Raw genomic sequence first — 55,916 nt, forward strand, 5'->3', positions numbered from 1 at the left:
TCGGTGACAAAAATGGGTCTGCCATTTTATGGAACCAATACTGCAGACTGTCTCCCGTGGGTGCATCGGTGCTGCCAAGTGGACCGCCATCCGTAGATCAGGTGGCGGACCTCGTCGCTAAGGGAAGGGAGCGCGGGAGCGTAACCGTCGATGACGTCGCAGCCGCGCTTGACCGATCCGAGCTTCCCTCCGACGCGCTGGAGCGCGTCGTGCGGATGCTCGCCGAGAACGGTGTGGAGGTCCTCGAGCCCCAGGGCGACGAGGAGACCACCCGCGCCGATGAGGAAGACGTAGGCAAGCGGGCGCCGACCAGTGATCTGGTCCGTATCTACCTGCGGGAGATCGGCCGGGTGCCGCTGCTGACGGCGGAAGAGGAGGTGGAGCTCGCCAAGTCGATCGAAGCCGGCCTGTTCGCGGAGGACAAGCTCGGCAACGGGGTCTCGCGTCTGGCCTTCCCTGAGTTCAGGGAGCTCGTCTGGCAAGGCACCCGGGCCAAGCAGCGCCTCATCGAGGCCAACCTGCGGCTCGTGGTGTCGATCGCGAAGCGGTACGTCGGCCGCGGCATGCTGTTCCTGGACCTGATCCAGGAGGGCAACCTCGGCCTGATCCGGGCCGTGGAGAAGTTCGACTACACCAAGGGCTACAAGTTCTCCACCTACGCCACCTGGTGGATCCGTCAGGCCATCACGCGGGCGATCGCCGACCAGGCGCGGACCATCCGCATCCCCGTGCACATGGTGGAGACGATCAACAAGCTCGTCAGGGTGCAGCGGCAGCTCCACCAGGACCTCGGCCGCGAGCCGATCCCGGAGGAGATCGCCAAGGAGATGGACCTCCCCGTCGACCGGGTCGTGGAGATCCAGCGCATCGCGCAGGAGCCGGTGTCGCTGCAGTCTCCGATCGGCGAGGAGGACTCCGACCTCGGTGACTTCATCGAGGACGCCGACGCGGTCGTGCCCATGGAGGCGGCGGCGTTCATCATGCTGCAGGACCAGCTCGACGACATCCTGGCGACCTTGTCCGACCGCGAGCAGCGCATCATCCAGCTCCGCTTCGGCCTGGCCGACGGCCATCCGCGCACGCTGGAGGAGGTGGGCAGGGAGTTCGGCGTCACCCGGGAGCGCATCCGGCAGATCGAGTCGAAGACCCTGGCCAAGCTCCGCCACCCGACGAGGGCGCAGATGCTGCGCGACTATCTGGACTGAGTGGTCACGACGGCGGGCCGGGGAGCCTCCCCGGCCCGCCGTCGTGTCACGAGCAGCCCTCGAACTGCGGCACCGCGACCGTGCCGAAGTCCAGGCCGGTGCCGCCGAACCACTCGCGCAGCAGCTTGGCGGCGGTCCCGTCCTGGTACATGTCGGTGATCGCCCGGTTGACCTCCTCACACCCGGCCACGTCTCCCCGGCGCATGCCGATGCCGGTCCGCTGCTCGTTGAACTGGGCGTTGGCCAGGCGCAGCCCGCCGCCGTCCTGCTTGGCCAGCCCGGCCAGGATGACGTCGTTGGTGGTGATGGCGTCCACCTGGTTCTGCTTCAGCGCCACCATGCACGCCTGGTAGTCGGGGAACGGCCTGACCTCCGCCGCCACCCCGCGCTCCTCGACCACCCGCTGGGCCGCGTTCGCGCCCTCCACCTCGCAGATGCGCCGGCCCCGCAGGTCGCGCACGTCCTTGATCCGGCTCTCGTCGGGCCGGATCAGGATGTCCTGGTAGGAGATGTGGTACGGGCCCGCGAACAGCACCTTCTGCTTGCGGTCCTCACTGATCGTGTACGTGGCCACGACCAGGTCGGCCTCGCCGGAGAGCACCGCGTCCTCACGCTCGGCGGCCAGCACCGGGACCAGCCGGTAGTCCTTGCCGAGCCGCCCGGCGACGTAGGCGGCCACGTCGACGTCGAAGCCCTCGAACCCGCTGCCCTTCTGGAACCCCACCGACGGCAGGTCGGGCCGGACGCCGATGACGATCTCGTCCTTGTCGAGCAGGGACCCGGGGGCGCCGGCGCCGCATCCGGCGGCCACCAGCGCGACCGCCGCGAGCATCACGATCATCAGCCGCTTCAACGGTACTCCCTCAGTCGTGGCCACACGCCCAGGGCCAGCAGCACGCCGATGCCGCCCATGGCGAACGGCAGCAGGGTCCACAGCTCGTCCAGCGCCCGCTCGCCGCGGTCGACGGCGGAGGTGAAGACGCTCTGCTTGCGCTCGGCCACCTTCACGAGCTCCTCGTCGTACTTCGCGAACGCCTGCCGCACCTCGCCGAGCCTGATCGCGACCGCCTCACCGGTGCGGCCCGTGGCCGCCCGCGCGCGCATCAGGCTGTCGGCCTCCTGGTAGCGGAGGTAGGCGTCGAGCACGGGCTCGGCGGTCGCGCCGGCGAGCTCGGGGCCCAGCATGCCCCGGAAGTCCTCCGCCCCCCGCACCGCGGTCTGGTACTTCGCCAGGCTCCCCGCCTCGACGTACATCAGCCGCTGCGACTTGTCCAGGAACCGGTGCTCGTAGGTGTCGGCCCGCTCCTTGTCCAGCAGGAAGCGGCTCTGGTCGCCCTGCATGCTGTTGCCGATGGCGCGGGCCCTGGCCAGCGTCACCACCGAGTCGAAGCCTTCGAACTTGGCCGTCCGCAGGAAGTCGATGTCCCGCTGGATCACGCTCAGCCCGGCCGCCATCGCGCCCGCGGTCGCCAGGGTGGCGCCGACGAGCGCCAGCCCGAGCACCCGGCGGAACCGCCGGGCCAGGTACACCTGCAGGTACAGCAGGCACCCGAGCGCGAGCAGCCCGGCCACGATCACCGCGGCCCGCACCAGCGGCAGCATCCCGGCCGTGTCGTCGTAGGTGCGGCGCACGATGGTGCCGCTCTCCAGCGTCAGGTTGTAGGCCTGCGGCAGCAGCACCTGGCGCATCAGGTCGGTGGCGTCCCGGTAGACCCCGAGGACCGAGGCGGGCGGGTCCCCGGCGGCGTGACTGGACTGGCTGTCGAGCAGCAGCGCCCGCGCGACCAGCTGCTCGTAGCGGCCCAGCCCGTCCAGCACGGACTGGATGGTACGGCGCTCCGCCTGGTCGTCGCCGGCCAGCTGGAACGCCTCCAGCAGCGCCAGGTTGGCGGCCGAGCGCTGCTGCTCGTACCGCGCGAGGGCCTTGGCCCTGAGTCCTCCGTCCTCGGGGCCCATCACCAGCACGTCGGCGATCAGCGCGTCCATGTCGCTCAGCCCGAAGTACAGGCCGGAGGTGGCGACCACTTGGGGGCCGGCGTCGCGGCCGATGACGCGCAGGCCGTCGCCCGCGGTGGTGCCGCCGGCGGCGACGGCGGCGAACAGCAGCGCGAGCGCCGCGGCCGCCACCCCGGTGAGCACCCGGACCCTGCCGGGCACGCTGCGCGCGGCCCGCCGCCTGACCGGAGGCGCGGCCTGGTGCGGTGCGGGCGGCGCGGGTGAGATCGGCGTCACCGTCAAGGCGTGCCCTCCCTGATCGTGATCACGGTCCACGCGCCGAGGTGGATGCGGTCGCCCGGCCCCACCGGGACCGGCACGTTCACCGTGACGGGCTTGCCGTTGACCTGGGTGCCGTTCGCCGAGCCCGGGTCGACCAGCATCCAGGTCCCGCCGGGCGTGGCCAGCAGCACCGCGTGCAGGCCCGACACGCCCGGATCGGTCGGCGGCCCGGCCAGATCGATCTCGGGCGTCAGGTCACGGCCCCTGCGGCTGCGCCCGATGCGCACCTGCTCGCCGATGAGCGGGAACGAGCGTTCCGGGCAGTACGGGGGGAAGGCCATGGCCGCGGCGTCCGGGCCGTTCTGGGCGATGACCTGGTCGTAGTAGGCGCGGTCGGCGGCGGTCACCGCCTCCCAGCGGGCCCCGGCCGCCGGGGTCTGCGCGGGCAGCGCGCCGCCGTCGAAGGAGTGGCCGCACACCTCGCAGAACTGGCCGACGCGCGGGGTGGCGCAGATCGGGCAGCTCTCCGCCGGCCGCGACCCCTGCGGCTGGGACGGCCCCGGCTGCTGCGGGGCGGGCGCGGACATCTGCGTCCCGCACACGTCGCAGTAGTCGTCGGTGCTCGACGCGTGCCCCTGCGGGCAGGTCGCCATCAGCCGCCCTCCGTCCTGCGGAGCCTGCTCGTGCGTACGGAGCCGGTGTCCAGCTCCAGTTCGTCGGCCTTGTCGACGTTCCTGACCAGCCGGGCGGTGCCCTGGACGGGATCGACCTCGACCACCTTGTCCAGCAGCCGCGCGGTGTCCTCGCGGCCCGAGTCGGCGGCGATCTTCCTGGCCCTGGCCAGGCGGGCGGTGGCGGCCTCCACGTTGCCGGCCGCGCGGTCGCTCAGGCCGTCCTGGATCAGCTGGTGCAGCTCGGCCTGGCCGGTGTAGTGGATGACCTTGGGGTTGATGCGGGTGGACTGGGCCAGGTCGTCGGTCCACTGGGCGAGCACGTTGCCCGAGGCCAGCACCTCGTCCGTGTCGGGCCGCACCAGCTTCACCCACCCGGCCCTGATCTCCTGGCCGATCTGGCCGGGGGCGACCTCCACGCACAGGTGGTACTCGCGCTCCTCCTGACCCCACGAGCCGGTCGGGTAGTCGCCGGTCATCGGGTTGACGTCGGCGCGCTTGCCGGTCAGGTCGAGCAGCGTGGGCGAGACCTGCTTGACGAACTTGAGCGTGGCGGTCTGCGGCACCCACACGCGCAGCGACAGGTCGGGCACGGTCTTGGCCATCGCCGTCTGGGTGATCCGGCGGAAGAACTCGGCCAGTTCGTGCTGGTTCCTGACGAACTCGAAGCTGCCGAGCAGCGCCTCCGACACCATGCGGAGCTGGGCGGGCACCCAGTCGGCGCCGACGCCGAGGCTGTCGCAGACGAACGTGCCGCTCCAGGCGCGCAGCACGTGCTGGAACGTCTCCTCGCGCTCGTTGTTCTGGCCGTCGGTCATGAGGATGGCGTGCCGGACCGCGTTCGGGTGCGCCGACAGCAGGTGGCCGGCCAGGTTGAGCCACTCGCCCATCGCGGTGCCGCCGCGGGCGGTCAGCCGGGAGATCGCCTGCTGCGCCTCGGCCCGGGTCGCCGGGGTGGCCCGGACCAGGCCGTGGCCGTGCGGGTAGACCACCTTGGCCGTCGAGGTGCCGGAGACCACCGCGAAGTACGCGCCGTCGCGCAGTGTCTCCACGGCCGTGGCGGCGGCCGTCCGGGCGTCACGGATCTTGCTGCCGCTCATCGAACCCGACGTGTCCACGATGATCACTTCGGCGGCCTCGGTGGCGGTCTCCGCCACGGCCTCGCCGGTGGAGCCGATCGTGAGGATGGCGTGCACCTCCCGGCCGTCCACCGGGAGGAATTTGTTCTGGTCGATCTGCAAGGTGAAAGAGGGCTGGTCACCCATGCGTGCCTCCTAGAGGGATCAAGGCGATGGTCACGTTGTCGTGGCCGCCGGAGTCGAGCGCGTGGCGCAGCATCTGGCGGGCCTGGTCGAGCGGGGTTCCCTCGGTGGGGAAGCGGTAGCCGGCGAGGTAGCGCCACAGCCCGTCGCTGCACACCAGCAGCAGGCCGGGTCCCGGCGGCGTGAAGACGCGCGTACGGGGGCGCACGTCGGGGTAGTCGGCCCCGAGCCAGGCGGTGATCTCCCCGGTGGGCGCGACGTCGTCCTCGGTGAGCAGCGTCCCCTCCCGCCGCACGCCCCCGGCGGCGGGGACGTCGGCGAGCCAGTACGCGCGGGTGTCGCCCGCCCAGCAGAGCGTGATCTCGCCGGGGCGCGCCACCGCGGCCACGTACGTACAGGCCGGGGCATGGTCGGGGGAGCCGGCGAGCTTGCCCACCGCCAGGCCGGCCAGCGCGAACGCCTCCTCATGCGGCCGCCCCCCCGCCAGCGCCGCCGCTGCCGCCGCCACAGCCGCTGCCGCCGCCTCATCAGCCCGCGGCGAACTCCCCACCCCATCACAAACCACAGCGATCGTCCCCGAACCGACCGCACCCAACGGGACCGCCCCACCTGCTGGAGTCACGCTGGGAGGAAACGTCCCTGACGGGACTGTCCCCGCCGCGCCGGAAGTGGCCGTGCCCGACGGGACCGGCCTGCCTGCTGAGGTCGCGCCGGGAGGAGGGAAAGTCCCCGCCGGGTCTGCCGGGGTCGCGCCGGGAGGCGTCCCTAGCGGGACAGCCCCCGCCGCGCGGGGCGGGAGCGTCTCTGGCGGGATTGTCCCGCCTGTTCGGGGCGGGCCGGGTGGGGGTGTTCTTGGGGCTGATGTGGTTACCGGGATGGTGGTCGCTTCTGGTGGGATCGGGTTCGGCGGGGGTGGGGTGAGCGTTAGCAGGGTTACCGCGTCCTCGTTGCGGGCGCGGCGCAGGCCGCGGTCCGTGACGGCGGCGGCGCCGTGGGGGAGGACGGACTCGGCATGGTCCCTGGCCGTGGGCTGGCGCACGCCGCAGCGTTCGCAGTAGCCCTCCGCGTCCACGGCGGCGGCGCCGCAGGACATGCAGGAGGGGGAGGCGAGCGGGTGGCCGCAGGCTTCGCAGAAGGAGTCGCCCCGGGCCACGGGCGCCTCGCACAGCGGGCACATCACAGCCACGTCCGGGGCCGGACGGTGTTGGCCAGGTCGACCAGCGCGTACCGTTCCTGCCGCGAGGACGCCGCGCCGGCGAGCTCGCGGTAGATCGACTCCAGCCGCCCCCGCACGCCCCGCTCCGTGAAGGGGGTGTCCGCAACCCGCGCGCCGGGCGCCGGCTGGTTGCCGTCGAGCCAGGTGAGCGCGGCACGCAGGATCTCGGCCGTCAGCCGCTTGCGGCGGCGCGGGTCGAGGTCGGCCAGCTTGCCGAGGCGGTCGGCGGCGGCGGTCAGCTCGCCCGGGTGCAGCGCCCGCGGGTCCCGGCGGGCGGCGGCGGCCACCAGCGCGAGCTGCGCGGCCACCCGGTGGCTGGAGGACGCCGGCACCTCGTCGAGCACCGCCGTCCGGCCCGCCCTGGCCAGCCCGAAGGCGGCGCTGACGTAGGCGTGGTCGGTCCGCCACACGCTCTCGTACCAGGGGACCGGATCGCGACCGGCGAGCTCCAGCGCGAAGCCGAGCGCGAGCTTGGGCGCCCGCTCTCCCGGCATCATCGACACGCACCGGTCGAACGACCTCACCGCGAGATCGGGGTCGCGGACGGCGAGCCCGGCCACGCCGCGGTACCAGGTGACGCGCCAGTCGCCCGGCAGGGCCCGGTCCAGGTCGTCCAGCATGTCCCGCACTCCCGCGAAGCCGTCCTCGGCCGCCAGCCTGGCCAGCGTCAGCCGGGTCTCCGGCGTCTCCGGCATGGCCCCCACCTGGGCGGCCAGCTCGTGCGGGTGGCTGCCGGCCAGCCCGGCCAGCGCCCCGGCCGCGGGGTCGGCGGGGTCGGCCAGCGGCACGGGCAGCGACGTCACCGCCGCCATCGGGTCCAGCGCGTCGAACACCCGCTGCGGGTCGTCGGACAGCGCCCTGCCCACCGCGTCCCGCTCGGGCCCGAACAGCGCGGACGGCGCCGGGTACGGCACGCCGTCCTCCAGCGCGGAGATCTCGCGCAGCACGCCGACGAGCTGCTCCTCCATCTCCTGGGCGCTGTGGAACCTGGCGGCCGGGTCCGGGTCGGTGGCGCGGCGCAGCAGCCGGGCGAACGACTCGTGGCCGCAGTCGTCCGGCAGTGGCGCGGCCACCCCGCCCCTGGTGGGGCTGAACCCGGGGACGGCGAGTGCCGCCAGGGTCCTGGCCACCGTGTAGAGGTCGGAGGCGACGGACGACGGCTGGGTGTCCAGCTCGGGCGCGTGGTAGCCGGTCGTCACCCAGGAGGACCCGGGCGGCGAGCCGGCGCGCTGCACCGCGCCCAGGTCGATGAGCTTGAGCCGCCTGCCGACCCGGATCACGTTGGCCGGCTTGAGATCGCAGTAGACCAGGTCGTGCTCGTGCAGGTAGGCGAACGCGCGCAGGATCTCACGCCCGTACATGAGCGTCTCCCGCAGCGGCAGCGGGCCCTGGCCGCGCAGCTCGTGCAGCGACTGGCCGCCGACGTACTCCATGACGATGTAGCCGAGGCCGCCGGAGCGCTGGAAGTTGAAGATCTTGACGATGTTCGGGTGGTCGACCATCGTCAGGAAGCGCCGCTCGGCCTCCGCCGCCGCGAGCGCCTCGGCGTCGGCGGTGTTGAGCAGGCCCTTCAGGACCATCCAGCGGCCGTCCAGGTTCTCGTCGGAGGCCAGGTAGATCCAGCCGAGGCCGCCGTGGGCCAGGCAGCCGAGCACCCGGTACTGGCCGCCCACCAGGTCGCCCTTGGCCAGCTTGGGGGAGAAGGAGTACGGCGTCCGGCAGTGCGGGCAGAACCCGTCGGTGCGGCCTGGCCGCCCGTCCACCGACCGGCCGACCGGCTTGCCGCAGTCGAGCTTGGCGCAGAACCGCTTGTTCTCCGGCACCTGAGGGTCGGACTGCACCGCGGTCTCGGGGTCGCGGTACGGCACGGACGGCAGATCGGCGATCTCCGCGAGCACACCGGCGCGCGACCGGCCGCTGCTCATCGGCCCCGACACGCCCCTGCTGGAGGGCCCCGTCCCGCGTACGGGCCGGGTGACGCCGGCGGGCTGCGACACGGCCGGGTGCCCCGTCCACACCCCGACCGAGCCCTCCGCCGGGCCGCTCGCCTGCGCGGCCACCGGGGGTGAGACGGCGGCGTGACCGCACAGGTCGCAGTAACCCTCGTCGATCGTGCCCGTGCAGCCAGGCTGCGCGCACGACGTCATCGCCCACCTCCGTTGATGGCCCGCTTGTACTCGTCGACGGCCGCGGCCGCCCTCGTCAGGTCGCACGGCGAGCTCCACAGCAGCAGCCGCGCCCGCTCGTACAGCCGCATCGCGGCCGGATCCTCGACCATGCCGGTGCGCGCGGCCTTGGCCTGGCAGGCGCCGAGCAGGCCGCGCAGCTCGTCACGCCTGTTCAGCAGCCCGCGCAGCGCCCGCGCCGCCGCCCCCGCCTTCGCCTCGGCCTCCACGGCCTGTCGCTCCAGCACCGTGAGCCGTCTGGCCCGCTCCAGCCACGAGTCGGCCGAGGCGTCCAACGCCGCCAGCGCGGCCTCCAGCTCAGGCACGCCGCTCCTGGGCTGCGCCTGCGGCGGCAGCGCTATCTTGACGACGACGGCGCCGTGCGCCAGCCGCGCCTCGCTCTCGGCCGCCCGTACGAGGTCGAGCGCCGCCTTCAGGTTCTCCCTGCGCGCGCCGTACTCGTCCTTGACCGTCAGCGCCTGCTCCAGGTCGGCGCGGACGTTCTCCAGGTGGCGGACCAGCGTGTCGAGCTCCTGCTTGACGTGTCCCGATCCGAGCGGGTCCGCCAGCACGGCGGCGCGCAGGCGGGTCAGGTCGGCGTCCTGGCGGGTCAGGTCGACCGGCTCGCCCAGCCGGCTGCCCAGCTCGCGCGCCCCGGCGAGCGCGGCGGCGGCCGAGTCCACCCGGGGGAGCAGCGCCGACCAGACGGAGTCGATCTCGGTGAGCGCGTCGGTGGCGAGCTGGAAGGCCGCGTCCATCCGCAGGACGGTCTCGTCCAGGGTCAGCCGCTCCTCCACCGGGGGAAGCAGGGAGCGCTGCTCGACGGGCTTGGCCGGCGCCTTCAGCAGCACCGACCGGCCCGACAGCAACGCGGTCAGCGCCTCCAGCTGCTCGCCGCCGAGCCGGGACCGCTCGGCCCTGACCTGCTCCGCGTCGCGCAGCACCCCCCGGTACGCGTCGTACAGGGACCAGAGCCTGGCCAGCGCGGCCTGCGCCTCCTCCCAGCGGAGCCGGGTCGCGTCGCGTAAGGAGGCGCCCTTGAGTAACTGGTAGGTCGTGTGCGACTCCAGATCGAGCAGGTCGCCCGAGATGCGGTCACGCTCGGCCGCCCTCGCGCGCAGCGCGTGCTCTGCGCCTTCTCTGCTCATGGGTGGGCCCTGGCTCATCACGCTCCCGATGCCATAGGGGGGACCCTGACTTGTCCCTGATTGAACCCTGTCTTACCTGCAATCCGCTTAAAGGATCTCGTACCGTTCAAGTCATGGGACGAATACTTCTGGTCATCGCAGCCATCATCGCGGCATTTATCCTGCTCGGGCCACTTGTCGGATTCATCTTCGACCTGCTCAAGTGGGCGCTCATCATCGGCGCCGTCGCGGCCGGCGTCATGCTGCTGACGAAGCGGAGCAGCGGGACGTAGCGTCCTCGGGCTTACCGGCGCATAGTGGGTGGATGGAAGCGCGGCCGGCGGTCGACGACGCCGCGCTCGGGCGCGAAGCACTGTCCGTGCTCGAGGCGAACTGGACGGGAAGCGCCACCGTGCCCGCGCCCGGCCTCTACCCGCACCAATGGAGCTGGGACTCGGCGTTCGTCGCGATCGGCCTGGCCAGGCACCGCCCCGACCGGGCCCGCGCCGAGCTGCTCGGCCTGCTGGACGGGCAGTGGGCGACCGGGATGATCCCGCACATCGTCTTCCACACGCCGGAGGCGTACTTCCCCGGCCCGGCCGTATGGCGCTCCGAGGACCACCCGGCGGCGCCCCGGGTGCTCACCTCGGGGCTGACCGCGCCGCCGCTGCACGGGCTGGCGCTGTGGTGGCTCTACCGGCACACCGGCGACGACGCCTTCGTCAGGCGGGCCTTCCCGGCCCTGGCCGCCCAGCACGCCTACCTCGCCGGCGCCCGCGACCTCGGCGGCGCGGGGCTGGCCGCGATCGTGCACCCCTGGGAGTCGGGCATGGACGACAGCCCGGCGTGGGACGGCGCGCTCGCCGCGCTCCCCGAGATCCGCTACGGCTACCGCAACGTCGACCTGGACGAGCGGCACCCCGACAGCGACCACGACCGGTACGTGTGGCTGGCGCTGCGCTACCGCAACGCCGGCTACCAGGCCGGATACCTGCGCGACGAGCACCCGTTCGCCATCGAGGACCCGCTGTTCAACGGCATCTGGCTCGCCTCGTGCCAGGCCCTGGCCGAGCTGGCCCCGATCGCGGGTGCCGACCCCGTGCCGCACGTCGAGCAGGCCGAGCGCATCAGAAGCGCCCTGCTCGACCGGCTGTGGGACGGCTGCTTCTACGCCCGCGACCTGCGCGACGAGCGTCTCGTCCGCATCTGCACCGTGGGTGGGTTCGGACCGCTGCTCGACCCCGGGCTGCCCGCCCTGCAGGTGAACACGGCCGTCGAGGTGCTGGAGTCGGCCCGGTTCATGGGCGCCACCGGCTACCCGGTGCCCAGCTGCGAGATCCGCGCCGTCCAGTTCGACCGCACCCGCTACTGGCGGGGCCCGTCCTGGGTGAACACCAACTGGCTGCTGCGCCGCGCCGCCGCCGTGCACGGCCTGGAGTCGCTCGGTCAGCAGCTCACCAACGGCACGCTGCGCCTGGTCAGGCAGGCAGGGTTCCGCGAGTGCTTCGACCCGTTCGACGGCAGCGGTCGCGGCTGCCGGGACTTCTCCTGGAGCGCGGCGCTCACCCTGGACCTGCTCGCCGACACGACCGATGACACGGTGGATACGGTGGAGAGGTGAAAGTCTTCCGTCGCCTGCCCGCTAGCGTCCGCGAGTCCCTGACCACCGAGCCGGGGGAGCGCGTGCTCGCCTTCACCCCGTCAGACGACGGCCACCTCGTGGCGACCACACTGGCGCTGTTCCTGCCCGACGGCACGAGAGTGCCGTACGAGACCATCGACAAGGCCTCGTGGGACGAGGACGGCCTGCGGCTGGTCACCGGCGACGGCACGATCCACGCCGTGCGGGTGGCAGAGCCGCGGCTGCTGCCCGAGACCCTGCGCGAGCGCGTCAACGCCACCATCGTGGTCAACAAGCACGTGGAGCTGCCCGGCCGCGGCGGGGTGCGCCTGGTGGCCAGGCGCAGACCCGGCGGCGAGGTCGTCGGCTGGAAGCTCGTGTTCGACGAGGGCCTCGACCCCGACGACCCGGGCCTTCGGGCCCAGGCCGAGCAGGCGCTCGAAGGGATGCGACGCAGCATGGGCGTGTGACGAGTCACACGCCCATGCTCCCGTCAGTAGGGAATCCCCGTCCGGTCGGCCGTGGCCGGCTCGGTGACCTTCTCGTCCGGCCACCCGGTGCCCTGGTCGGCCTTGTGCTTCTTGCCGAACGGCATCTTGTCCTGCATGGACCCGCTCATCTTCGACCGGGCCATCTCGCCTACCTTGGACGCCTTCGCGCCCATCACCCCCGCGGCCTCCTGGACCCGGGGGTCGTCGGCGACACGCTGGGCCGTTCTCTTGATCTGTTCGTACCGTTCACGTCCGGCCCGGCTGCCGAGCACGTACCCGACGGCCAGTCCCATAACGAATGGCATTCGATACCGCATATTGCACCTCCGCTCTCACGGCACTACCCGGATCACGATGCGACACGCACTCCAGGAGTGCGCTAATCTATTCCTGCGCACGACGGGCGGCCCGACAGGCCCTCCGATCAGCGCGGATCCGATCGATCCCGCGTAGCTCAACGGCAGAGCAGCCGGCTGTTAACCGGCAGGTTAGAGGTTCGAGTCCTCTCGCGGGAGCTTCGGCAAGACGCCATCAGGCCCCTCTCCTGGATCAAGGGAGAGGGGCCTGAGTCGTTCCCGGAGCCACTAGCCCGATGAGATCGGCGATGGATCGGCATGCCGGGCATAGGATCCCCCGCCCCGTCGAGGAGCGAGGAATCCGTGTCGGTATGTCACTCCCTCCGACTCAGGGGGTGCAGATGATGTTGAGGCATTGGGCGGGGTTGCCGTTGCCGCTGGCCCGGTTGCCGCCACCGTCGGTGACCCCTCGTTCGGCTCGAATGCCGAACTCGTCGTTGTTACGTGCGCGGTTGTCCCTGATCACGGTGGCCGCATCGGTCGCGCGGACGTTGATGCCGTTCTCCCCGTTTCGGCCATTGCCGTTGGCGTCGTTGTCGTCGATGCGCGTGGCGGTCGCACTGGCCGCGACGTCGATGCCGTCGTCCCGGTTGTTCACCGCGCTGTTGCGGTACAGCACGGTCCGTCTGCTTGCTGTGACGGCGATCCCGTCGCTGCCGTTGTTGAGGGCGGCGCTGTGCTCGACGCGCGCGTTGGTGACGAGCTCGAGGAAAATCCCAAAACGAGAGTTTTCGGTGGCGGCGCTTTCGCTGATGTGCGGGCGGTCCACGTTCCTGGCGGAAATCCCGGCGCCGCCGTTCTCGGTGGCGAGGATGCGCTGGACGCGGTTGCGGTCGGCCCCATTCCCGAGAGTGATTCCACCCCCGAAGTCGGTGACGGTGCCGTTCTTGATGGTCACCCCGAAGTGACCGGTGCGGGACAATCCCTCCGGGGTGTTGTCGATCCCGCTGAAGGGCAGCGCGCCCCCGCTGCCGTCGATGGTGTGGCCGTTGAGGTCGATGGTGATCCTGGACGCGCCGACTTCGAGTCCATTGCCGCGGCAGTTGTGCAGGTCGTTGGCGAGCTTGATGGATCTGGTGATGACCTGTCCGCAGGTCACGGTGGTCTCGCCTCTGTGGTGGCCGTCCTGCGCCGCCCAAGCGGCCATCGGCAGGGCGCAGGCGAGCAGAATGCCCCCCAGGCCGCCGACGAGCAGAGTTTTTGCATACATGAGATTCCCCCATAAGGACACAGATTAGTTCTGTGGCACAAATATCCTCCCACTGGGGCGAAGGGCTCAAACTCTGGATGATTTGCACAGAATTACGAGCCAGAGGAACGTAACGGCTTTAATTATCACAATAGAAATAATGTACGCTATATCGCTTCTAACAGAACAAATAGGGCATATGCGCCTCACGCCACCCACTTTCCTGTTTTGCCGGACAGAACCGGTACCGACGGGTCAGGATGAAAGCTGCCGCGGACAAGCCGTCACGGCGGTGCGGAGAGGGCGCCGCCACCAGGACGTACTGCCGGCCCGGAACCGGCGGGGCGATCCGTGACCGGAAAAGTGCTGGTTACTGCGTTGCCTACCTGGATCAGAACGCTGCGACCCTTCGACGCCCTGCCCGTACCGACCCTCATCGAGCGCACCACCGACCATCGCGAGGCCGAGCGCTTCGTCAGGCTCTTCCACGAGGAGCACCCGGAAGCCGGCGACCCGGCCGCGCGGCTGCGGGACGTGGCCAGGGAGATCGCCCGGCGCGGCTCGTACACGCACACCTCCGAGGAGCTGGAGTTCGGCGCCCGGGTGGCCTGGCGCAACAGCAACCGCTGCATCGGCCGGCTGTACTGGAAGTCGCTGAGGGTGCGTGACCGCCGCCGGACCACCAGTGCCGAAGGGGTGGCCCTGGAGTGCGTGGAGCACCTGCGGGAGGCCACCAACGGGGGCAAGATCAGGCCGGTCATCACCGTGTTCCCGCCCGACCTGCCCGCCCGCCGGGCGCCCCGGGTGCTGAACGACCAGCTGATCCGCTACGCCGGATACCGCGAACCCGGCGGGTCCGTCGTCGGCGATCCCCGCCACGTCGGCCTCACCGAGCTGGCGACCTCGCTGGGCTGGCGGGGCGGGGGAGGCCGGTTCGACGTGCTGCCCCTGGTGATCCAGCCGGGGATGGGCGAGCCCCTGCTGTGCAACGTGCCGGGCGACGTGGTGCTGGAGGTGCCGATCGAGCATCCGGAGTTCCCCTGGTTCGCCGAGCTGGGGCTGCGCTGGCACGCCGTGCCGGCGATCTCCGGCATGTGCCTGGAGATCGGCGGCGTGTGTTACCCGTGCGCGCCGTTCAACGGCTGGTACATGGGGGCGGAGATCGGCGCCCGCAACCTGGCCGACGCCGACCGCTACGACCAGCTGCCCGTGGTGGCCGCGCGGCTCGGGCTGGACGTCTCGTCCGAGCGGTCGCTCTGGCGTGACCACGCGCTGGTGGAGCTGAACGTGGCGGTGCTGCACTCGTTCGAGAAGGCCGGGGTGACGATGACCGACCACCACACCGAGTCCCGCCGGTTCCTCACCCACCTGGCCAGGGAGGAGAAGGCGGGGCGGGTCTGCCCGGCCGACTGGTCCTGGATCGTGCCGCCGATCTCGGGCGGCGTCACCCCCGTCTTCCACCGCTACTACGACAACCCCCTGCTCACGCCGAACTTCGTGGCTCGTCACTGATGGGCGTTGCACCCCGCTCTAGAACATGTTTCTGTTGGCCCATGGCAGAACTCGTACTCTCCTCGCTCGACCGAGGCGTGCTCACGCTCACCTTCAACCGCCCGGACCGGCTCAACGCCTGGACCGACGCCCTCGGCCGCCGCTACTTCGACCTGCTGGCGGAGGCGGAGAAGGACCCGCGGGTGCGCGCCGTCGTCGTCACGGGAGCCGGCCGGGGCTTCTGCGCGGGGGCCGACTTCGAGGCGCTGGCGTCGATCCAGCAGGGCACCTACGAAGGGGAGCCGGACCCACGGCCCAACACCTTCCCCGTCACGATCGCCAAGCCGGTGATCGCGGCGGTCAACGGCGCCTGCGCCGGGCTCGGGCTGGTCCACGCGCTCATGTGCGACCTGGTGTTCACCGCCGAGGACGCCAAGTGGACCACCGCCTTCGCGCGCCGCGGCCTGGTGGCCGAGTACGGGCTGGGATGGGTGCTGCCGCGGATCATGGGGCAGCAGCGGGCCATGGACGTGCTGCTGTCGGGCCGGACGTTCACCGGGCGCGAGGCGTGCGAGATGGGCCTGGCCCTGCGGGCGGTGCCCGGGGACCGGCTGCTGGAGGAGGCGCGGGCGTACGCGGGGGAGCTGGCCGCCCTCAGCTCCCCGGCCTCGATGGCGGTGATCAAACGGCAGGTGTGGGGCGACTGGGTGACGACGCTGGACGAGTCGTACCAGCGGGCGACGGAGGAGATGCTGGCGTCGTTCGGCCGTCCGGACTTCGCCGAGGGCGTCGCCAGCTTCGTGGAGCGCCGCGACCCCGACTTCCCCTCCCTCTGACCCGGCGCACCCCGGGGGCCCGCGGCGTCAGGTGAGGGGGTGGGCGCCGGGGGCCGGGGTGGCAGGGAGGAAGCGGGGCGGCTGCCAGGAACGCTCCTCGTAGGCCGAGGACACCGCCTGCCGGACCGTGTCCAGCCGGTCCTCGGCCACCAGGGCGATGGCCGAGCCGCCGAAGCCGCCGCCCGTCATGCGGGCGCCCCGCGCCCCGCCGCGCACGGCCGCCTCCACCGCGACGTCCAGCTCGGGCGACGACACCTCGTACTTGTCGCGCAGCGACAGGTGGGAGGCGTTGAGCAGGGCGCCGATCTCCGCGGGCCGGCCGGCGCGCAGCAGGCCCACGACCGCCTCCACCCGGTGGCTCTCGGTCACCACGTGCTCGACCCGCTTGCGCTCCTCGCCCCGCAGCCGGGCCAGCGCCGCGCCCAGGTCGGTCACGTCCCGCAGCGCGTCGACGCCGAGCGTGCGGGCGGCGGACTCGCACTCGGCCCGCCGCTTGGCGTACTCGCCGCCCGCGTGCTCGTGGTGCACCCGGGTGTCGATGATCAGGATGCGCAGCCCGTGGGCGGCCAGGTCGAGCGGGACGTTGCGGGAGCCGAGGGTGCGGCAGTCGAGGAACAGCGCGTGGCCCTCCCGGCACAGCGCCGAGGCGGCCTGGTCCATGATGCCGCACGGCATGCCGACGAAGTCGTTCTCGGCCCGCTGGCCGAGCAGCGCCACCTCCATCGGAGTCATGCCGAGGCCGTGCAGCTCGTTGAGCGCGGAGGCCACCGACACCTCCAGCGCGGCGCTGGAGCTGAGCCCGGCGCCCTGGGGGACGTCCCCGTCGACGGCGATGTCGGCGCCGCGCACCCGGTCGCCCAGCATGGCGAGGACGCCGACCACGTAGCGGGTCCAGCCCCGGGCGTCGTCGCGGGCCGCGAGGACCAGGGGCTCGGGCGAGGGCGCCTGCAGCGACAGCAGGCGGATCGTCTGGTCGTCGCGCGGGCTGACCGCCGCGGTGACGCCCCACGGGACCGCGAACGGCAGCACGAAGCCGTCGTTGTAGTCGGTGTGCTCGCCGATCAGGTTGACCCGGCCGGGCGCGCGCCAGACGGTCGCCGGCTCGGCGCCGAAAGCGGCACGGAAAGCTTCAACAACCCGCATATTCCAACACCCTTCAACAAGGACCCGACCGTAGACTAGCGGCACGAGCGGTACGAGCGGCACCAGGAGGAGCGTGGAGGAGCTGCTGGATCCCGCGCTCGGTTCGGTGCGGGTCTTTCTCATGCACGACGACAACAAGGCGCGCAAGCTCCGCCACAACCTGGGCCACCCGCGCGTGCTCACCTTCGGCGGCGCCTACTCCAACCACATCAGGGCGGTGGCGGCCGCCGGGCGCCGCCACGGGTTCGAGACCGTCGGCGTGATCCGCGGCGAGGAGCGCCTCCCGCTGAACCCGTCACTGGCCTACGCCGTCGCCTGCGGGATGCGGCTCGACTACCTCGACCGCGACTCGTACCGGCGCAAGGACACCCCCGAGGTGGTGGCGCGGCTGCGCGAGCGCTGGGGCGACGTGGCGATCCTGCCCGAGGGCGGCAGCAACGCCGCCGCCGTCCGCGGCTGCGCCGAGCTGCCCGCCGACATCCCGGTCCCGTACGACGTGGTCTGCTGCCCGGTCGGGACCGGGGGCACGCTCGCCGGCATCGCGGCCGGGCTGCCCGAGGGCAAGCGGGCCCTCGGGTTCGCCGTGCTCAAGGGGGCCGCGTTCCTCGCCGGCGAGGTGGCGAGGCTGCAGCGCGAGGCGTACGGGCGAGTATGGGACAACTGGGCGATCGACCTCGGCCACCACTTCGGCGGCTACGCCCGCACCACGCCGGAGCTCACCGCGTTCGCCGCCGAGCACCGGGTGGAGCGGGTCTACGTCGCCAAGATGCTGCTCGGCATCGTGGGCCTGGCCCGCCGCGGCGTCTTCCCCGCCGGCGCCCGCGTCGTCGCCGTGGTCACCGGTCAGCCCTCGACCCCGGTGGCCGCGTGGGGCGCGCCGACCGGCTTCGACTCGGGCGAGCCGCGCTGACGCAGGTAGATCGAGAGCACCACCATCGACAGCACGGCGAGCAGCTCCGACTGCCAGTTCTGCAGGCTGCGGTTCCAGAAGTCGGGCGAGGTCACGTACGAGCCCCAGCCGACCGGGTCACGCAGGTCGGTCAGCCGCTCCGCGTTGTACGACGCCAGCCCCGCCACCGACTGCGCCCCCCACGACAGCAGGAAGATCGAGCCCATCACCAGGCCCAGCGAGTTGCTGTAGAGCCACAGGCGCGCCCCCTTCGCCCTGGCCCAGGCGGGCGAGCCGGGACCGGCGTATCGGCCGATCAGCTGCTGCTCGTCGGACTCGGCGCCCGCCTGGCCGGGCTCCTTCGACTCCGGCGAGCCCCGCTGGACCAGCCAGACGGTGAGCATGATGAACATGAAGAACTGCAGGTACTCCGACTGCCAGTTCTCCGCGACGTCCACCGCGTAGTCGGAGGAGAACACGTACCGCAGGAAGGAGACCGGCTCGCCGCCGTCGACGAGCTGCCGCTCGTTGTAGTCCAGCATCCCGGCCAGGGCCTGCCCGGCCAGGCAGACGAGGAACAGGACGAGGAAGGCCGCGGACAGCGCGTTGTCCTTGAACCGCCTCAAAGGTGGGACCATCCGATCGCGTAGAAGAAGGCCAGCCCGGACACGATGACGAGCAGGGTGAGCGTGAACATCACCTTCATCAGTTCTCCACCTCGCACTCGTACGGGAGGTCGCGGACCGGCGCGCAGCCCGCGGCGACGACCCGCCAGCCGTCGGCGAAGTGGTGCAGGAACAGGGTGTCGCCCTCCAGGCGCACCTGCGCCTCGTCACCCCAGACGCTGACCTCGGTGACGCCGCCGCCCGGCCCGAGCGCCAGCTCGCGCAGCGCGTCGGCGCACGTCTGACCGGGATCGGGCAGCTTGTCGGCCGTCTTGGGGGCGAGCAGGCCGCAGGCCGCCTCCAGTTGGCGGTCGGCGAGTGCGGCGTGGAAGCGCTCCGCGGCCCTGGAGGGCCCGGCGGTGTCGGCGACACAGCCGGTGGCGAGCACCGCGAGCATCACACCCACGACGAGTCTCATGACCGTGGGCTACCCGGAAGACCATCCGGCATGCTCAGGGGCCGAGCTGCTCCAGGATCGGCGCGACCAGCGCGTTCAGCTCGCGGGCGAGCACCGTCACGGCCCGCCGGGCGCTCTGCTCCACCTCGTCGTGCGGGCCCTCGGGCTCCGGCGGCAGGTCGTCGAGCGGCACCGGCGCCTCGACGAGCAGGCTCGCCCGCAGGAACGGGTGGCGGGCCAGGTCGGACTGCGAGGGCTCGACGTACTGGCCGAACGTCTCCTGCCAGCCGAGCCAGCCGCGGTCGCGCCACCAGGCGCGCGAGCGGGTCAGCTCCGCGGGCGGCGGCGAGACGAGCCTGATGCGCGCGTTGAGCGTGCCGTCCCAGGTGTTGCGGACGCAGGCCGCCTCCAGCACCCGCCGGTCCCAGCGCACGTAGCCGGGCGACAGCGACGGCGGCGTGGCCAGCTCCCAGGCCGCGCACGCGAAGCGCACCGGCGCGATGTCGCCCCACTCGAACGCGTCGAGGTTCTTGCGCACGTGCACGGCGTAGCGCCCGTCACGGTCCCTGTCGAACTCCTGGTCGATCCAGAACGCCTTGCCCATGAGCTCTACCGTACGGCGCGGGCCGGGCGCCGAGTATCACCGAATGGCCTGTGACGCAGGTGACAGATGTGTAGTTTTTTCACTTCAGTGGTTAAACAGGGAGCGTAAATGACGTCAGAACAGCTCGGGCCGGCCATGGACCGCTGGGAAGCGGGAGATCTCGAAGGGGCCGCCGCGCTGTTCAGGGAGGTGGCCGCTACCGGGGACGCCCAGGCGTCGCACCTGCTGGCGTGCCTGCTGGAGGAGCAGGGCGACCTGGACGGCGCCGAGGCCGCGCACCGCGCGGTGATCCAGTCGGGCGACCCGGTGTACGGGCAGCGCTCGGCGATGGCCATGGGCATGATGCTGATCAACGCCAGGGAGTGGCCCGCGGCGCACCGGGTGCTGTCGATCGCGGCCGACGGGGCCGACTTCGAGGTGGCCGCGCTCGCCGAGACGGCGATGGTGCTGGTCTGCACCGAGCTGGGCGACGAGGCGGGCGCCGGCCAGGCGCTGGACCGGGCGCGCCGCTCCGGCAGCCCCGCGGTGGCCGAGCTCGCGGCCCGGCTGCGGCTGCCGGACTTCCCGCCGGCCGGCTCCGCCAGGGAGCTGTACGAGCAGGCGCGGGACGAGGACGACTACCGGGACCTGCTCACCGGCGGCGACCCCGAGGTGGTGTCGCTGTCGGCGTTCCGGCTCTACCGGCAGTACGCGGACGAGGAGCGGTTCGAGGAGGCCAGGGCCGTCTGCGAGCACGCCGTCGCCGCCGGTCACCCCGACCACCTGTCCATGGCGTACAAGCTGCTCGGCGCCGTCCTGGTGGACCTGGGCGAGTACGCCGAGTCGGTGGCCGCCTACGCCCGCGCCGCCGAGGACCCGCGGCCGGAGATGCGGCTGCCCGCGCTGCTGGAGCAGGCCAAGGTCATCGGCCATCTCGGCGACGAGGACCGGACCAAGGCGATCTTCCGCCGGGTGATCGCCAGCGGGCAGCGCGAGTACGCGCTGGAGGCGCAGGCCTGCCTGGCCCAGCTGCACACCGAGGCCGGCGAGGTGGCCGAGGCGCTGGACGCGCTGCGGGTCGTGCTCACGGCGGGGGAGAGCGAGTGGGCCTCGGTGTCGGTGACGCTCCTGGCCATGCTGCTCGAACGGCACGCGGAGGCGTACGAGGAGATCATGGAGCTGGTGTGCGCGGCCTCCCGGCACCCCGACCCCGACGCCGCCTTCAAGGCGGCGCTGCTGCTCGACCACGACGCGCGGCGGGAGCCGCTGTCGGACCCCGTCGAGGAGCAGGCGCTGCAGGACGCCGACGAAGGGCTGGCCCAGCTGCGCGCCGGAGACCTGGCTGAGGCCAGGCGGCTGCTGCGGCGGGCCGCCGACTCCGGCGCGGGCGCCCAGGCGGTGCGGGCCATGATGGCGCTCGCCGAGCTGGAGCTGGGCGAGGGCGACCGGGAGCAGGCGGACGAGCTGCTCACCTACGTCGCCGAGGGTGAGGACGTGCCGCAGGGCTTCACCGCGGCGTTCCTGCTGTGCCTGCTGGAGCGCTCCGGCGACGAGCCGCACCCGGTGTTGCGGGCGGTCGTCGCCCATCAGCGGCTGGGGCGGGAGGAAGGGCTGGCCCGCTACCGGGAGGCCATGGACGCCGCCGACCCTGGCGTGGCGGCCGTCGGGACCGCCGTGTTCGCGCAGGTGGCGGGCTCGCTCGGGCTCGACCTGTCGGAGGCGGCCGGGCTGCTGCGGCGGGCCGCCGGCTCCGGCGACCCGCTGGCGCTGTCGTACGCGGCGGTGATCGGCAGGGACGTGCTGCGGGAGCGGGACGAGGCCGCTGACCTGCTGCGCCGCGCCCGGCTCGGCGGGTATCCCGCGCTGGCTCCGTGGGTCGCGCACGCGCTCGCGGGCATGACCGACGAGCTGGCCCTGGCCCGTCAGGCGTACACCGAGGCCCTGTCGTCCGCGCACGAAGGGCTGCGGCGGGAGGCGGCGGCGGGGCTGGCGCGGGTGTACGAGGAGCAGGGCGACCTGCTCGCGGCCTGCCGCCTGCACGAGCGGGTCATCGCGCACGGCGGCCGGGACGCCGTCCGCGCCGCCTGGCTCCTGGGCCTCACCCGGGTGCGGCTGGACGACCTGGAGGGTGCACGGGCCGCCTTCGAACTGGTGCCGGACGGGGCGGGTGACCCCGCGTCCGGGGGTCGGGTCGCGTCCGAGGGCCAAACTGCGTCCGAGCTTCAGACTGCGTCCGAGATTCAGATTCCGTCCGAGAGTCGCTCCGCGTCCGGGGTTCAGGCGGCGTCCGAGAGTCGGTCCGTGTCCGAGAGTCGGTCCCCGTCCGGGGTTCGGTCCGCGCCGAGGGTTCACGCCGCGTCCGACACTCGGTCCGCGTCCGACACTCGGTCCGCGTCCGACAACCGGTCCGTGTCCGGCGTTCCGTCCGTGTCCGAGAGTCGGGTCGCGTCCGGGATGGTTTCGGAGGGGCGGGCGTCGTACGGGGAGCTGGGGTCGGACGCGGCTGGAGATCGGGCCGTCGGGTTCGAGGGGGCTGCTGCGTCTGGGGTGGTCTCGGACGGGCGGGACTCGTACGGGGAGTTCGGGCGGTACGGGAGGGCGCTGCTCGATCGGGAGTTCTCGGCGGCAGGGCGGGCGCTTGGCGGGATCGGCGGGGAGTTGCGAGGGCTCGCGGCGATGCTGGCGATGCAGAGCGCGCACGCGTGGCAGCGGCGTGGTGACCGGGAGGCGGCCGACAGTGCGCTGACGCTGGCGCTGGACTCCGGGCACGCCGAGGTCGTCCAGGAGGCGGCCTGCTATCTGGGGGCGCTCCGCCAGGAGTCCGGCGACCTGGCGGGGGCCGCCTCGGCATGGGAACTTGCCGCCGAAGGTGACGACGACAGGCTGGCCGCGATGGCGCTGCGCCACCTGGGCGCCGTGCGGCAGTCCGCCGGTCGCCACGACGACGCGGCCTCGGCGTACCGGCGAGCACTCGCCCTCGACCCCGCCGACCTCCGTGCGGCCACCCGCCTCGCGGACGCCCTGGTAGCCGCGGGCCGCCTGCCCGAGGCCCGCGCCCTCCTGTCGGCGCACTCCCCGCACGACGCCGCCCTCCACCTCGCGCGCTCCCTCCGCACCCACGGCCACCTCACCGAAGCCATCACCACCCTCCAAGCCGCCCGTGCCCGAGGCGCCCAGCCGGACACCCCACTGGGTGCAGCGTCCGGGGAGGTGGGCACCGCTCTCGGCGGTGAGGACCCCGCCCCTGGCGAGCACGCCGCCGCTGGTGAGGTGGGTTCGCCCCTGGACGCACCGTCCCTGGAGGTGCGCACTGCTGTCGGCGGTGAGAATCCCGCCCCTGGCGAGCACGCCGCCGCTGGTGAGGTGGGTTCGCCTCAGGGTGGGGTGGATGCAGCGTCCGGTGAGGGGCGCACTGTTCTCGGCGGTGAGTACCCCACCCCCGGCGAGCGGAAGGCGGGCTCATCTCTAGGTGCGGCGGATGCAGCGTCCCGGGAGGTGAGCACTGCTCTCGGGGGTGAGAATCTCACCCCCGGCGAGCGCGCCGCCATCGTCGGTGAGGGGCGCACCGTTCTCGGGGGTGAGGACCACGCCTTCGGTGAGCGCGCTGCCGTCGTTGGGGTGCTTGGGGGTGAGGGGGAGTTGTTGCTGGGGGAGTTGCTGGCTCAGGGTGGGGACTCTCGGGGGGCGTGGGAGGCGTTCGAGCGGGCCGCCGGGGGTGCGGACGAGAGGGCGGCGGCGGTGGCCAGGGCTCGGCTGGGGAGGGCGAGTGCGGAGGAGTTGCCGTGGGCGCTGGCCGCGCTGGGGGAGCGGGAGGCGGCGTTGACGGCGCTGGCCGGGGTCGCCGGGTCGGCGGAGATGGCGGAGCTGCTGCTGGCGCTGCATGAGGACGACGTCGCCGAGGTGCGGCACCTGCTGGTGGAGCGGTCGGCCGCGGAGTCGTACGACGAGGTGCTGGCGGCGGCGCGGGGGCTGGACGGGGAGGAGCCCGCGGAGGAGCTGTACCGGATGCTGGTGGAGCTCGGCGAGCCGAGGGTGTCCGCGCAGGCGAGGCTGGGGCTGGGCGGGGTGCTGGCCGAGCGGGGCGAGCACAGTCGCGCCGAGCTGTGCCTGCTGCCCGCCACCGGGGACGAGGACGCCGCCGCCCACGCCTGGGAGGGCATCGGCCGGGCCAGGCGCGCCAGAGGTGACCTGGACGGCGCCGCCGAGGCGCTGCACGCCGCCATGCCGGGCTCCGCCGTACAGCTCGCCGAGCTGCGGCGGGAACGCGGCGACGGGGAGGGGGCGCGTGCGGCGCTCGCCGCCGGGGTCGCGGCCGGTGACCTGGAGAGCCTGCGCCACCTGCTCGTGGTGCTGCTGGAGCAGCAGGCGTACGAGGAAGTCAGGGAGCAGGCGGAGCGCGCGGCCGGCACCGGCGACCAGGAGACCGTCACGATGGGCTATTGGGCGTGGGGCGAGGCCTGCCGGAGCGGCGGCGACCTGGCGGGCGCGGTGCTGATGCTGCGCAAGGCCGTCGAGGCCGGATACCGGCGCGCCGTGCCCGCCGTCCGCGGCGACCTGGCCAGGGCGCTGCGCGCGCTCGGCGACGCGGCGGGCGCCGCCGAGGAGGCCCGGCTGGCGATCGAGTCCGAGGACGCGGACGCGGCCGCGCAGGCGGCGCTCGACCTGGGCTGCTGGCTGCACGAGGACGGCGACCCGCTGGGCGCCGCCGACGCGTTCGCCGTCGCCGTGGACGCGGGCGGCGAGTCCGAGGCCGCCCGGCTGGCCGTCGGCAACCTGACCGTGCTGGCGCGGCAGGCGTGCGGGCGCGGCGAGCACCGGCTCGCCCTCCAGGTGCTGTCGCGGATGGGGGAGCACGCCGCCGCGGCCGGCCGGGAGATCGGCGAGGAGTGCGAGGACCCGGAGGCCGTGCGCGCCTACTACGCGCTGGCGGGCGACCCGTTCGCCGAGCTGGAGGCGGCCGCGCGGCTGGCCGCGCTGGGGGAGACCGGGCAGGCCAGGGAGGTCTACGAGCGGCTGAACGAGGCCGACGACCCCGAGGTGCGGTTCGTGGCCGGGAGCAGGCTGCTGGAGCTGCTCGACGCGCAGGGCGACGCCGACGCGTTCTACAGGCTGGCCGAACGGCGGGCGGGCGACGCGGACAGCCCGGCGCGGCCGGTGTTCGGCAGCCTGCTGGGCATGCTGCAGGAGCGGCAGGGCGACACCGAGACGTCGCTGCGCACGCTGCGGGAGGCGGCGGAGAGCGGCGAGCCGACGGCGCTGACCGTGTACGCGCAGGCCCTGGTCGCCGCCGGCAAGGAGGCCGAAGGGCGGGCGGCCTACCGGCGGGTGTTGGAGGCCGGCGACCCCGAGGCGGCGGCGCGGGCGATGGTGGCGCTCGGCAACACCTACCACGACGAGGACGAGGCGGCCGCCCGCGCCTGGTACGTGCAGGCGGTGCACGCCACCGAGGGGCACGTGAGCGCGCTCGGCGCGATGTACCTGGGCGCGCTGGCCAAGCGGCGGCGCGACTTCCCCGAGGCGCTCGGCTGGTACCAGCGGGTCATCGACGCCGGCGACCCCGAGGCGGGGATGGCCGCGGCGCACCTGGGCGAGCTGGCGTACTGGCTAGGCGACCGCGACGGGACCGTGCGGTACTACGAGCTGACCCTGACGCTGACGGACCGGCCGGAGCTGGTGGCCGAGGCCGCCTGCCGGCTCGGCGAGGTCCGCATGGCCGACGGCGACCCGGACGCCGCCCGCCGCCTGCTGGAGCGGGCCGTGGCGAGCGGCGACGAGACGTTCACGCTGGAGGCCAAGACCTTGCTCGCCAAACTCCCCTAAAAACCGACATTTCGCCGTACGAGAGGAAACTTGTGGTGAATAAAATGACCGTATAAGCTTATCTGGTCAAACATTGGGGGAACGGATGGCCAGACCAGGACGGCCGCCGCAGGACCCGGCCCGCCAGCTGGAGCGGGCGCACCGGATCCTCGACGCCGCCGCCGAGCTGATCCTGCGCTGGGGCTACGACAAGACGACCATCGAGGACGTGGCCCGCGCGGCGGGTGTCGCCAAGGGCACGATCTACCTGCACTGGAAGACCCGCGACGCGCTCTTCGTCGCGCTGCTCCGCCGGGACCGGGTGCTCATGGTGCGGCAGGTGCGCGCGGCGGCGCCCGGCACCCTGCCCGAGCTGATCGGCGCGCTGACCACGGCGCTGCTGCGCAGGCCGTTGACGCGGGCGGCCGTGGTCGGCGATTCCCAGATGCTCGGCAAGCTGACCCGGCAGAAGCTGGAGAGCGGCGGCGCCACCGAGGGCGCCGCCGCCTTCGACCGTTACCTGGACGAGCTGGCCGCGCTCGGCGCCGTCCGCTCCGACCTCGGCGCCGACGAAGGGCTCGCCCTGGTCACGGCGCTGCTGTTCGGGTTCCTGGTCCCGCAGGGGATGCGGCCTGAGGAGTGGCGGCTGCCGGACGAGCGCGTCGCCGAGCTGGTCGCCGACGCCGTCGGCCGGACGCTCGGCACCGGCGCGCCCCCGGATCCGGGCGTCGCCCGCGCCACCCGCGCCTGCCTCGACGCCATCGAGGAGATCGCCTGCCGCAAGCTCGCCGTCTCCCTCGGCGTCGCGACGCTTCCCGAGGAGAAGTGATGAAGAAGACCGTCCGCTGCGAGCTGACCGGCGCGGTCCTTCCCGAGCTGGAGAAGACCGCCCGCCGCGGGCTGACCGGCGCGGACCTTTCCGAGTCGAGGGAGGCGTGATGAAGGTCGTGATACCGCTCGACGCCGCGGGTGATCTCGCCACGGCCGGGGGCAAGGGCGCCTCGCTGGCGCGGCTGGCCGGGGCGGGGCTGCCGGTGCCCGGCGGGTTCGTCGTCACCACCGAGGCCTACCGCGCGTTCACCGCCGGCTTCCGGGACGAGATCCTCGAAGCGGCCGAGGCCGGCGACGCCGAGCGCATCGCCGGACTGTTCGCCGCCCGGGACGTGCCGGGCGACCTGGCCGCCGAGATCCTGGCCGCCTACGAGGCTGTCGGGGCCCCGGTGGCGGTGCGCTCGTCGGCCACCGCCGAGGACCTGCCGGACATGTCGTTCGCCGGCCAGCAGGACACGTACCTGAACGTCCGGGCCGACACGCTCCTCGACGCGGTCAGGCGCTGCTGGGCCTCGCTCTGGAACGCCCGCGCCATCGCCTACCGCGACCACAACCGGGTCCCGCACGCCGAGGTGGCGCTCGCCGTGGTGGTGCAGGAGCTGGTGGACGCCGACGCGGCGGGCGTGATGTTCACCGCCGACCCCGTCGCCGGGGCCCGGGACGAGACCGTGATCGACGCCGCCTGGGGTCTCGGCGAGGCGGTCGTCGGCGGCCAGGTCACCCCCGACACGGTGGTGGTCTCGCAGGGGCGGGTCACGCGCTCCCGTACCGGTGACAAGGCCGTCATGACCGTGCGCACCGAGGACGGCACCCGCGAGCGGCCCGTCCCCGCGGAGCTGCGCCGCGCGCCCGTGCTGGACGAGCGGCAGGCGGTCGAGCTCGCCGCGCTCGGCGCGCGCGTCGAGGAGTTGTACGGGACGCCGATGGACGTGGAGTGGGCCAGGCGCGACGGCGCGTTCGCCATCCTCCAGGCGCGCCCGATCACCGCGCTCGGGCAGCGCCACGAGGAGTGGAACGACGCGGCCGAGGGCGGCCACTTATGGAGCGGGGGCAACCTGGGGGAGGCCATCCCCGACGTGATGACGCCTGCCACCTGGTCGTTCGTGCGGCTCTTCATCCGCGAGGCCATGTACGCGTCCACGCTGCCCGGGTTCCGCCTGGTGGGCAACATCGGCGGCCGGTTCTACATGAACCTGAGCATCGCCTACTCCGTGGCCCACGCCTTCGGGCTTCAGTCCCGGCTCAGCGCGCTGGAGGAGGTGTTCGGCAAGGTCCCGGCCGGGCTGGACGTGCCGTTGCTCGACGTGTCCCGCTGGGAGCTGTTCAGGCGGGTCCTGCCGGTGGCCGTCGAGGTGCGCAGGCGGGTGCGCCGCAACCTCAAGGGCATGCGGGCGTTCCTGGCCGAGGCGCCGGAGCGCGCCGGCGAGCTGCGCGCCCGGATCGCCGCCGTCGATTCCGGGCCCGAGCTGGCGGAGCTGGGGGAGCGCGAGATCCTGCCGTACCTCGTCACCGCCTGCCGGATGCTGGAGGCCGCCGGGCGGCAGGGCGGCGCGGCGCTGGTGCTCACCCGCGTGCGGCTGCGCAAGCTGGCGGGCGAGGTGGACGCCGAGGCCATGCTCACCGGCGTGAACGCCGACGGCGAGCTGGCCAGCCTCGGCCTGCTCACCGGGCTCGGCAAGGTCGCCAGAGGCGAGATCACCCGCGAGGAGTTCGCCCGCCGCCACGGGCATCGGGGCCCGCACGAGTTCGAGATCTCGATGCCGCGGCCGGGCGAGGACCCGGCCTGGCTCGACGCCCAGCTCGCCGGGCTGCGCGACCTGCCCGAGGACACCGGGACGCTGCTGGAGCGCCAGCGCGAGGCGGCCGGCGCGGCGTGGGCCAGGTTCGCCCGGAGTCACCCGCGCAAGGTCGCCGGGATGCGGGAGAAGGTGCGGCGCTGGAACGCGGTGGTGCGCGACCGGGAGACCGCCCGCTCGGAGGTCGTCCGCGCGTTCTGGGTGGTGCGCGCGTACGTGCTGCGCGCCGGGGAGCTGACCGGGCGCGGCGACGAGCTGTTCTTCCTGGACCGGGAGGAGATCGCCGCGGTGCTGCGCGGCGACACCGGCCCGCTGGCCGAGGTGCCCTTGCGGCGCGCCACCTACGAGCGCTACGCCGCGCTGCCCGCCTACCCGGCGCTGATCGTCGGCCCGTTCGACCCGGTGCGCTGGGCAGCCGACCCCGACCGGCGCGCCGACCTGTTCGACGCGCGCGGCGGCGTCCCGCCCCAGGACACGGTCACCGGCTTCCCCGGCGCCCCCGGGGTGGTCGAGGGCGTGGCCCGGCTGATCGGCGGGCCGGAGGACGGCGACCGGCTCAGGCCGGGCGAGATCCTGGTGACGACGCTGACCAACGTGGGCTGGACGCCGCTGTTCCCGAGGGCGGCGGCGGTGGTGACGGACATGGGGGCGCCGCTGTCGCACGCCTCGATCGTGGCCAGGGAGCTGGGCATCCCCGCCGTGGTGGGCACGGGCAACGCCACGATGCGGCTGCGCGACGGCGACCGCGTCCGCGTGGACGGCGAGCGCGGCACCGTCGAGGTCCTGACCTGACGGCCCGGCCCGCCGCGTCGCGGGAGCGCTCCCGCGACGCGGCGGCCGATGCCCTTGCTGATAGTGCCTACGACGCCGGGGAGGCCGCCTCGGCGGGGAGCGCGTTGGCCGCCACCACGTCGTGGTACCAGCGGGCGCTGTCCTTCCAGGTGCGCTCCATGGTGTCGCGGTCCACGCGGACGATGCCGAAGCGCTTGCCGTACCCGTGGGCCCACTCGAAGTTGTCCATCAGCGACCACAGGAAGTAGCCGCGCACGTCCGCCCCGCCCTCGATCGCCTCGGCCACCGCCGTCAGGTGGCGGCGCAGGTAGTCGATCCGGTCGTCGTCGTGCACGCGGCCGTCGGCGGAGACCTCGTCGGGGAAGGCCGCGCCGTTCTCGGTGATCATGACGGGCAGCGACGGGTAGTCGCGGCGCAGCCGCAGCAGCAGCTCCGTCAGGCCGGTCTCGTCGATGTTCCAGCCCATCTCGGTGTACGGTCCGGGCTGCTGGACGAACTCGACGTCGGCGCAGTTGATCCACGGTGAGGCCGCGCCGTCCGCGTGCCCGTCGGCCGTGTCGCGGGCGCTGGTCCCGTCCCACTGCCGCACCAGGATCGGGTTGTAGTAGTTGACGCCCAGCACCTCGATCGGCGCGGCGGCGGTCGCCTCGTCGCCGTCCTTGACGAACGACCAGTCGGTGACCGAGGCGGTGTCGTCGATGAGGTCGCGCGGGTAGGCGCCGTCCAGCATCGGGCCGAGGAAGGCCCGGTTGGCCAGCGCGTCCACCCGGCGCACCGCCTCCGCGTCCTGCTCGGAGACGCCGCGCGCGTGGTGCAGGTTGAGCGTGACCGACACCTGGGCGGCAGGGTCGACCACCTCGCGCAGCGCGCGGGCGGCCAGCCCGTGGCCCAGGTTCAGGTGGTGCACGGCGGCCAGCGCCGCGGCCGGATCGGTGCGGCCGGGGGCATGCACGCCGGAGCCGTAGCCGAGGTAGGCCGAGCACCACGGCTCGTTGAGCGTGATCCAGGTGCGCACGCCGTCGCCGAGCGCCTCGCCCGTCTGCCGGGCGTACTCGGCGAACCGGTACGCGGTGTCGCGGTTCGGCCAGCCGCCCGCGTCCTCCAGCTCCTGCGGCAGGTCCCAGTGGTACAGGGTGGCCACCGGGGCGATGTTCCTGGTCAGCAGTCCGTCGACCAGCCGCCGGTAGAAGTCCAGCCCGGCCTGGTTGACCCGGTCGCCGCCGCCGGGCAGCACGCGCGGCCAGGAGATGGAGAAGCGGTAGGCGCCGACGCCCAGCGCCGCGAGGAGGTCCAGGTCCTCCTCCAGCCGGTGGTAGTGGTCGCACGCCAGGTCGCCGGTGTCGCCGCCGGTCACCAGGCCGGGCGTGTGGGAAAAGGTGTCCCAGATCGACGGCCCGCGGCCGTCCTCGTTCCAGGCGCCCTCGACCTGGTAGGCGGCCGTGGCCGTGCCCCACAGGAAGTCGTCGGGGAAGGTTGTCATCGGGGAGTCACTCCTCAGTGTTCGATGCTTCGTGCTCCGGGCTCTGCAGGGCGACGGCCTCCCGGGGGGCCAGGGTGACCGCGCCGTCCACGACGGCTCCGGTCAGCAGGTCCCGCGCTGGGCCGGGGATCGGCACGCGGGCGGTTCCGTCGCCGTGGTTGAGGAGGAAGATCGCGGGGCCGCGCCGGACCGCCTCGACGCCGGGCGGCGGCGGGCCGGGCAGCGCGCCGGTGACGCCCGCGTCGGCGAGCAGGCGCCCGGCCAGCGTGGCGAGCGCGTCGTGCTCGGGCCGCGTGGCCACGTACCACGCGGTGCCCGCGCCGCAGGGGTGCCGCAGCACCGCCGGATCCCCGCTCCCGGCGAAGACGGCGACCGCTTCGGCGCCCTCGGCCCGTACCAGCTCGGTCCAGAGGCGCGCGGTGAACGCGCCGCCGTCCGTCCACGCGCAGGGCACCGCCCGGTCCTCCGGCACGGGCAGCCACTCCTCGCCGGACAGGCCCAGCACCTCACGCAGCGGCGCGGGGAACCGTCCCCGGTGGACGCGCGCGTCCCGGTCGGCGACCCCGGAGAAGGGGCCGACCGCGAGCGTGCCGCCGCCGCGCACGTACGAGGTCAGCGACGCCGCGTCGTCCTCGCCGAGCAGGAACAGGCTGGGGGCCACCACCAGCGCGTAGCCGGACAGGTCGGCCGAGGGCGGGGCGAGGTCCACGCTCACCCCGCGCTCCCAGAACGGCCGGTAGTAGCGGAACAGCTCCTCCACCGGGTCGAGCCGGTCGCTGGGCAGGCCGCGCTCGGTCGCCGCCCACCAGCTCGGCCAGTCGAACACCAGCGCCACCCGCGCGGGCACCCGCGTGCCCGCCACCCCGGCGAGCGCGCGCAGCTCCGCGCCGTGCGCGCGAACCTCGCGATGCAGCCGCGTGTCCGGCCCGGCGTGCGGGACCATCGCCGAATGGAAGCGCTCGGAGCCGGAGCGGGAGGCCCGCCACTGGAAATAGCAGAGCCCGTCCGCGCCCCGCGCCACGGCCTGGAAGGACTCCAGCCGCAGCTGCCCGGGTGGTTTGGGCAGGTTGTGCGGCCGCCAGTTCACGGCGGAGACCGCCTGCTCCATGAGCATCCACGGCCCGCCGGCGAGCGAGCGCATCAGGTCGTGCGTGAGCGCGGCCCGCACGTGGGACAGCGGGTCGGCCGGGTCCGGGTACCAGTCGTCGGAGACGACGTCCTCCTCGGGCGCCCACGACCAGTAGTCGACGAGGTTGAAGAACCCCATGAAGTTCGTGGTGACCGGGATGTCCGGGGTGTGGGCGCGCAGCACGTCGCGCTCGGCCCTGAAATGCGCGAGCAGCGCGTCGGAGCAGAACCGCCGGAAGTCGAGCCGCTGCGCCGGGTTGACCAGGTAAGGAGCGCGCCGGGGCGGCAGCACCTCCTCCCAGGCGCTGTAACGCTGGCTCCAGAAGGCCGTGCCCCACGCGTCGTTCAGCGCGCCGAGGTCGCCGTGCCGCTCCCGTAACCAGGCACGGAACGCCCCGGCGGTGGTGTCGCAGTGGCACACCTGCCCGTACTCGTTGCCCACGTGCCACATGGCCAGCGCCGGATGCCCGGCGTAGCGGCCGGCCAGGTCCTCCACCAGGGCCAGCGCCCGTTCCCGGTAGACCGGCGAGGACGGGCAGAACTGGTTGCGCGAGCCGTACCAGAGCCGGTGCCCCGACTCGTCCACCGGCAGCGTCTCCGGCCACCGGTGCCCCAGCCAGGGCGGCGGCGAGGCGGTGGGCGTGGCCAGGTCCACCGCGACGCCCGCGCCGGCGAGCAGGTCGAGCACCCGGTCCAGCCAGCCGAAGTCCCTGACGCCCGGCTCCGGCTCGATCCGCGCCCAGCTGAACACGCCGACCGTGACCAGGTTGACCCCGGCCTCCCGCATCAGCCGGACGTCCTCGGCCCAGACCTCCTCCGGCCACTGCTCGGGGTTGTAGTCGCCGCCGAACAGCAGCCCGTGCCGCCGGGTCAGGTCGCGCAGGCCGGGGCTCACCGCGCGGCCCCGCTCCCGCGCGGCGGCGCCGAGCTGTCGCCGATCACCAGCCGGCACGGCACCAGGCGCTGCGCCGGCGGCGAGCCGGGGGACTCCAGCCGGTCGATGAGCATGCGGGCGCCCAGCCTGCCCAGCTCGGCCCCGGGCGGCTCCAGCGTGGTCAGCCGGGGCCGGAACATCTCCGCCACCCGGGCCGAGGCGCTGGCCAGCAGGAGCGACAGGTCACCGGGGACGCGCCAGCCGCGCTCCTCGACCGCCTGGAGCACGCCGACCGCCGCCTGGTCGCTCATCGCGGCCACCGCCGTCACCTCGGGGTGCTCGGCCATCAGCCGCTCGAAGGCGAGCCGGCCCTCGCCGGCCGTGCCGGCGCGCACGTCGCCCGCGTACCACAGACCTGCCTCGCGCGCCGCGGCCGCGAACTCCTCGCCGGCCCGGACCGCGGGCCCGTACTCGGGGGAGTAGACGCCGGTGGAGTGGTTGAGCAAGGCGATGGCCTGGTGGCCCAGCCCGGCCAGGTGCGCTCGTCGGCGAGCCGCACCTCCATCAGATCTAGCGAGGGGACTGCCGGGTTCACCCGGCAGGGGAATCGCTTCCCTGTTATAGTTTCTTTGTTCGAAACGGGCAGGGCTTGTCCGTCGCCTACCTCAGCAGGGGAAAGCGAGAAGCCGCTTCCTTCAGGAAGTGGAGGAGTCACCCCGGTCAGGTAGCGCAGCTCCTCGACCGAATCGGCGCTCTCGGGCGACAGCAGCAGGTGGTAGCCCAGCTCGGCGGCTCCGGTCGCGAACTGCATCTCGGTCAGCCCGAACCCGCTGCCGGGCGGGGGAACAGCAGCGCCAGGATGCGGGTCCGCTTGGACACCAGGCCGCGGGCCAGCAGGTTGGGCCGGTAGCCCAGCTCGGCCGCGGCCCGCTCGATGCGGCGCTTGGTCTCCGCCTTCACCGGACGGGTCCCGTTGAGCGCGGCGGAGACCGTGCTGACGGCCACCTGGGCGCGCTCGGCCACGTCGCGCAACGAGGTCATGCCCCTCCGGTTCCTGCCAGGACGCGGATCGAAACGTTTCGCAAAACGTATGGGGCGGTTTGTCGGGATGTCAACGGGCGGGAGCTCAGGGCTCTATGAGACCCGCTCTTATCGCGTACCTGGTCAGCTCCAGCCGGTCGCGCATGCCAAGTTTGGCCAGCACGTTGGCGCGGTGCCGGTCGACCGTCTTTATGCTGATCACCAGCATGTCCGCTATCGCTTTGGACGAGTGGCCCTCGGCTATGAGCTTGACGATCTCCTCCTCGCGCGGCGTGAGCAGGCTCCCCGGCAGCTCCTCGCCCCGGGTGTCGCGCTGCAGGAAGTCGCGGATGAGCGCGGTCACCGCGCCCGGGTAGAGAAAGGGCTCGCCGCGCATCGCCGCGCGGCACGCCTCCAACAGGTCGCGGTCGGCCACCGACTTGAGCACGTAGCCGGACGCCCCGGCCTTCAGCGACTCGAACAGGTACTGCTCGTTGTCGTACATGGACAGCATCAGCAGGCGCACCTCGGGGGCGCGCCGGGAGATCTCGCGCGCCGCCTGGATGCCGGTCATGCGCGGCATGGCGATGTCGAGGATGGCCAGGTCGACTCCCTCGCCGGCCAGCTCGACGGCCTCCGCGCCGTTGCCGGCCTCGGCGACCACGACGAGGTCGGGCTCGGCGTCCAGGATCATCCGCAGCCCACGCCGCACGAGGGCGTGGTCGTCGGCGAGCAGGATGCGGGTCCGTTCCAACCTGATCAGTTCCTTTCCGGCCGGACCGGTATGGCCAGCCGCACGGTCGTTCCGCCCCCCGGTGGGCTGGTGATGGTCAAGCGGGCGCCGATCAGCAGCGCGCGCTCACGCATGCCGCGTACGCCCGTGCCCTCGGTCATCGGGCCGCCCCGGCCGTTGTCGGCGATCTTCAGCACCACGCCGTCGGGCTGGCGGCAGAGCGAGAGCTCGACCTTGGTCGCCCTGGCGTGCCTGGCCACGTTGGTCAGCCCCTCCTGCGCGATGCGGTAGACCACCAGCTCGGCCTCCTCGCCCAGCTCCGGCAGGTGCGACTCCAGGCGGCGGGTGACGTGGGCGTCGGACATCTCGCCGAAGTCGGCGGCCAGCGCGTTCAGCGAGGCGATCAGCCCCAGGTCCTCCAGCATCCCCGGGCGCAGCCGCCTGGCCACCTGGCGCACCTCGTCCAGGCTGCCCCGTACCGTCTCCTGGATGTTGTGCAGCTCCTCGCGCAGCTCCTCCGGCGCGAGGTCGACGGCGCGCTTGAGGCCGAGCAGCACCACCGTCAGGCTCTGGCCGATCTCGTCGTGCAGCTCGCGCGCGATGCGCTGCCGCTCGCCCTCCTGGGCGGCCAGCGCGTGCGCGGCGGCGGTGCTGCGCTCGGCCTCCAGCCGGTCCAGCATCGCGTTGAAGGTCGCCACCACGTCGGTCAGGTCGCCGTTGCCGCTCTCGGCGAGCCGGTCGCGGGAGCGCAGCAGGTCGACCCGCTGCATGAGCGCGGTGAGCGCCACCAGCGGGGCCAGGCTGCGGCGCAGCAGCACCGCGTTGGCGCTCAGCATCAGCGCCAGGCCGATCGTCAGCACCGGGATCTCGGTGAGCAGCACCGGCGCGGACACCGTGGCGGGTGACACCGCCAGGACCAGCGTGCCGACCGTGAACACCAGGCCGTTGATCACGATGAGCCGCCGGAACAGCGCCTGCGCAGGTGAGCGGGCGGATACCGGACGTCGCTCTTTCATATCCTCAGAGTCGCCGCCGGACGGCGTGCGTGTCCATCCGTAGCAGCACCCATCTCCTTGTGCGTGCCTACATGGTTTCCCCCACCGGAGATGGGTGTCAGACCCGATGGCGTGGTTACCGGTCCGTTACCGAAACTGGAAACCATGAGACATCCCGCCATATCTGCACCGTATCTGTTGCCCGTTTGCCGTCCGGCTCGCACCGGCCCGCCGGGGCACGCCCGATGAGCGGTGTCATCGCCCTGACCGTCTTCGTGGTGGCGTACTACTTCATCGCCACCGAGAAGGTGAACAAGGTCAAGGTGGTGCTCGTGGCCGCCGGCATCATGGCGGTGCTCGGGCTGATCCCCGGCGCGGAAGTCTTCTACTCCGAGCACGAGGGCATCGACTGGAACGTCATCTTCCTGCTGCTCGGCATGATGATCATCGTGGGGATCATCAAACAGACGGGACTTTTCGACTTCCTGGCCATCTGGGCCGCGAAGAAGTCGCAGGGGAAGCCCTACCGGCTGATGGTGATGCTCATGGCCATCACCGCGATCGCCTCCCCCTTCCTTGACAACGTCACCACGATCATGCTGGTCGTGCCGGTGACGTTGATGGTGTGTGAACGTCTTGACATCCCAGCCCAGCCCTACATCATCGCCGAGGTGCTCGCCTCCAACATCGGCGGCGCGGCCACCCTCATCGGCGACCCGCCGAACATCATCATCGGCAGCCGCGCGGGCCTGACCTTCAACGACTTCCTCGTGCACATGTCGCCCATCGTCGTGGTGGTCTTCGTGGCCTTCCTGCTGCTGACGCGGGTGATGTTCAGGAAGTCGTTCCAGTACAACCCCGACCGGGTCGCCGAAGTGATGAAGCTGCAGGAGAAGCGGGCCATCACGGACCCGAAGCTCCTGGTCCGGTGCATGATCGTACTCGCCCTGGTGATCGTCGGGTTCGGGCTGCACGCCATCGTGCACGTCGAGCCGTCCATCGTGGCGCTGGTCGGCGCGGGCGTGATGATGCTGGTGGCGCGGGCCGAGACGTCCGAGGTCATGGCCGAGGTCGAGTGGCCGACGCTGGTCTTCTTCATCGGACTGTTCGTCATGGTCGCCGGGCTCGTGCACACCGGGGTCATCGAGACCATCGGCGTCTGGGCGGTCGAGGCCGTCGGCGACAACTTCTTCGGCGCGGCGACCGCGCTGGTCTGGGGTTCGGCGATCCTCGGCGCGTTCTTCGACAACATCCCCTATGTGGCCACCATGGCACCTATCGTGGAAGGGCTGGTCGCGCAGGCTCCCGATCCTGACACCGGGCAGGCGTTGTGGTGGGCGTTCGCGCTGGGCGCGGACTTCGGCGGCAACGGCACCGCGGTGGCGGCCAGCGCGAACGTGGTCGCCATCGGCCTGGCTGCCCGCTCCGGCCACAAGATCACGTTCTGGCAGTTCACCAAGTACGGCATCCTCGTCACGGCGATCAGCACAGCAATGGCCTGGCTCTACGTCTGGCTGCGCTATTTCGTCTGAGTGAGGAGGGGCGACGATGACGTTGCCGCAGCTGTACGTGGTGTTGCTGGTGGGCGGCCTGGTGCTGCTCGCCAGCATCGCCGCGGCGCGCACCGCAGCCCGCCTCGGCCTGCCCAGCCTTCTGCTGTTCCTCGGGCTGGGCGTCCTGGTCGGGGAGGACGTGCTGGGCATCCCCTTCAACGACGCCCAGCTCGCCCAGACCCTGGGAACGACGGCGCTGGCCGTCATCCTGGTCGAGGGCGGGCTGAGCACCCGGTGGGCCGACGTCCGCCGGCTGCTCGCCCCCTCGGCCCTGCTGGCCACCGCCGGCGTGGTCATCAGCGTGCTCGTGACCGCCACGGGCGCGCACTACCTGCTGGGCATGGACTGGCAGCTCGCGCTGCTGCTCGGCGCCATCGTGTCGTCCACCGACGCGGCGGCGGTCTTCGCCGTGCTGCGGTCGCTGCCGCTGCCGCGCAAGCTGGCCAGCATGGTCGAGGCCGAGTCCGGCTTCAACGACGCGCCCACCGTGATCCTGGTGCTGGTCTTCAGCGCCTCCGGTGGCCTGCCCGGCCCGTTCGCCATCGGCGGGCAGATGGTCTACCAGATCGCCACGGGCGCGCTCATCGGTCTGGGCGTGGCCCTGGTCGGCGTGGTGACGCTGCGCTACGTGGCGCTGCCCGCCACCGGGCTGTACCCGCTGGCCTCCTTCGGTTTCGGCATCTGCGCCTTCGCCGCGGCGGGCGCGGCCAACGCCTCCGGCATCATCGCCGCCTACTTGTCGGGGATCGTGCTCGGCAACGCCGTGCTGCCGCACCGGGCCGCCACCCGGTCCTTCGCCGAGGGCGCGGGCTGGCTCGCGCAGATCGGGCTGTTCGTCATGCTCGGCCTGCTGGTCGATCCGAGCGAGCTGCTCGACGCGCTGCTGCCGGCGCTCGTCATCGGCGCCTTCCTGCTGCTGGTGGCCCGGCCGGTCTCGGTGCTCCTGTGCCTGGTGCCGTTCCGGGTGCCCTGGCGTGAGCAGGCGTTCATCTCCTGGGCGGGGCTGCGCGGGGCGGTGCCGATCGTGCTGACGACGTTCCCGATCGTGGCCCAGGTGCCCGGCGCGCTCGACCTGCTGCACATCGTCTTCGTGCTGGTCGTGGTGTTCACCTTGATCCAGGGGCCCGGCCTGCTCGGGATCACCCGCCTGCTCGGCCTGGTCAGGCCCGAGGAGGCCCGGGAGGTGGACATCGAGTCGGCGCCGCTCGACGTGCTCGACGCCGAGCTGCTCACGGTCTCCGTCCCCGAAGGATCGATGCTGCACGGGGTGGAGGTGTCGGAGCTGCGTCTGCCCCGTCCGGCGGTCATCAGCCTGGTCATCCGCGGCAGCTCCGCGCTCGTGCCCCTTCCAGAGTCCCGGCTGTACGAGGGCGACCAGCTGCTGATCGTCGCCACCTCCCGCACCCGCGACGAGGTCGAGCGGCGCCTGCGAGCCGTCGGCCGCCGCGGCCGGCTGGCCCGCTGGCACGGCGAGAGCGGCGATCCGGACCCCAGACCCGACCGACCCCACAAGAACAACGGAGGCAGAGGGAGATGGAGATCACACCGGCGACGGTCCCCGGAACCGGCCACATTTACCAGATCAGAACCAGAAGAGGTGACCGGCTCGCCTTCATCGATTACCACGACGGCCGACGCGCGCTGACCTTTTACGGCGAGGACGACTCCGACGACGTCGGCCGCACGGCCGAGCTGGAGCCCGACGAAGCCGACCGGCTCGCCGAGCTGCTGCACAGCCGGTCGCTCGACGACCGGCTGGCCGCGATCGAGCGCCGCCTGGCGGAGCTGACCGCCGGCCGCTGACGGCGGCCGGTCCGGCCGGGAGGGCCCGGGTCAGGCGGGCCATCCCGGCCGCGCATCCGCTGCGCGGCCGGTCACGCAGACCGGCGCGTGGCAGGTTTCAGCGGATGCGTCCCGCGCCCGCACCGGCGGGAACCAGGGCGCGCAGCGCCCGCGGCGGGTGGACGCGGGTGTACAGGGCCGGCGTCCAGCCGGCGTCACCGCCGAGGCTCGCGCCGGCGGCGGCGTTGTGGGCGGCGACCAGGTCGACCGGCCGGCCGTCGACCAGGTTGTCCTTCGCGGTGATGGCGGCGCCCTTGAACACGGTCAGCACCTTCTCGGCGGCGATGCCGTCGAACGCGTTGGCGTTCGCGTACACCTGCGACTGGAAGCCGACGCCGATGCTGTACACGTACGGGCCGCCACCCGTGAAGTAGTTGTTGTAGACGTGCACCTGGCCGAAGCGCACCCGCGGGGTCCGCTGGCCGAGCCCTTCGAAGTAGTTGTGGTGCACGGTCACCTTCAGCTTGTCCGCCTCCTGGTACGAAGCGGGGTTGTCGGTGTTGCCGATCAGCGTCACCTTGTCGTGGTCGCTCAGGTGGTTCCACGACAGGGTCACGTAGTTCGAGCCGCGCACCACGTCGAGCAGCCCGTCGTGCACCTGGTACGGCCGGCCGAAGTACAGCGGCTGGTTCGCGTCCGGGTTGTCGCCGTCGTTCAGCGTGTTGTGGTCCAGCCACACGTGGGTCGAGCCGGAGATCTCGACGTTGTCGAAGGAGGCGTTCCAGTTGCCCTCCTCGCCGTCCGTCGGGTCCCACTGCGGGAAGCAGTCGGCCGTGTCGCTGATCGTGAGGTTGCGCACGATCACGTTGTCGGCGTTCCTGATCCGCAGGCCGAAGCTCTTCAGCGCGGCGTCGCGCCCAGCCCGGCCAGGGTGACGTTGGAGCCGACCGCGATGCTCACGTGCTCGCTCATGGCGTTGTACGAGGCGCGGCGCGCGTCCTCCAGCGGCCCTGACGGCGGGCTGGAGCGGCCCCACACGGCCGGGTCGTAGGCGGCCAGGTACGCCTCCAGGCTGTAGCCGCCGACGGCGTAGTCCGCGCAGGTCAGCGGGTTGCCCGCGGCGTCGGTGTCGGCGTCTATCACGCCCTTCACGTACACGATCCGCGGCCGGTTGTCGGCCGGCTCACCGAGCGCGGCGATCAGCCCGGCCCTGGTGGAGACGACGTGCACGTCCTCCGGGCGGGCGGCGGAACCGCCCGTGGTGCCGGTGCCGGCCGCCGCCCAGCCGTCCTTCTCGCCGAGCGTCTCGCGGCCCAGCCGGTACGGGTCGGGCCGGTCGTGGTGGTGGCGGACGGGGTTCCAGCCGTCGCGGCCCTTCAGGTAGTGGTGAGGAGTGAGGCGGGCGGCGTCCCGGGCGGAGAGCTGCGGCCGGTCCTCGCCGGCGGTGGCGCCGGGGCCGTGGTTGCGGTACTCGGACAGGCGCGCGTCCCGCCAGCTCAGGCCCGACATGTCGGTCCACGGGGCGTCCTTGAACTGCTGGCCCAGCCACGACTCGCGGACCAGCACCTGCCCGCGCGCCGTCGGCGACCCGCCCGCCGGCCACGGCCGGCCCAGGTGGTACGTCCCGGCGGGTGCGTCGCTGACCAGGTGGCTGCGGTGGATCAGGAACCCGTACGGGTTGGCCACCTCGGTGCTCGCGGCGGTGACGTAGCCGTTGTTGGCGGCGTCGCCCCGGTCCAGGGCCTTGATGACGCACCGGTCGAAGACGGCGGTGGCCCGGCCGAAGATGAAGTCCACGTCGCCTTCCACGTAGCAGTCGTGGAAGTACTGCCGGGCGGTCGCGCCCGCGCTCTCGGTGTTGGCGTAGAGCGTGTCCTGGTTGCCGATGAACCGGACGTTGTCGTACACCTGCCGGTCGCCGGTGGTGCGGACGGCGACGGCCTGGCTGGGGCCGTTCGCGGCCTCGTCGTAGGAGTTCTCGAACGTGAGGTCGCGCGCGGTGAAGTCGGGCGCGCTGATCACGTACGAGGCGCTGCCCGAGGTGCCGTACGGCCCGGAGCCGTCGGGCCGCTGGATCGTGGCGGCGGCGTCGAAGGTCAGCACCACCTTGGCGGGGTCGTCGGTGTCTCCGGCGAGGGTGATGTGCGGCTTGTCGGCGGGGATGACGACCTGCTGCTTGTAGGTGCCCTCGCGGACGAGGACGGTCACCGGCCTGGCGTTGCCGGAGGGCACGGCGTCCACGGCGTCCTGCACGGTGGTGTGGTCGCCGGAGCCGTCGGCGGCGACCACGATGACGCTCCTGGGCGGGGGAGCGGCGGCGGCGGGGGCGGCCGCCGCGATGATCATGACGGCGATCACCGGGGGGAGTGACAGAAGTCGCATGCGCAACCTCTCGTGAGGGTGGCAATCGGTTGCACGAAACGTTGACGTAGCTCTCCTGAAACGTCAATGGTTCCTAGTAAAACTGCACTGTTGCTGCGGCAAGCGGTTGCAGCTCTGGCAGAACAAAGGCCCCCGCGCGGACGCGGGGGCCGGTGACGCTAGGGCCGCGGGTAACCGAGGGCGGCGGACAGCTCCTGGGCCGACTCCGCCACCACCTTGCCCATCTCCTCCAGGCGCGACTCCGGGGGCACGCGGGTCAGCGACATGCTGATGGCCGCGACGATGAGGCGGCGGTGGTCGCGCACCGGGGCCGTGATGCCCCCGGGGAGGTCGTCCAGCTCGACCGCGCTCACCACGTACCCGAACTCCCGGACGTGCGCCAGGTCGGCGAGCCACTGCTCCTCGTCGGCGATCGCCGAGTCCAGGCCGCCCGGCAGGGAGGCGCGCAGCAGCTCGCGCACGTGGTCCTGGTGCCAGTCGGCGAGCAGCGCCCGCCCCGCGCCCGCCATGAGAACCGGCACCGCGACGCCTTCCCAGACCCGGTGGTACGCCCGTGACGAGGGGGCCGACAGCAGGGTGAGCACCTGCTCGCCGCGGAGCACGCACAGGTGGGTGTCCTCGTCGAAGGTGGACGCCAGCCGCCGCAGGCACGGCGCCGCCATCTGCGCCAGCCGGGCCTGCTGGGTGCGGGCCGCGAGCGCGAACAGCCGCCAGCCGAGCCGGTAGCGCCGGGTCAGCGGGTCGCGTTCGACCATGCCCTCGGCCTCCAGCGCGCGCAGCGCCCGTGACACCTGGCTCTTCTCCCGCCCCAGGCGTTGCGCGATCCAGCTCACGCCGAATCCCTCGGCGTCACGTTCAGCGCCGTGACCAGCGAGAACGTCAAGGATCTCCAGGTCTCGGCGGAGACCCGCCGACGACACTGCCGGCCTCTCGGTCATGCTCATCCGTTCATAACAATGGTGTTGCGCTAAGTGCAACAGATTTTGCAATCACCGCAACACGGTCATACGTTTACATGCCAGTGCAAGAGTAAGCGAAGGCGGTTCTTTCATGACTTTCGGCGAGTACGTGGTCTCTCGATGGGGGACTCTCTCGCTGGCCGCTGCCGAACACGCCCTGGTCGTCGCCATCGCGATCGGCATCGCGACCGTGGTGGGCGTCGGCATCGGACTCCTCGGTTTCCAGGCGCCCAAGGTGCGCGGAGCCTCGCTGGCGCTGTCCGCGGGCATCCTCACCATCCCCTCGCTGGCACTGCTCACTCTGCTCATCCCGATCACCGGACTCGGCTGGGGGCCCACGCTCGTCGCGCTCACCGGGTACGCCTTCCTGCCGATCATCAGGAACACGGTGACCGGGCTGAACGGCGTCGACGCCGCCACCGTCGAGGCGGGCCGCGGGATGGGCCTGAGCGCCGCGAGGGTGCTGCTGAAGGTGCGGCTCCCGCTGGCCTGGCCGCTGATCCTGACCGGCGTCCGGGTCTCGGCCCAGATGCTCATCGGCATCGCGGCCATCGCCGCCTACGTCGACGGCCCCGGCCTCGGCACCCAGATCTTCGAAGGACTGGCCAGGCTCGGCTCGGTGAACTCGCTGAACGCGACGCTCGCCGGAACGCTCGGCATCGTGGTCATCGCGGTGCTCTTCGACGCGTTCTTCTTCGCCGTCCGCCAGCTGACCACCCCAAGGGGGCTTCGTGTTCGACCGTGATCCAGCAGGCGTCCGCATCGAGTTGCGGGGGCTGACCAAGCACTACCCGGGGCAGCCGGCTCCAGCGGTCGACAACGTCAACCTCGACATCCCGGCCGGTGAGCTGGTCGTCTTCGTCGGGCCGTCCGGCTGTGGCAAGACCACCACGATGAAGATGATCAACCGGCTGGTGGAGCCCACCTCCGGGGAGATCCGCATCGGCGGCGAGGACGTGCTCAACCTGCACCCCGACGAGCTGCGCCGGCACATCGGGTACGCCATCCAGCAGGTGGGGCTGTTCCCCCACCTGACCGTGGGCGAGAACGTGGCCCTGGTGCCCAAGCTGCTCGGCTGGCCCGCGGCCAAGGTCGCGGACCGGGTCGAGGAGCTGCTCTCGCTGGTCAACCTGGAGCCCGGCGCGTACCACGACCGCTACCCGCGTCAGCTGTCCGGAGGGCAGCAGCAGCGGGTCGGCGTGGCCCGCGCGCTGGCCGCCGACCCGCCGGTGATGCTGATGGACGAGCCCTTCGGCGCCACCGACCCGATCACCCGCGAGCACCTGCAGAGCGAGTTCGCCAAGCTGCAGAAGAAGCTGCGCAAGACGATCATCTTCGTCACGCACGACTTCGAGGAGGCGATCACGCTCGGCGACCGCATCGCGGTGCTGCGCGAGCGCTCGCACATCGCCCAGTACGACACGCCCGCCAACATCCTGGCCGCGCCCGCCGACGACTACGTGGCCGGCTTCATCGGCCAGGACGCCACGCTGAAGCGGCTGGCGCTGCTGACAGTGGACGACGTGCCGGCCGTCGGGCCCGTACCGTCGAGCAACGGGCTGCCCCGGGTGGACGCGGGCACCAGCCTGCGCGAGGCGCTGGACACCATGGTCGCCCACGGCAGCGACAGGTGCGCCACCCCGTCCGGGGTGCTCACCTACACCGCGCTGTGCGAGGCCGTGGGCACGGACGGCGCGAAGACCGGCCGCGAGGAGGTGGCGGCCGGTGACCGCTGACACGATCGCCATCGGCCGGGCCGGCGCGCCCGTCCGCGCTTCCGGTCTGCGCCACGTGCTCACCCCGGCCGCGATCGCCGTCGTCCTGGTCGCCCTCTACGCCTGGGTGAGCACGCTGGAGCTGGACTCCATCGAGCGCCGCAGCCTCAACCGCGAGGTGATCGTCGCCAAGGTGATCGAGCACCTGCAGATGACCGTGGCGGCCACCGCCCTCGTGGTGATCATCGCGGTCCCGCTGGGCATCGTCGCCTCGCGCTCCAGGAACCGGTTCATCACCCCGGTCATCCTCACCGCGGGCAACCTCGGGCAGGCCGTGCCGTGCATCGGGCTGCTCGTGCTGGCCACGTTCGTGCTGGGCGTGGGCTTCCAGACCGCGCTGGTCGGCCTGGTCATCTACGCCGTGCTGCCGGTGCTGCGCAACACCATGGTCGGGCTGCAGCAGATCGACCCCGCGCTCGTCGAGTCCGCCCGCGGCATGGGCATGACCAAGGGCCAGGTGCTGCGCCGGGTCGAGCTCAAGCTCGCGGTGCCCGCCATCCTCGCCGGTCTGCGCACCGCCCTGGTGCTGACCGTCGGAGTCGCCACGCTCGGCGCCTTCGTGGCCGCGGGCGGGCTGGGCGAACTGATCATCAACGGGCTCAAGCTCAACCGGATGCCCGTCACCATCGTCGGCGGCGTGCTGACCGCGTGCATCGCCTTCTTCATCGACTGGCTGGGCAGCCTCGCCGAGAAGCTGCTCAAGCCCCGTGGCATGTGATCCCGTCGACTTCCCATCCCTCGAATCCCGATTTTTCGTAAGACCCCCACCGCGAGAGGTGTTTTCACGTGTTTTCCCGCCCCGTCCGCCGCAAGTTCGCCGTGCTCGCAGCAGCGGCCCTGACCCTGACAGCGGCCGCCGGATGCGGTGGCGGCGGAAGCGCCGTCGAGGCGTCCAGCGCAGGCACCGAGCTGGAGGGCGCCTCGTTCGTCGTCGGCTCCAAGGACTTCACCGAGAACATCGTGCTCGGCAAGATCGCCGTGCAGCTGCTCAAGGCGCACGGCGCCGAGGTCGAGGACAAGACCAACCTGGGCGGCACGGTAACCAACCGCAAGGCGCTGCAGGCCGGTGAGATCGACCTGTACTGGGAGTACTCCGGCACCGGCTGGATCGAGCACCTGAAGAAGACCGAGCCGATCCAGGACTCCGCCGAGCAGTTCAAGGCCACCGCGGAGGCCGACCTGGAGCAGAACCAGATCCGCTGGATCGGCCCGACGCCGCTCAACAACACCTACGCCTTGGCCATCCGCTCGGAGAAGGCGCAGGAGCTGGGCGTCAAGACGGTCTCCGACGTGGCCGAGCTGGCGAAGACCAAGCCGGAGGAGGTCACGATGTGCATCGAGACCGAGTTCTCCACCCGCGACGACGGCCTGCCCGGCCTGACCAAGAAGTACGACTTCGAGATGCCCAAGGACCGGATCGCGCTGCTGGACACCGGCGTCGTCTACACCGAGACGGACAAGGGCGAGACCTGCAACTTCGGCGAGGTGTTCACCACCGACGGCCGCATCGCCGCGCTCGACCTGACCGTCCTGGAGGACGACAAGAGCTTCTTCCCGATCTACAACGCCGCGGTCACCGTCAAGGACGACCTGTACAAGAAGCACCCGGCCCTGGAGCAGGTGCTGAACCCGGTCATCGCGAAGCTGGACGACGCCACCATGCAGGCGCTCAACGCCCAGGTCGACGTGGACGGCAAGGAGCCCGGCGCGGTCACCGCCGAATGGCTGGAGCAGAACGGCTTCCTCGGCAGCAGCAGCTGACCGGCCGACCGCACCGGACGTGAGCCGGGGCGGTCGTACGGGTGATCGTCTCGCCGTGAAGGGCCCGGGCGCGCGCGTCCGGGCCTTCGGCGTTCCCTCCCGGCTCCGAAAGTTTCGGAGCCGCGGCGCATCCCTTACCCTCGTGAGTCGGCGTCGCGGAAGAGCCGGCCCGCATGGGCGTCGGCTCCGGCCGCGCCGCCGTGAGTCGGCGTCGCGGAAGAAGGGAGCCGGCCGGATGCCTCACGCGGCGAGACGTACGGTCACGCTGCGCGACGTGGCGGCGGCCGCCGGGGTCTCGGTGGCGACCGCGTCACGGGTGCTGGGCGGCAGCTCGCGCGCCGTCGCCCCCGAGTACGAGCGGCGCGTCCTGGCCGCGGCGGAGGCCCTGCGCTACACCGCGGACGCGGCGGCGCGCGCCATGCGGCGGGGGAGCGAGGCGATCACGCTCGTCACCGACGACCTGACCACCCCTGCCATGGGCGTCGTCGTGTCCGCGATGGAGCGCCAGGCCAGGATGACCGGCGTGTTCGTGACCGTCTCCGCCACCCACGGCGCCCTGGAGCGGCAGCTCGAAACGGTGCGCCTGCTGCGCGCGCTGCGGCCGCGCGCGCTCGTGCTGACCTCCTCCCGGTTCCGCGCGAACGCGCTCGACGACCGCCTGACGGACGAGTTGCGCGCGTACGAGCGAGCGGGCGGACGGGTGGTGATCGTCGGCGTGACGGACCGGGCGTTCGACTCGATCGCCTTCGACGACCACGGCGCGGGCCGGGTGATGGGGACCCATCTGGCCATGACCGGCCACCGGCGGGTGGCGATCCTGGCCGGCCCCGAGGACCGGGCGAACTTCGCCGCCAGGGTCGCGGGCTGCGCCGAGGGCCTGCGCCGGGGCGGGGTGCCCGCCCGCCAGGTGCGCGTCGTGCCCTGCGAGGCCGGCAGGGACGGCGGGTACGCGGCGGTCCGGCGGCTGATCAGGAGCGGGCCGCCGGATGCGGTCGCGGCGGTCAGCGACGTCCTCGCGATCGGCGCCCTGGCGGCCCTCCGAGAGGCCGGGGTGCCCGTCCCCGCCGAGGTGTCGGTGGCGGGCATCGACGACATCCAGCTCGCGGAGGACGTGACGCCGAGGCTGACGACGGTCGCGCTCCCGCTGGCCCACGTCGGCGCCGAAGCCATCCGCCTGGCGCTCAGGGAGACCCCCGAACCCGAACACCTGACGGTCCAGGGCACCCTCGTCATCCGCGGAACCACCCGCCCCTGACCCGCGGGAACCGTTCCCGCCGGGGCCGCCACCCGCCCTGAGCCGGGCGTCGTCGTCCGGCGGTAACCCCATCCGCAGAACCCCCTGACCCGCGGGAACCGTTCCCCGCCGAGGCTTCCGCCCGCCCCGAGGCGGGCGTCGCGGTCCGGCTGAATGCCCCTTGACGGTGAAGTCCGGGAAAAGGCAGACTGCGGAATGCGTTTTCCCGGCGCGCGCCCCCCACGCCCCCGAAGGGTCACATGTCTCAACGCAGCTACCGGTCCGCGATCGTCGGCACCGGCGGGATCGCCACCGCCCACGCACAGGCCGTCGCCGGGTCCGGCGGGCGGGCGCGCCTCGTCGCGGCCGTCGACGTCGACCTCGGCAGGGCCGAGACCTTCGCCGCCACCTGGCAGGTTCCCCGCACCTTCACGACTCTGACCGAGCTGCTCCGCGAGGAGCGGGTCGACCTGGTCCACCTCTGCACCCCGCCCCTCCTGCACGCCCCGCTCGCGCTCGAATGCCTCGAAGCGGGCGTCACGGTGCTCGTCGAGAAGCCGCCCACCCTCTCCCTGGCGGAGCTCGACGCGCTCGCCGAGGCCGAGAGCCGCTCGACGGCCCACATGGCGACCGTCTTCCAGCACCGCTTCGGCCCCGGCGCGGCCCGGCTGCGCCGCATGCTGGCCGGCGGCGAACTGGGCCGCCCGCTGGTCGCCACCTGCCTGACCCAGTGGTACCGCGGCGACGCCTACTTCGAGGTCCCCTGGCGCGGCACCTGGGCGTCGGAGGGCGGCGGCCCCACCATGGGCCACGGCATCCACCAGTTCGACCTGCTGTTCTCCGTGCTCGGCCCGTGGCGCGAGGTCAGCGGCCTGGCCGTCCGCCAGGCGCGCGACACCGAGACCGAGGACGTGTCGATGGCCATGGTCACGTTCGAGAGCGGCGCGGTCGCCTCGGTGGTCAACTCGGTGCTGTCGCCGCGCGAGACGTCCGTGCTCCGCTTCGACTTCGAGCGCGCCACCGTCGAGCTGGAGCACCTGTACGGCTACACCGACGCCGACTGGAGCGTCACCCCCGCCCCCGGCTGCGAGGACGTGACCAAGCGCTGGTCGGCCGAGGGCCGCAGCGCCGATTCCAGCGGCCACCACGGCCAGCTCGCGGCGGTGCTCGACGCGCTCGACCGGGACGAGGCGCCGCCGGTCACGCTGGCGGACGCCCGCGTGACGATGGAGTTCGTGGCCGCCCTGTACGCCTCCGCCTTCACCGGCGAGCGGATCACGCGCGGGCAGGTCGGCCCCGGCAGCCCGTTCGCCCGGCGCATGGACGGCACCGGCGCCCCCTGGGAAGGAACGGACGGATGACCGCCCTCCAGGCCGTCCACACGCTGGGCCGGTCCGTCGCCGTCACGGCCGGGGACGTCGAGCTGTTCGCCTACGTCTACCGTCCCGACACGCCCGTCCTGGAGTCGCCCAAGCCCTACCTGCACCCGGTGCGCACCCTGGGCGGCGACGTGGTGTCGCTCTACCGGCCGCACGACCACGTCTGGCACAAGGGCATCGCCTGGTCGCTGCCGCACGTGGGCGAGCACAACTTCTGGGGCGGGCCCACGTACGAACGCGGGCGCGGCTACGTACAGCTCGACAACAACGGCAGCGCCGTGCACCGCGAGATGACCGCGCTCGGCGCGGACGGCGGGCGCGCCGGTCTGGCGCACCGGCTCGACTGGATCTCCCAGGCGGGGCGGCCGGTGATCGAGGAGCGGCGCTCGCTCATGGCCACCGTGCTGGACGAGACGACCTGGGCGCTGGTCTTCGGCACGGCCATGACGAACGTGTCAGGCGGGCCGCTCGACTTCGGCTCCCCGACCACCAAGGGACGCGAGAACGCCGGTTACGGCGGGCTGTTCTGGCGCGGCCCGCGCTCGTTCACCGGCGGGATCATCCAGTCGCCGTCCGGGGCGGGCGGCGACGAGCTGCGGGGGACGCGGGCCGAGTGGTTCGGGTTCCGCGGCCGGCACGACGAGACCGGCGGCTGGTCCACGATCGTCATGGTGGACGACGCGGCCAACCCTCAGCACCCGCCGCGGTGGTTCGCCCGCAGCGAGATGTTCGCCTGCCTGTGCCCGGCGCCGTTCTTCGGCGAGGAGCTGCGGGTCGAACACGGCCGCACGCTCGGCTTCCGGTACGCGGTCGTGATCGCCGACGGAGACCGGGGCGACGAGGGCAGCGCGCTGCTGGCCGAGCGGGGCCGCGCGGTGCTGGCCGACGTGCCGGCCGACGTGCTGGCCGACGTGCCGGCCGACGTGCGGGCCGACGTGCCGGCCGACGTGCCCGCCGCCTTGGCGCCGCCGGGCGGGGCCGTCGCATGACGGCGTTCCCCGGCGGCACCTCCGTCTCCCGGCTGTCGGTCTACACCGGCGCGTGCGCCGACGGGCTCGAAGGCGGCACCCCGCACCTGCACACCGCCTCCACCGAGGCCTACGTCGTCACCGGCGGGCGCGGCGCGCTGCAGACGCTCGACATGAACGGCCTGCGCGAAACGGAGCTGACCGCGGGGACGACCGTGTGGTTCACGCCGGGCACCATCCACCGGGCCGTCAACCGGGGCGGCCTGGAGGTGGTCGTCGTCATGCAGAACGCCGGGCTGCCCGAGGCGGGCGACGCCGTCATGACGTTCCCGCCGGAGGTGGTGTCCGACCGGGACGCCTACCAGGAGGCGGCCGGGCTGCCCCCTGGCGGGGAGGAAGCGGCCGTGGCGCGGCGGCGTGACCTCGCCGTCGAGGGGTTCCTCCGGCTGGCCGAGAGCGCCCGCGCGGGCGACTACGGGCCGCTGCTGCGCTTCTACGACAGCGCCGTCGCCCTGGTCCGGCCCAAGGTCGCGGGGTGGCGGCGCATCTGGGAGACCACGGTCGCCGCCGGGACCCGCGACACCGCCGAGGTGCTCGACGCCCTCGGCCGAGGCGACGGCATCCACCTGCGGCACGCCATGCTCCTGGAGGCGCCGCCGCAGGAGCGCTGGGGCATGTGCGGCCACCTCCGCGCCCACGACGTCACCCGCCCCATCGTCCACGCCCCCGTCCATCCCTCCACGCACCCACCCGTCAAGCCCTCCGCGCACTCACCCGTCTCTCAACCCACGCACTCACCCGTCGATCCGCCCGCGCACGCGTCCGTCTCTGAACCCGGGCATTCACCCGTCGATCCACCCGCTCACGCGCCCGTCTCTCAACCCGCGCACCCATCCGTCGATCCGCCCGCTCACGCGTCCGTCTCTGAACCCGCGCATCCACCCGACTCTGAACCTGCGCACCCACCCGTCAAGCCCTCCACGCACTCACCTGTCTCTCAACCCACGCACTCACCCGCCGATCCACCCGCGCACGCGCCCGTCCATCCGCCCGTGCGCCCGGCGTCCGGCCGTGATGCTTGACGGGTCTGAAGGGTCGGGCGTGATGCCTGACGGGGCCGAGGGGCCGGGCGCGGTGACCCTGCATGACGTGGCGCGGGAGGCGGGGGTCTCCGTCGCCACCGCGTCCCGCGCGCTCAACGGCAGCGCGCGCAACGTCCGCACCGAGAACGCCTCCCGGGTCCGGGCCGCCGCGGCCAAGCTCAACTACCGGCCGCACCTGTCGGCGCAGGCCATCGCCAGGGGCCAGACCAGGACCGCGGCCCTGGTCGTGGGCGACGTGGCCGACCCGTACTTCTCCGCCATCGCCGCCGGCGTCACCGAGGCCGCGGAGGCGGCCGGGCTGATCGTCACCATGGCGGTGGCCGGCCGTTCCCCCGAACGCGAGCTGGAGATCATCCGCACGCTGCGCGGCCAGCGCCCCCGCCTGATCGCCGTCGCCGGCAGCCGCATCGACGGCGCCGCGACCAGGGCCGCGCTCTCCGGCGAGCTGGAGGCGTACCGGTCCGCCGGGGGCCGCGTCGTCATGATCAGCCAGCGCGACCTGCCGTTCGACACGGTGACCATCGACAACGCGGGCGGCGCGTACCAGCTCGCCCGCGCGCTGGCGGCGGCCGGCTACCGGCGGTTCGCGCTGTTCCGCGCGCCCGCCACCGTGCGCACCTCGCGTGACCGGTGCGCCGGCTTCCTGGCGGGACTGCGCGAGCTGGGCCTGGCCGTCGAGGACCGGTTCGTGGTCGAGACCGAGTTCACCCGCGCCGGCGGCTACGAGGCCGCGCGCCGCCTCGCCGAGCGCGGCCTGGACGGGCTGGAGGTGGTCTTCGCCGTCACCGACGTGATGGCGATCGGCGCCATGTCCGCCTTCCGTGACGCCGGCCTCGTCCCCGGCAGGGACATCGGCGTCGCGGGTTTCGACGACATCGACTCCGCCGTGGACGTGACGCCCGCGCTCACCACCGTGGCCGTGCCGCTGCGCGAGGTGGGGCTCACCGCGATGCGGGTCGCCCTGTCGGACGACCCGGGGCCGGTGAGCGTGCAGACCTCGACGACGGTGCTGCTCCGCGAGAGCACCCCGGTACGCTCCCGGACCCGCTGACGTCTCCGGCCGTGCTGCAAGAAAAGGGGTACGGTGCCCTGACGGTGGCAGAAAGGCAGACATGCGGAAATTTGTGATCATGGGGGTGCAGGGGAGCGGCAAGGGGACGCAGGCGGCGATGCTCTGCGACGATCTCGACCTCGTGCACATCAACGTGGGCAACATCTTCCGCTGGCACGTCAAGAACCACACCAAGATCGGCGCCCAGGTCCGCCGCCTCGTCGCGGCCGGTGAGCTGGTCGGCGACGACCTGGTGGAGGACGTCGTGCGCGAGCGGCTCCAGCAGCACGACTGGAACTTCGGCTTCGTCGTCGACGGCTTCCCGCGCAACCGGCGGCAGACCGAGTTCTTCCTGGAGAGCTACGACATCGACGGCGTCATCCTGCTCGACCTGCCGGACGACGAGGTGCGCCGCCGGGTGCTGGCCCGCCGCCTGTGCTCGCGCTGCGGCATGGACTACAACCTCATCGCGCACCGCCCCGAGACCGAGGGCCGGTGCGACGTGTGCGGCGGCGAGCTGGTCACCCGCGCCGACGACACGCCGGAGGCCCTGGCCCGGCGGCTGCGCGACTACCACGGCAAGACCGACCCGGTGATCGACCTGTTCCGCCGCAAGGAGTACGTGGTGGTGGTCGACGCGCGCGACGACCAGGCGACGGTCCAGCAGACGATCAGGGACCGCCTCGGGCTGCCCGCCTACCGCGCCGGTTCGAGGACCTGAGCCGGGAACGGTCATCAGGTGGCCGCGCCGGGCGCGCTCTCGTGCCCCGGGAGGCCGCGGGTGCGGCGGCGGGCCTTCATCTCGGCCTCGTAGACGTGCGTGCGCCCGCCCACCAGCCGGTCGCGGGCCTCGGCCTCCAGCCGCTGGAACGTCGCGTAGTAGCCGGCGTCGTACTCCTCGACGACCTGGAACGTCCACCGGCCTTCCAGCACGTTCAGCCCGATCAGCTCCCGTTCGATGCGCCCGGCCAGCTCGCCGTGCCCGGCGCCGCGCAGCAGCTCGGCCACCTCGTCGAGGGCGTTGTCGGCGCCGCCGGTGAGCTGGTGGAAGGCGTAGAGGTGGCCACGCGCCCGATGGATCTTCTCCAGGGCCTCGCTGAACAGGCCGAGCGCCTCGACGACCTCGTCGGTCACGCCCGGCGGCCGCCGGTGCGCGGGGTCGGGGTCTCCGCTGCCGTGCTGATCTGTCATGGTTTGGCGCTACCCGCTAGAGGCCCGCCAGCACGTCCGGCCGGTTGGTGATGATGCCGTCCACCCGGTACGAGACGAGCCGCCGCATGATCTCCGGGTCGTCCACCGTCCAGGTGAAGACCTGCATGCCGAGCTCCTGGACCGCCTCCACGTAGCCGGGGGTGAGGTCCCGGTACGGCGGGTTGACCTGGCCCGCGAACTCGGCGAGCCCTGCCAGCTCGTCTGCCGTGGGCGTGCCGAGCAGGCCGACCGGCACGTCCGGCATCAGCCGGTGGAAGGTCCGCATCGAGTCCCAGTCGAACGACTCCACCACCACCGGGCCCGGCCACGAGCGGCGCAGCTCCAGCACCGTGCGGCGCTCGATGCCGGGATAGAGCTCCGGGGCCTTGATCTCCAGCAGCAGGCCGAGGCCGGTGCGGTTCATCGCCTTCAGCGCCTGCCGGAGGGTCGGCACCCGCGTGCCCGCGAACGAGGGGCCGAACCACGAGCCGGCGTCCAGCCGGCGGATCTCGGCGAGGGTGAAGTCGCCCACCCGCCACGGCGACCGGTCGGGGAACACGGACTCCACGTCGGTGGTGCGGGTGAGCGTGGTGTCGTGCATGAGGATCAGCGCGCGGTCCTTGGTCTCCTGGACGTCGAGCTCGAACATGTCGGCGCCCTGCCGGGCGGCCAGCTTGAGAGCGCCGATCGTGTTCTCGGGAGCGTAGGCGGAGGCCCCGCGGTGGGCGACGTTGGAGACCCCGGCGGGCGGCGCGGCCCCGGCCGGGACGGTGAACGGGCTGGTGACCAGGCTGGTGACCATGGCCAGGGCCACCAGGACGGTCATGAGGACGGTGCGTGTGCTTCGGGACATGGGTCTCCTCGATAGCGGGGAGTCGCCTACGCACCGAACCTGACGTGCCGTCATGACGAAGTGTTGACGCGGAAGTGGACGTCCGATGGACCTTGCGGATCAGCTCTCCGTCAAGAGCGGCCGCACCACGTACCTCATCGTGGCCCAGACCACGTACAGCAGCGGCGCGAGCGCCAGCAGCAGGCCGAGCACCGGCTTGAGCAGCACCACCGCGACCGCGAGCGCGAGCACCGCGAGCGTCGGCGCCGTCAGGTACCAGCGGCGGGCCACCAGGTACAGGCACGGCCGCACCAGCTCGCGCACCCGGCGCGGCGACTCCGCCACCACCACCAGCACCGCCACCGTCACGGCCACGACCAGCGCGGCCCCGGTGGCGAAGAACGGCACCAGGGCCGCACCCCACGAGGCGCCGGCGACCACCACCGCGTCGACCGCGAGCACGCTCACCGCGACCGCCCCCGCCAGCCACGCGGCCAGCGCGCGCGTCGCGGCCCGCCGGTAGCCGGACCAGAAGGCGCGCAGCACCGCCGTCGAGCCGTCGTCCAGCAGGGCGAAGCACCGGAACGCGCCCGCCAGCGCCGGCGCGCACACCGCGGACAGCACCGCGAAGAACGGCCACGACAGCAGCGGGTCGCGCACCAGCGCCAGCGCGGCCAGCAGCGGCGCGCACGACAGCGCCAGCAGCACGTTCGTCATCAGCCCGACGTAGACGGTGCCGAAGACCTTCTCGTACGTCTCCTGCCGAGCCGGACGCAGCAGGCCGCGCGCCGCGCTCATCCTTTCAACCCGCTCGTCGCGATGCCTTGGATGAAGTAGCGCTGCCCGAACAGGAAGATGACCATGACCGGCAGCACCGACAGCACCGCGCCCGTCATGATCATGGCGTAGTCGGCCTGGTACTGCCCGACGAAGGAGCGCAGGCCGAGCTGCACGGTCCACAGCTCGTTGCTCGTCAGGTAGATGAACGGCCCCATGTAGTCGTTCCAGGTGCTGACGAACGTGAGCAGGGCCAGGCTCGCCAGCGCCGGCTTGGAGAGCGGCAGGATGATCCGCCGGTAGATGCCGTACTCGCTGAGCCCGTCGATCCGCGCGGCCTGGCACAGCTCGTCCGGGATCGACATGTAGTACTGCCGCATCAGGAAGACGCCGAACGCGCCGAACGCCTGCAGCAGGATGATCGACAGGTGCGTGTTGATCAGGTCGGCCCGCTGCATCATGATGTACTGCGGCACCATGTAGGCCTGCCACGGCACCGCGATCGTGGCGATGTAGGCCAGGAAGAGCCCGTCCCGGCCGGGGAAGCTCACCTTGGAGAAGCCGTAGGCGGCGAAGCTGCCGGTCAGCACCTGAAGAAACGTGATGACGACCGACAGGTAGAGCGAGTTGCCCAGGTAGGTCGCCATCGGGATCTGCTCCCAGATCTCCACGTAGTTCGACCAGCGGAACTCCCGCGGGATCCACTCGATGGGGATGGTGAAGACCTCGTTGTTCCGCTTCAGCGACGAGGTGACCATCCACCCGAGCGGCAGCAGCACCAGCAGCGTCACCGCGACGAGCGACACGTACGCCAGCGTCCTGCGGAAGATCCTGGGCCCGCGCGGCGGCGGGCCGGCCTGGCTCGCGCCGGGGCCGGCGGCCGGGGGAGCCTCGCGCAGCGTGGTCATCAGGAGCTCCTCCGTTCGTTGATGCGGAACTGGACGACGGTCACGGTGAACACCAGGAGGAACAGCACCAGCGCGATCGCCGACGAGTAGCCGAACTCGCCCTCCCTGATGCCCTCACGGAAGATGAGCTGGGCCAGCACCAGCGTGCTGCGGCCCGGCCCGCCGTCGGTCATGACCACGATCAGGTCGAGCACCTTGAAGCTCTGGATGGTCAGCATGACCAGCACGAAGAACGTGGTCGGCCGCAGCGACGGGAGCGTGATGCGCCAGAACCGCTGCCAGGCGTTGGCCCCGTCGACCATGGCGGCCTCGTAGTACTCCTTGGGGATCGTCTGCAGACCGGCCAGATAGAGCACCATGTAGTAGCCCATGTCACGCCACACGCTGGTGGCGATGACCGCGGGCATCGCCCAGTCGGTGCTCGCGACCCAGCGCGGCGGGTCCTGGACGCCGATCGCCTCCAGGAACAGGTTGACCGGCCCCGCCGTGGGGTTGAACAGCATGTTCCAGACCACGGCCACCGCGACCAGCGAGGTGACGTACGGGAAGAACGCCGCGGTGCGGAAGAACTCGACGCCGCGCAGCCTGCGGTTCAGCGCCATGGCCAGCCCGAGGGCGGCGGCGAGGGTCAGCGGGATGTGGCCGGCCGAGTAGTAGATGGTGTTGCGGAGCGCCACGTGGAAGTTCTCGTCGTTCCACAGCCGCGCGAAGTTCTCCAGCCCCACCCATTCTGGGTCGTTGGCGGAGTCCCATTCCATGAACGCCAGCGCGAACGCGGCGAGCACCGGGACGAGCGTGAACAGGGCGAAACCCAGGAAGTTCGGCAGGATGAAGCTCCACCCGATCAGGGTGTCGCGCCAGGCCCGCCGACGGCGGGGCGCCTGCGATCCGCCCGGCGCCGGGTGCGTCATTACGTGCGCCATGGTGTCCCTCTATGGCTCCTTTCGCGAAGACTCCTTCGCGAACCTGATGCGGGAGCGGCGGGCGCCCCCCTGCGCCCGCCACGGCGTCCCTTAGTTGAGGACTTCGCTCTTGACGCGGTCGTTCATCGACTTGATCCCCTCGGCCACCGACTTGTCGCCGACCATGATCAGCTGGTGCTCCTCGTTGAGGATGGTGTCGACGTCGGAGGTCTTGTCGCTCACCGGCATCTCCAGCACGACCTTGTCCGGCTCGAACGCCTTCTTCGACAGGTCGTCGGCCGGCATGCCCTTGAGGCCGAAGTACGCCTCGGTGATCGCCGGGTCCTGCAGTGCGGGAACCACGCCCACCTTGGTGATCGCCTCCGC

At 72.4% G+C, this 55,916-nt stretch carries 51 protein-coding genes and 1 tRNA gene (1 of these 52 running past the window's edge); 24 read left to right on the forward strand and 28 right to left on the reverse strand.

The annotated features are described in order from the left end of the window. The first annotated feature begins 101 nt into the window (after positions 1 to 101). Positions 102 to 1,205 carry an RNA polymerase sigma factor RpoD gene (rpoD, locus tag ABD999_RS15080; protein ID WP_372452512.1) on the forward strand — a complete coding sequence of 368 codons (1,104 nt, stop codon included), beginning with the start codon at positions 102 to 104 and terminating at the stop codon, positions 1,203 to 1,205. 46 nt (positions 1,206 to 1,251) lie between these two features. On the opposite strand, the gene ABD999_RS15085 is transcribed toward rpoD, so the two are convergent. From ABD999_RS15085 to ABD999_RS15115, 7 genes are read right to left on the reverse strand one after another with little or no spacing between them, the layout of a single operon-like run. Beyond that, on the reverse strand, positions 1,252 to 2,058 hold the full coding sequence (locus ABD999_RS15085; RefSeq protein WP_271275716.1) for a transporter substrate-binding domain-containing protein: 807 nt from the start codon (positions 2,056 to 2,058) through the stop codon (positions 1,252 to 1,254). After that, entirely contained in the window at positions 2,055 to 3,443 is a 1,389-nt protein-coding gene (locus ABD999_RS15090) for a hypothetical protein (protein WP_271275715.1), read from the reverse strand. Before ABD999_RS15090 ends, ABD999_RS15085 begins: the two co-directional genes overlap by 4 nt. After that, positions 3,440 to 4,075, reverse strand: a complete 636-nt coding sequence (locus tag ABD999_RS15095; protein WP_271275714.1) for an FHA domain-containing protein — start codon at positions 4,073 to 4,075, stop codon at positions 3,440 to 3,442. The genes ABD999_RS15090 and ABD999_RS15095 overlap by 4 nt, the downstream gene beginning before the upstream one ends. Continuing rightward, a complete protein-coding gene (locus ABD999_RS15100; protein WP_271275713.1) occupies positions 4,075 to 5,358 on the reverse strand; it encodes a vWA domain-containing protein in 1,284 nt (427 codons plus the stop codon). The genes ABD999_RS15095 and ABD999_RS15100 overlap by 1 nt, the downstream gene beginning before the upstream one ends. Further along, a complete protein-coding gene (locus tag ABD999_RS15105) occupies positions 5,351 to 6,532 on the reverse strand; it encodes a PP2C family protein-serine/threonine phosphatase (protein ID WP_345482779.1) in 1,182 nt (393 codons plus the stop codon). Before ABD999_RS15105 ends, ABD999_RS15100 begins: the two co-directional genes overlap by 8 nt. After that, on the reverse strand, positions 6,532 to 8,718 hold the full coding sequence (locus tag ABD999_RS15110) for a serine/threonine-protein kinase (RefSeq protein WP_271275712.1): 2,187 nt from the start codon (positions 8,716 to 8,718) through the stop codon (positions 6,532 to 6,534). Before ABD999_RS15110 ends, ABD999_RS15105 begins: the two co-directional genes overlap by 1 nt. After that, a complete protein-coding gene (locus tag ABD999_RS15115) occupies positions 8,715 to 9,884 on the reverse strand; it encodes a hypothetical protein (RefSeq protein ID WP_271275711.1) in 1,170 nt (389 codons plus the stop codon). The genes ABD999_RS15110 and ABD999_RS15115 overlap by 4 nt, the downstream gene beginning before the upstream one ends. Positions 9,885 to 9,997: 113 nt before the next feature. Here ABD999_RS15115 and ABD999_RS15120 point away from each other — a divergent pair, with 113 nt between their 5' ends. The 3 genes from ABD999_RS15120 to ABD999_RS15130 are packed head-to-tail and all read left to right on the forward strand — an operon-like array spanning position 9,998 to position 11,954. Further along, positions 9,998 to 10,156: a hypothetical protein gene (locus ABD999_RS15120; RefSeq protein WP_187281303.1), complete on the forward strand. Its 159-nt coding sequence runs from the start codon at positions 9,998 to 10,000 to the stop codon at positions 10,154 to 10,156. Positions 10,157 to 10,188: 32 nt separating this feature from the next. Further along, on the forward strand, positions 10,189 to 11,484 hold the full coding sequence (locus ABD999_RS15125; RefSeq protein ID WP_148033335.1) for an amylo-alpha-1,6-glucosidase: 1,296 nt from the start codon (positions 10,189 to 10,191) through the stop codon (positions 11,482 to 11,484). Further along, positions 11,481 to 11,954, forward strand: a complete 474-nt coding sequence (locus ABD999_RS15130) for a hypothetical protein (protein ID WP_219548479.1) — start codon at positions 11,481 to 11,483, stop codon at positions 11,952 to 11,954. The genes ABD999_RS15125 and ABD999_RS15130 overlap by 4 nt, the downstream gene beginning before the upstream one ends. 23 nt (positions 11,955 to 11,977) lie before the next feature. Here the strand turns inward: ABD999_RS15130 and ABD999_RS15135 are convergent, their stop codons facing one another. After that, entirely contained in the window at positions 11,978 to 12,292 is a 315-nt protein-coding gene (locus tag ABD999_RS15135; RefSeq protein WP_219548481.1) for a YtxH domain-containing protein, read from the reverse strand. Positions 12,293 to 12,418: 126 nt separating this feature from the next. Here ABD999_RS15135 and ABD999_RS15140 point away from each other — a divergent pair. Beyond that, positions 12,419 to 12,490: transfer RNA gene (locus ABD999_RS15140), tRNA-Asn, on the forward strand. A gap of 169 nt (positions 12,491 to 12,659) precedes the next feature. Here the strand turns inward: ABD999_RS15140 and ABD999_RS15145 are convergent. After that, the gene (locus ABD999_RS15145; RefSeq protein WP_271275710.1) at positions 12,660 to 13,541 is read right to left on the reverse strand and encodes a right-handed parallel beta-helix repeat-containing protein; all 882 of its coding nucleotides are present in this window, start codon (positions 13,539 to 13,541) and stop codon (positions 12,660 to 12,662) included. Between the two features lie 357 nt (positions 13,542 to 13,898). On the opposite strand from ABD999_RS15145, the gene ABD999_RS15150 reads away from it, so the two are divergent. Together ABD999_RS15150 and ABD999_RS15155 are read left to right on the forward strand one after the other, a co-directional pair. Next, on the forward strand, positions 13,899 to 15,032 hold the full coding sequence (locus ABD999_RS15150; protein ID WP_271275709.1) for a nitric oxide synthase oxygenase: 1,134 nt from the start codon (positions 13,899 to 13,901) through the stop codon (positions 15,030 to 15,032). 41 nt (positions 15,033 to 15,073) lie between these two features. Then, positions 15,074 to 15,847, forward strand: coding sequence for an enoyl-CoA hydratase-related protein (locus tag ABD999_RS15155; RefSeq protein ID WP_148033330.1), 774 nt, complete (start codon positions 15,074 to 15,076; stop codon positions 15,845 to 15,847). Between the two features lie 27 nt (positions 15,848 to 15,874). Here the strand turns inward: ABD999_RS15155 and galK are convergent, their stop codons facing one another. Beyond that, positions 15,875 to 16,990 (reverse strand): galactokinase, encoded by a 1,116-nt coding sequence (gene galK, locus ABD999_RS15160; protein WP_271275708.1) that lies wholly within the window; start codon positions 16,988 to 16,990, stop codon positions 15,875 to 15,877. Between the two features lie 73 nt (positions 16,991 to 17,063). Here galK and ABD999_RS15165 point away from each other — a divergent pair, with 73 nt between their 5' ends. Further along, positions 17,064 to 17,900, forward strand: a complete 837-nt coding sequence (locus ABD999_RS15165; RefSeq protein WP_222709056.1) for a 1-aminocyclopropane-1-carboxylate deaminase/D-cysteine desulfhydrase — start codon at positions 17,064 to 17,066, stop codon at positions 17,898 to 17,900. On the opposite strand, the gene ABD999_RS15170 is transcribed toward ABD999_RS15165, so the two are convergent. The 3 genes from ABD999_RS15170 to ABD999_RS15180 all read right to left on the reverse strand — a co-directional run bounded on the left by ABD999_RS15170 (position 17,834) and on the right by ABD999_RS15180 (position 19,545). Continuing rightward, positions 17,834 to 18,505: a DUF6766 family protein gene (locus ABD999_RS15170; RefSeq protein ID WP_148033328.1), complete on the reverse strand. Its 672-nt coding sequence runs from the start codon at positions 18,503 to 18,505 to the stop codon at positions 17,834 to 17,836. The genes ABD999_RS15165 and ABD999_RS15170 overlap by 67 nt on opposite strands. Before the next feature lie 79 nt (positions 18,506 to 18,584). After that, complete coding sequence (locus tag ABD999_RS15175; RefSeq protein WP_271275707.1) at positions 18,585 to 18,962, reverse strand: hypothetical protein; 378 nt, start codon at positions 18,960 to 18,962, stop codon at positions 18,585 to 18,587. A gap of 34 nt (positions 18,963 to 18,996) precedes the next feature. Beyond that, on the reverse strand, positions 18,997 to 19,545 hold the full coding sequence (locus ABD999_RS15180) for a hypothetical protein (protein ID WP_148033326.1): 549 nt from the start codon (positions 19,543 to 19,545) through the stop codon (positions 18,997 to 18,999). A gap of 108 nt (positions 19,546 to 19,653) precedes the next feature. Here ABD999_RS15180 and ABD999_RS15185 point away from each other — a divergent pair, with 108 nt between their 5' ends. The 3 genes from ABD999_RS15185 (at position 19,654) to ABD999_RS15195 (ending at position 28,742) form a co-directional block, all read left to right on the forward strand. Next, positions 19,654 to 25,344, forward strand: coding sequence for a tetratricopeptide repeat protein (locus ABD999_RS15185; protein ID WP_345482753.1), 5,691 nt, complete (start codon positions 19,654 to 19,656; stop codon positions 25,342 to 25,344). 85 nt (positions 25,345 to 25,429) lie between these two features. After that, positions 25,430 to 26,152, forward strand: a complete 723-nt coding sequence (locus ABD999_RS15190; protein ID WP_345482754.1) for a TetR/AcrR family transcriptional regulator — start codon at positions 25,430 to 25,432, stop codon at positions 26,150 to 26,152. 109 nt (positions 26,153 to 26,261) lie between these two features. Continuing rightward, on the forward strand, positions 26,262 to 28,742 hold the full coding sequence (locus ABD999_RS15195; RefSeq protein WP_345482755.1) for a PEP/pyruvate-binding domain-containing protein: 2,481 nt from the start codon (positions 26,262 to 26,264) through the stop codon (positions 28,740 to 28,742). A gap of 67 nt (positions 28,743 to 28,809) precedes the next feature. Here the strand turns inward: ABD999_RS15195 and ABD999_RS15200 are convergent, their stop codons facing one another. The 6 genes from ABD999_RS15200 to ABD999_RS15225 form a co-directional block, all read right to left on the reverse strand. Continuing rightward, the gene (locus tag ABD999_RS15200; protein WP_148033322.1) at positions 28,810 to 30,222 is read right to left on the reverse strand and encodes a GH1 family beta-glucosidase; all 1,413 of its coding nucleotides are present in this window, start codon (positions 30,220 to 30,222) and stop codon (positions 28,810 to 28,812) included. Positions 30,223 to 30,229: 7 nt separating this feature from the next. Then, on the reverse strand, positions 30,230 to 32,302 hold the full coding sequence (locus ABD999_RS15205; protein WP_271276933.1) for a beta-galactosidase: 2,073 nt from the start codon (positions 32,300 to 32,302) through the stop codon (positions 30,230 to 30,232). Continuing rightward, a complete protein-coding gene (locus ABD999_RS15210) occupies positions 32,242 to 32,730 on the reverse strand; it encodes a substrate-binding domain-containing protein (RefSeq protein ID WP_271276934.1) in 489 nt (162 codons plus the stop codon). Before ABD999_RS15210 ends, ABD999_RS15205 begins: the two co-directional genes overlap by 61 nt. A gap of 310 nt (positions 32,731 to 33,040) precedes the next feature. Then, positions 33,041 to 33,265 carry a LacI family DNA-binding transcriptional regulator gene (locus ABD999_RS15215; RefSeq protein WP_271276935.1) on the reverse strand — a complete coding sequence of 75 codons (225 nt, stop codon included), beginning with the start codon at positions 33,263 to 33,265 and terminating at the stop codon, positions 33,041 to 33,043. An 85-nt stretch (positions 33,266 to 33,350) separates the two neighbouring features. Continuing rightward, positions 33,351 to 33,998, reverse strand: coding sequence for a response regulator (locus tag ABD999_RS15220; RefSeq protein ID WP_246640777.1), 648 nt, complete (start codon positions 33,996 to 33,998; stop codon positions 33,351 to 33,353). A gap of 5 nt (positions 33,999 to 34,003) precedes the next feature. Continuing rightward, positions 34,004 to 34,993, reverse strand: coding sequence for a HAMP domain-containing sensor histidine kinase (locus tag ABD999_RS15225; protein ID WP_271276936.1), 990 nt, complete (start codon positions 34,991 to 34,993; stop codon positions 34,004 to 34,006). Between the two features lie 224 nt (positions 34,994 to 35,217). On the opposite strand from ABD999_RS15225, the gene ABD999_RS15230 reads away from it, so the two are divergent. From ABD999_RS15230 to ABD999_RS15240, 3 genes are read left to right on the forward strand one after another with little or no spacing between them, the layout of a single operon-like run. Beyond that, on the forward strand, positions 35,218 to 36,504 hold the full coding sequence (locus ABD999_RS15230) for an ArsB/NhaD family transporter (RefSeq protein ID WP_219548507.1): 1,287 nt from the start codon (positions 35,218 to 35,220) through the stop codon (positions 36,502 to 36,504). A 16-nt stretch (positions 36,505 to 36,520) separates the two neighbouring features. Beyond that, positions 36,521 to 38,170, forward strand: a complete 1,650-nt coding sequence (locus ABD999_RS15235) for a potassium/proton antiporter (protein WP_271276937.1) — start codon at positions 36,521 to 36,523, stop codon at positions 38,168 to 38,170. Then, positions 38,059 to 38,328, forward strand: coding sequence for a cation:proton antiporter regulatory subunit (locus tag ABD999_RS15240; RefSeq protein ID WP_148033315.1), 270 nt, complete (start codon positions 38,059 to 38,061; stop codon positions 38,326 to 38,328). The genes ABD999_RS15235 and ABD999_RS15240 overlap by 112 nt, the downstream gene beginning before the upstream one ends. 97 nt (positions 38,329 to 38,425) lie before the next feature. Here the strand turns inward: ABD999_RS15240 and ABD999_RS15245 are convergent, their stop codons facing one another. The 3 genes from ABD999_RS15245 to ABD999_RS15255 all read right to left on the reverse strand — a co-directional run bounded on the left by ABD999_RS15245 (position 38,426) and on the right by ABD999_RS15255 (position 41,633). After that, the gene (locus ABD999_RS15245) at positions 38,426 to 39,172 is read right to left on the reverse strand and encodes a pectate lyase family protein (protein WP_465264103.1); all 747 of its coding nucleotides are present in this window, start codon (positions 39,170 to 39,172) and stop codon (positions 38,426 to 38,428) included. A gap of 35 nt (positions 39,173 to 39,207) precedes the next feature. Beyond that, on the reverse strand, positions 39,208 to 40,689 hold the full coding sequence (locus tag ABD999_RS15250; RefSeq protein ID WP_271276938.1) for a pectinesterase family protein: 1,482 nt from the start codon (positions 40,687 to 40,689) through the stop codon (positions 39,208 to 39,210). A 158-nt stretch (positions 40,690 to 40,847) separates the two neighbouring features. After that, complete coding sequence (locus tag ABD999_RS15255; RefSeq protein ID WP_333485709.1) at positions 40,848 to 41,633, reverse strand: IclR family transcriptional regulator; 786 nt, start codon at positions 41,631 to 41,633, stop codon at positions 40,848 to 40,850. 106 nt (positions 41,634 to 41,739) lie between these two features. Between ABD999_RS15255 and ABD999_RS15260 the strand changes: the two genes are divergently transcribed. The 10 genes from ABD999_RS15260 (at position 41,740) to ABD999_RS15305 (ending at position 51,640) form a co-directional block, all read left to right on the forward strand. Beyond that, positions 41,740 to 42,393: an ABC transporter permease gene (locus tag ABD999_RS15260; RefSeq protein WP_271276939.1), complete on the forward strand. Its 654-nt coding sequence runs from the start codon at positions 41,740 to 41,742 to the stop codon at positions 42,391 to 42,393. Then, the gene (locus ABD999_RS15265; RefSeq protein WP_271276940.1) at positions 42,380 to 43,384 is read left to right on the forward strand and encodes an ABC transporter ATP-binding protein; all 1,005 of its coding nucleotides are present in this window, start codon (positions 42,380 to 42,382) and stop codon (positions 43,382 to 43,384) included. Before ABD999_RS15260 ends, ABD999_RS15265 begins: the two co-directional genes overlap by 14 nt. Then, on the forward strand, positions 43,374 to 44,141 hold the full coding sequence (locus ABD999_RS15270) for an ABC transporter permease (RefSeq protein WP_222709055.1): 768 nt from the start codon (positions 43,374 to 43,376) through the stop codon (positions 44,139 to 44,141). The genes ABD999_RS15265 and ABD999_RS15270 overlap by 11 nt, the downstream gene beginning before the upstream one ends. Positions 44,142 to 44,209: 68 nt before the next feature. Next, positions 44,210 to 45,184 (forward strand): glycine betaine ABC transporter substrate-binding protein, encoded by a 975-nt coding sequence (locus ABD999_RS15275; RefSeq protein WP_271276941.1) that lies wholly within the window; start codon positions 44,210 to 44,212, stop codon positions 45,182 to 45,184. Between the two features lie 235 nt (positions 45,185 to 45,419). Then, positions 45,420 to 46,439 carry a LacI family DNA-binding transcriptional regulator gene (locus ABD999_RS15280; protein ID WP_148033309.1) on the forward strand — a complete coding sequence of 340 codons (1,020 nt, stop codon included), beginning with the start codon at positions 45,420 to 45,422 and terminating at the stop codon, positions 46,437 to 46,439. Positions 46,440 to 46,678: 239 nt separating this feature from the next. Next, on the forward strand, positions 46,679 to 47,779 hold the full coding sequence (locus ABD999_RS15285) for a Gfo/Idh/MocA family protein (RefSeq protein ID WP_271276942.1): 1,101 nt from the start codon (positions 46,679 to 46,681) through the stop codon (positions 47,777 to 47,779). Further along, positions 47,776 to 48,786, forward strand: a complete 1,011-nt coding sequence (locus ABD999_RS15290) for a DUF6807 domain-containing protein (RefSeq protein ID WP_271276943.1) — start codon at positions 47,776 to 47,778, stop codon at positions 48,784 to 48,786. Before ABD999_RS15285 ends, ABD999_RS15290 begins: the two co-directional genes overlap by 4 nt. Then, entirely contained in the window at positions 48,783 to 49,847 is a 1,065-nt protein-coding gene (locus tag ABD999_RS15295; RefSeq protein ID WP_271276944.1) for a cupin domain-containing protein, read from the forward strand. The genes ABD999_RS15290 and ABD999_RS15295 overlap by 4 nt, the downstream gene beginning before the upstream one ends. A gap of 22 nt (positions 49,848 to 49,869) precedes the next feature. After that, positions 49,870 to 50,919 carry a LacI family DNA-binding transcriptional regulator gene (locus ABD999_RS15300; RefSeq protein ID WP_271276966.1) on the forward strand — a complete coding sequence of 350 codons (1,050 nt, stop codon included), beginning with the start codon at positions 49,870 to 49,872 and terminating at the stop codon, positions 50,917 to 50,919. A gap of 61 nt (positions 50,920 to 50,980) precedes the next feature. Beyond that, positions 50,981 to 51,640 carry an adenylate kinase family protein gene (locus ABD999_RS15305; protein ID WP_148033305.1) on the forward strand — a complete coding sequence of 220 codons (660 nt, stop codon included), beginning with the start codon at positions 50,981 to 50,983 and terminating at the stop codon, positions 51,638 to 51,640. A 14-nt stretch (positions 51,641 to 51,654) separates the two neighbouring features. On the opposite strand, the gene ABD999_RS15310 is transcribed toward ABD999_RS15305, so the two are convergent. The 6 genes from ABD999_RS15310 to ABD999_RS15335 form a co-directional block, all read right to left on the reverse strand. Next, on the reverse strand, positions 51,655 to 52,110 hold the full coding sequence (locus ABD999_RS15310; protein WP_271276945.1) for a hypothetical protein: 456 nt from the start codon (positions 52,108 to 52,110) through the stop codon (positions 51,655 to 51,657). Between the two features lie 16 nt (positions 52,111 to 52,126). Next, complete coding sequence (locus tag ABD999_RS15315) at positions 52,127 to 52,963, reverse strand: glycerophosphodiester phosphodiesterase (protein WP_219548531.1); 837 nt, start codon at positions 52,961 to 52,963, stop codon at positions 52,127 to 52,129. Between the two features lie 99 nt (positions 52,964 to 53,062). Further along, positions 53,063 to 53,740, reverse strand: a complete 678-nt coding sequence (locus tag ABD999_RS15320; protein ID WP_271276946.1) for a hypothetical protein — start codon at positions 53,738 to 53,740, stop codon at positions 53,063 to 53,065. Then, the gene (locus ABD999_RS15325; protein WP_148033301.1) at positions 53,737 to 54,627 is read right to left on the reverse strand and encodes a carbohydrate ABC transporter permease; all 891 of its coding nucleotides are present in this window, start codon (positions 54,625 to 54,627) and stop codon (positions 53,737 to 53,739) included. Before ABD999_RS15325 ends, ABD999_RS15320 begins: the two co-directional genes overlap by 4 nt. Then, complete coding sequence (locus ABD999_RS15330) at positions 54,627 to 55,550, reverse strand: carbohydrate ABC transporter permease (protein ID WP_271276947.1); 924 nt, start codon at positions 55,548 to 55,550, stop codon at positions 54,627 to 54,629. The genes ABD999_RS15325 and ABD999_RS15330 overlap by 1 nt, the downstream gene beginning before the upstream one ends. A 90-nt stretch (positions 55,551 to 55,640) precedes the next feature. Further along, positions 55,641 to 55,916 carry the 3' portion of an ABC transporter substrate-binding protein gene (locus ABD999_RS15335; RefSeq protein WP_271276948.1) on the reverse strand. Its footprint extends 1,029 nt past the window's final position, so only the last 276 of its 1,305 coding nucleotides appear in the window; its start codon lies off the right edge, out of view — the gene reads right to left on this strand; it ends in the stop codon at positions 55,641 to 55,643.

It is taken from the genome of Nonomuraea ferruginea (genome assembly GCF_039540635.1).
GTDB classification, from domain to species: Bacteria; Actinomycetota; Actinomycetes; order Streptosporangiales; family Streptosporangiaceae; genus Nonomuraea; species Nonomuraea ferruginea.

Bases quoted from the DNA above. Each gene is read 5' to 3' on its own strand.
- ABD999_RS15315 (WP_219548531.1), bottom strand. From the start codon at position 52,963: ATGTCCCGAAGCACACGCACCGTCCTCATGACCGTCCTGGTGGCCCTG.
- ABD999_RS15255 (WP_333485709.1), bottom strand. From the start codon at position 41,633: ATGAGCATGACCGAGAGGCCGGCAGTGTCGTCGGCGGGTCTCCGCCGA.
- ABD999_RS15135 (WP_219548481.1), bottom strand. From the start codon at position 12,292: ATGCGGTATCGAATGCCATTCGTTATGGGACTGGCCGTCGGGTACGTG.
- ABD999_RS15295 (WP_271276944.1), top strand. From the start codon at position 48,783: ATGACGGCGTTCCCCGGCGGCACCTCCGTCTCCCGGCTGTCGGTCTAC.
- ABD999_RS15185 (WP_345482753.1), top strand. From the start codon at position 19,654: ATGACGTCAGAACAGCTCGGGCCGGCCATGGACCGCTGGGAAGCGGGA.
- ABD999_RS15280 (WP_148033309.1), top strand. From the start codon at position 45,420: ATGCCTCACGCGGCGAGACGTACGGTCACGCTGCGCGACGTGGCGGCG.
- ABD999_RS15190 (WP_345482754.1), top strand. From the start codon at position 25,430: ATGGCCAGACCAGGACGGCCGCCGCAGGACCCGGCCCGCCAGCTGGAG.
- ABD999_RS15305 (WP_148033305.1), top strand. From the start codon at position 50,981: ATGCGGAAATTTGTGATCATGGGGGTGCAGGGGAGCGGCAAGGGGACG.
- ABD999_RS15240 (WP_148033315.1), top strand. From the start codon at position 38,059: ATGGAGATCACACCGGCGACGGTCCCCGGAACCGGCCACATTTACCAG.
- ABD999_RS15285 (WP_271276942.1), top strand. From the start codon at position 46,679: ATGTCTCAACGCAGCTACCGGTCCGCGATCGTCGGCACCGGCGGGATC.
- ABD999_RS15330 (WP_271276947.1), bottom strand. From the start codon at position 55,550: ATGGCGCACGTAATGACGCACCCGGCGCCGGGCGGATCGCAGGCGCCC.
- ABD999_RS15250 (WP_271276938.1), bottom strand. From the start codon at position 40,689: ATGCGACTTCTGTCACTCCCCCCGGTGATCGCCGTCATGATCATCGCG.
- ABD999_RS15095 (WP_271275714.1), bottom strand. From the start codon at position 4,075: ATGGCGACCTGCCCGCAGGGGCACGCGTCGAGCACCGACGACTACTGC.
- ABD999_RS15125 (WP_148033335.1), top strand. From the start codon at position 10,189: ATGGAAGCGCGGCCGGCGGTCGACGACGCCGCGCTCGGGCGCGAAGCA.
- ABD999_RS15290 (WP_271276943.1), top strand. From the start codon at position 47,776: ATGACCGCCCTCCAGGCCGTCCACACGCTGGGCCGGTCCGTCGCCGTC.
- ABD999_RS15120 (WP_187281303.1), top strand. From the start codon at position 9,998: ATGGGACGAATACTTCTGGTCATCGCAGCCATCATCGCGGCATTTATC.
- ABD999_RS15155 (WP_148033330.1), top strand. From the start codon at position 15,074: ATGGCAGAACTCGTACTCTCCTCGCTCGACCGAGGCGTGCTCACGCTC.
- ABD999_RS15100 (WP_271275713.1), bottom strand. From the start codon at position 5,358: ATGGGTGACCAGCCCTCTTTCACCTTGCAGATCGACCAGAACAAATTC.
- ABD999_RS15325 (WP_148033301.1), bottom strand. From the start codon at position 54,627: ATGACCACGCTGCGCGAGGCTCCCCCGGCCGCCGGCCCCGGCGCGAGC.
- ABD999_RS15115 (WP_271275711.1), bottom strand. From the start codon at position 9,884: ATGAGCAGAGAAGGCGCAGAGCACGCGCTGCGCGCGAGGGCGGCCGAG.
- ABD999_RS15235 (WP_271276937.1), top strand. From the start codon at position 36,521: ATGACGTTGCCGCAGCTGTACGTGGTGTTGCTGGTGGGCGGCCTGGTG.
- ABD999_RS15180 (WP_148033326.1), bottom strand. From the start codon at position 19,545: ATGGGCAAGGCGTTCTGGATCGACCAGGAGTTCGACAGGGACCGTGAC.
- ABD999_RS15110 (WP_271275712.1), bottom strand. From the start codon at position 8,718: ATGACGTCGTGCGCGCAGCCTGGCTGCACGGGCACGATCGACGAGGGT.
- ABD999_RS15215 (WP_271276935.1), bottom strand. From the start codon at position 33,265: ATGACCTCGTTGCGCGACGTGGCCGAGCGCGCCCAGGTGGCCGTCAGC.
- ABD999_RS15105 (WP_345482779.1), bottom strand. From the start codon at position 6,532: ATGTGCCCGCTGTGCGAGGCGCCCGTGGCCCGGGGCGACTCCTTCTGC.
- ABD999_RS15320 (WP_271276946.1), bottom strand. From the start codon at position 53,740: ATGAGCGCGGCGCGCGGCCTGCTGCGTCCGGCTCGGCAGGAGACGTAC.
- ABD999_RS15260 (WP_271276939.1), top strand. From the start codon at position 41,740: ATGACTTTCGGCGAGTACGTGGTCTCTCGATGGGGGACTCTCTCGCTG.
- ABD999_RS15310 (WP_271276945.1), bottom strand. From the start codon at position 52,110: ATGACAGATCAGCACGGCAGCGGAGACCCCGACCCCGCGCACCGGCGG.
- ABD999_RS15195 (WP_345482755.1), top strand. From the start codon at position 26,262: ATGAAGGTCGTGATACCGCTCGACGCCGCGGGTGATCTCGCCACGGCC.
- ABD999_RS15200 (WP_148033322.1), bottom strand. From the start codon at position 30,222: ATGACAACCTTCCCCGACGACTTCCTGTGGGGCACGGCCACGGCCGCC.
- ABD999_RS15230 (WP_219548507.1), top strand. From the start codon at position 35,218: ATGAGCGGTGTCATCGCCCTGACCGTCTTCGTGGTGGCGTACTACTTC.
- ABD999_RS15175 (WP_271275707.1), bottom strand. From the start codon at position 18,962: ATGAGACTCGTCGTGGGTGTGATGCTCGCGGTGCTCGCCACCGGCTGT.
- ABD999_RS15300 (WP_271276966.1), top strand. From the start codon at position 49,870: ATGCCTGACGGGGCCGAGGGGCCGGGCGCGGTGACCCTGCATGACGTG.
- galK (WP_271275708.1), bottom strand. From the start codon at position 16,990: ATGCGGGTTGTTGAAGCTTTCCGTGCCGCTTTCGGCGCCGAGCCGGCG.
- ABD999_RS15225 (WP_271276936.1), bottom strand. From the start codon at position 34,993: ATGAAAGAGCGACGTCCGGTATCCGCCCGCTCACCTGCGCAGGCGCTG.
- ABD999_RS15145 (WP_271275710.1), bottom strand. From the start codon at position 13,541: ATGTATGCAAAAACTCTGCTCGTCGGCGGCCTGGGGGGCATTCTGCTC.